This window comes from Propioniciclava flava (assembly GCF_004126535.1).
Taxonomy (GTDB): Bacteria; Actinomycetota; Actinomycetes; order Propionibacteriales; family Propionibacteriaceae; genus Propioniciclava; species Propioniciclava flava.
The window spans coordinates 1-57406 of the sequence record NZ_PPCV01000012.1 but is presented as its reverse complement, the minus strand read 5'-3'; the positions used below and the strand labels follow the sequence as shown (position 1 = coordinate 57406).

The 57406-nt window shown below is 68.5% G+C and carries 51 protein-coding genes and 6 pseudogenes (1 of these 57 cut by a window edge); 26 read left to right on the top strand and 31 right to left on the bottom strand.

What is annotated here, in order from left to right; translation table 11 throughout:
- On the top strand, positions 1 to 119 hold the final stretch of the coding sequence (locus C1706_RS13440; protein WP_129459757.1) for a hypothetical protein. The gene continues 166 nt to the left of window position 1, outside the view; 119 of the gene's 285 nt are visible here — the last part of the coding sequence; its start codon lies off the left edge, out of view; the stop codon is at positions 117 to 119.
- On the opposite strand, the gene C1706_RS14115 is transcribed toward C1706_RS13440, so the two are convergent.
- From C1706_RS14115 to C1706_RS14405, 6 genes and pseudogenes are all read right to left on the bottom strand, one after another.
- Positions 100 to 681, bottom strand: a complete 582-nt coding sequence (locus tag C1706_RS14115) for a 4'-phosphopantetheinyl transferase family protein (RefSeq protein ID WP_164987575.1) — start codon at positions 679 to 681, stop codon at positions 100 to 102. The two genes, C1706_RS13440 and C1706_RS14115, sit on opposite strands and share 20 nt — an antisense overlap.
- Complete coding sequence (locus C1706_RS14110; RefSeq protein ID WP_164987574.1) at positions 678 to 941, bottom strand: hypothetical protein; 264 nt, start codon at positions 939 to 941, stop codon at positions 678 to 680. Before C1706_RS14110 ends, C1706_RS14115 begins: the two co-directional genes overlap by 4 nt.
- Positions 917 to 2002 (bottom strand): heparan-alpha-glucosaminide N-acetyltransferase domain-containing protein, encoded by a 1086-nt coding sequence (locus tag C1706_RS13430; protein ID WP_164987573.1) that lies wholly within the window; start codon positions 2000 to 2002, stop codon positions 917 to 919. The genes C1706_RS14110 and C1706_RS13430 overlap by 25 nt, the downstream gene beginning before the upstream one ends.
- 121 nt (positions 2003 to 2123) lie before the next feature.
- A complete protein-coding gene (locus tag C1706_RS13425) occupies positions 2124 to 4895 on the bottom strand; it encodes a Pls/PosA family non-ribosomal peptide synthetase (protein ID WP_241653579.1) in 2772 nt (923 codons plus the stop codon).
- 97 nt (positions 4896 to 4992) lie between these two features.
- Positions 4993 to 5184 (bottom strand): annotated as a pseudogene (locus C1706_RS15020) (hypothetical protein); the annotation flags it as partial.
- A pseudogene (locus tag C1706_RS14405) lies at positions 5162 to 5869 on the bottom strand (AMP-binding protein); the annotation flags it as partial. The pseudogenes C1706_RS15020 and C1706_RS14405, both read right to left, overlap by 23 nt.
- A gap of 291 nt (positions 5870 to 6160) precedes the next feature.
- Here C1706_RS14405 and C1706_RS13420 point away from each other — a divergent pair.
- Positions 6161 to 6346 carry a hypothetical protein gene (locus tag C1706_RS13420; RefSeq protein ID WP_129459754.1) on the top strand — a complete coding sequence of 62 codons (186 nt, stop codon included), beginning with the start codon at positions 6161 to 6163 and terminating at the stop codon, positions 6344 to 6346.
- Positions 6347 to 6747: 401 nt separating this feature from the next.
- Positions 6748 to 8034: a thymidine phosphorylase gene (locus C1706_RS13415; RefSeq protein WP_129459753.1), complete on the top strand. Its 1287-nt coding sequence runs from the start codon at positions 6748 to 6750 to the stop codon at positions 8032 to 8034.
- 33 nt (positions 8035 to 8067) lie between these two features.
- On the opposite strand, the gene C1706_RS13410 is transcribed toward C1706_RS13415, so the two are convergent.
- Both C1706_RS13410 and C1706_RS13405 read right to left on the bottom strand, forming a co-directional pair.
- Positions 8068 to 8847: an alpha/beta fold hydrolase gene (locus C1706_RS13410; protein ID WP_206661144.1), complete on the bottom strand. Its 780-nt coding sequence runs from the start codon at positions 8845 to 8847 to the stop codon at positions 8068 to 8070.
- A 46-nt stretch (positions 8848 to 8893) separates the two neighbouring features.
- Positions 8894 to 9904 carry an NAD(P)H-dependent flavin oxidoreductase gene (locus tag C1706_RS13405; RefSeq protein WP_129459752.1) on the bottom strand — a complete coding sequence of 337 codons (1011 nt, stop codon included), beginning with the start codon at positions 9902 to 9904 and terminating at the stop codon, positions 8894 to 8896.
- A gap of 163 nt (positions 9905 to 10067) precedes the next feature.
- On the opposite strand from C1706_RS13405, the gene C1706_RS13400 reads away from it, so the two are divergent.
- The gene (locus C1706_RS13400; RefSeq protein ID WP_129459751.1) at positions 10068 to 10724 is read left to right on the top strand and encodes an SIMPL domain-containing protein; all 657 of its coding nucleotides are present in this window, start codon (positions 10068 to 10070) and stop codon (positions 10722 to 10724) included.
- Positions 10725 to 10743: 19 nt separating this feature from the next.
- Here C1706_RS13400 and C1706_RS13395 read toward each other — a convergent pair whose 3' ends face one another.
- From C1706_RS13395 to C1706_RS13380, 4 genes are all read right to left on the bottom strand, one after another.
- Complete coding sequence (locus C1706_RS13395) at positions 10744 to 11598, bottom strand: exodeoxyribonuclease III (RefSeq protein ID WP_129459750.1); 855 nt, start codon at positions 11596 to 11598, stop codon at positions 10744 to 10746.
- Positions 11599 to 11755: 157 nt separating this feature from the next.
- Positions 11756 to 13156 (bottom strand): class II fumarate hydratase, encoded by a 1401-nt coding sequence (gene fumC / locus C1706_RS13390; RefSeq protein ID WP_129459749.1) that lies wholly within the window; start codon positions 13154 to 13156, stop codon positions 11756 to 11758.
- Complete coding sequence (locus C1706_RS13385; protein WP_129459748.1) at positions 13153 to 13548, bottom strand: DUF2218 domain-containing protein; 396 nt, start codon at positions 13546 to 13548, stop codon at positions 13153 to 13155. Before C1706_RS13385 ends, fumC begins: the two co-directional genes overlap by 4 nt.
- A gap of 161 nt (positions 13549 to 13709) precedes the next feature.
- Entirely contained in the window at positions 13710 to 14630 is a 921-nt protein-coding gene (locus tag C1706_RS13380) for an NADP-dependent oxidoreductase (RefSeq protein ID WP_129459747.1), read from the bottom strand.
- Positions 14631 to 14824: 194 nt separating this feature from the next.
- On the opposite strand from C1706_RS13380, the gene C1706_RS13375 reads away from it, so the two are divergent.
- Positions 14825 to 16537 carry a glycoside hydrolase family 13 protein gene (locus C1706_RS13375; RefSeq protein ID WP_206661148.1) on the top strand — a complete coding sequence of 571 codons (1713 nt, stop codon included), beginning with the start codon at positions 14825 to 14827 and terminating at the stop codon, positions 16535 to 16537.
- Positions 16538 to 16657: 120 nt separating this feature from the next.
- Positions 16658 to 18466 (top strand): MDR family MFS transporter, encoded by a 1809-nt coding sequence (locus C1706_RS14695; RefSeq protein WP_164987572.1) that lies wholly within the window; start codon positions 16658 to 16660, stop codon positions 18464 to 18466.
- A gap of 32 nt (positions 18467 to 18498) precedes the next feature.
- Here C1706_RS14695 and C1706_RS15015 read toward each other — a convergent pair.
- A pseudogene (locus tag C1706_RS15015) lies at positions 18499 to 18813 on the bottom strand (IMPACT family protein); the annotation flags it as partial.
- Between the two features lie 39 nt (positions 18814 to 18852).
- Between C1706_RS15015 and cobT the strand changes: the two are divergent.
- On the top strand, positions 18853 to 19875 hold the full coding sequence (gene cobT / locus C1706_RS13360; protein ID WP_129459743.1) for a nicotinate-nucleotide--dimethylbenzimidazole phosphoribosyltransferase: 1023 nt from the start codon (positions 18853 to 18855) through the stop codon (positions 19873 to 19875).
- Positions 19876 to 19924: 49 nt separating this feature from the next.
- The gene (locus C1706_RS13355) at positions 19925 to 20710 is read left to right on the top strand and encodes an adenosylcobinamide-GDP ribazoletransferase (RefSeq protein WP_129459742.1); all 786 of its coding nucleotides are present in this window, start codon (positions 19925 to 19927) and stop codon (positions 20708 to 20710) included.
- A gap of 21 nt (positions 20711 to 20731) precedes the next feature.
- Here the strand turns inward: C1706_RS13355 and C1706_RS13350 are convergent, their stop codons facing one another.
- A complete protein-coding gene (locus tag C1706_RS13350) occupies positions 20732 to 21259 on the bottom strand; it encodes a bifunctional adenosylcobinamide kinase/adenosylcobinamide-phosphate guanylyltransferase (RefSeq protein WP_129459741.1) in 528 nt (175 codons plus the stop codon).
- A gap of 32 nt (positions 21260 to 21291) precedes the next feature.
- Here C1706_RS13350 and C1706_RS13345 point away from each other — a divergent pair, with 32 nt between their 5' ends.
- Positions 21292 to 21858: a histidine phosphatase family protein gene (locus C1706_RS13345; protein WP_129459740.1), complete on the top strand. Its 567-nt coding sequence runs from the start codon at positions 21292 to 21294 to the stop codon at positions 21856 to 21858.
- A 55-nt stretch (positions 21859 to 21913) separates the two neighbouring features.
- On the opposite strand, the gene yaaA is transcribed toward C1706_RS13345, so the two are convergent.
- The 5 genes from yaaA to C1706_RS14185 are packed head-to-tail and all read right to left on the bottom strand — an operon-like array spanning position 21914 to position 27423.
- Entirely contained in the window at positions 21914 to 22720 is an 807-nt protein-coding gene (yaaA, locus tag C1706_RS13340; RefSeq protein ID WP_129459739.1) for a peroxide stress protein YaaA, read from the bottom strand.
- A gap of 30 nt (positions 22721 to 22750) precedes the next feature.
- The gene (locus tag C1706_RS13335; RefSeq protein WP_129459738.1) at positions 22751 to 23488 is read right to left on the bottom strand and encodes a DUF3152 domain-containing protein; all 738 of its coding nucleotides are present in this window, start codon (positions 23486 to 23488) and stop codon (positions 22751 to 22753) included.
- A gap of 56 nt (positions 23489 to 23544) precedes the next feature.
- Positions 23545 to 25008, bottom strand: coding sequence for an ATP-binding cassette domain-containing protein (locus C1706_RS13330; protein WP_129459737.1), 1464 nt, complete (start codon positions 25006 to 25008; stop codon positions 23545 to 23547).
- Positions 25005 to 26681, bottom strand: a complete 1677-nt coding sequence (locus C1706_RS13325) for an ICP22 family protein (RefSeq protein ID WP_129459736.1) — start codon at positions 26679 to 26681, stop codon at positions 25005 to 25007. The genes C1706_RS13330 and C1706_RS13325 overlap by 4 nt, the downstream gene beginning before the upstream one ends.
- Before the next feature lie 19 nt (positions 26682 to 26700).
- On the bottom strand, positions 26701 to 27423 hold the full coding sequence (locus C1706_RS14185; protein WP_129459735.1) for an OmpA family protein: 723 nt from the start codon (positions 27421 to 27423) through the stop codon (positions 26701 to 26703).
- A 228-nt stretch (positions 27424 to 27651) separates the two neighbouring features.
- Here C1706_RS14185 and C1706_RS13315 point away from each other — a divergent pair, with 228 nt between their 5' ends.
- Entirely contained in the window at positions 27652 to 28011 is a 360-nt protein-coding gene (locus C1706_RS13315; RefSeq protein ID WP_241653578.1) for a roadblock/LC7 domain-containing protein, read from the top strand.
- A gap of 11 nt (positions 28012 to 28022) precedes the next feature.
- Positions 28023 to 28607: a protoglobin domain-containing protein gene (locus C1706_RS13310; RefSeq protein WP_206661143.1), complete on the top strand. Its 585-nt coding sequence runs from the start codon at positions 28023 to 28025 to the stop codon at positions 28605 to 28607.
- A gap of 81 nt (positions 28608 to 28688) precedes the next feature.
- On the opposite strand, the gene C1706_RS13305 is transcribed toward C1706_RS13310, so the two are convergent.
- The 3 genes and pseudogenes from C1706_RS13305 to C1706_RS13295 form a co-directional block, all read right to left on the bottom strand.
- Complete coding sequence (locus tag C1706_RS13305) at positions 28689 to 29435, bottom strand: carbohydrate ABC transporter permease (RefSeq protein ID WP_241653577.1); 747 nt, start codon at positions 29433 to 29435, stop codon at positions 28689 to 28691.
- Between the two features lie 109 nt (positions 29436 to 29544).
- A pseudogene (locus tag C1706_RS13300) lies at positions 29545 to 30281 on the bottom strand (carbohydrate ABC transporter permease).
- Positions 30282 to 30293: 12 nt separating this feature from the next.
- Positions 30294 to 31612, bottom strand: a pseudogene (locus C1706_RS13295) (ABC transporter substrate-binding protein).
- 150 nt (positions 31613 to 31762) lie between these two features.
- Between C1706_RS13295 and C1706_RS13290 the strand changes: the two are divergent.
- From C1706_RS13290 to C1706_RS13270, 6 genes and pseudogenes are all read left to right on the top strand, one after another.
- Positions 31763 to 33028 carry an ROK family transcriptional regulator gene (locus tag C1706_RS13290; RefSeq protein WP_129459731.1) on the top strand — a complete coding sequence of 422 codons (1266 nt, stop codon included), beginning with the start codon at positions 31763 to 31765 and terminating at the stop codon, positions 33026 to 33028.
- A gap of 92 nt (positions 33029 to 33120) precedes the next feature.
- Positions 33121 to 34464, top strand: a pseudogene (locus tag C1706_RS13285) (beta-galactosidase); the annotation flags it as partial.
- An 83-nt stretch (positions 34465 to 34547) separates the two neighbouring features.
- Positions 34548 to 34772: a hypothetical protein gene (locus C1706_RS15010; protein WP_431830705.1), complete on the top strand. Its 225-nt coding sequence runs from the start codon at positions 34548 to 34550 to the stop codon at positions 34770 to 34772.
- Positions 34773 to 34883: 111 nt separating this feature from the next.
- The gene (locus C1706_RS13280; protein ID WP_129459730.1) at positions 34884 to 35906 is read left to right on the top strand and encodes a ketopantoate reductase family protein; all 1023 of its coding nucleotides are present in this window, start codon (positions 34884 to 34886) and stop codon (positions 35904 to 35906) included.
- A 69-nt stretch (positions 35907 to 35975) separates the two neighbouring features.
- Positions 35976 to 36356, top strand: a complete 381-nt coding sequence (locus tag C1706_RS13275; protein WP_129459729.1) for an ankyrin repeat domain-containing protein — start codon at positions 35976 to 35978, stop codon at positions 36354 to 36356.
- Positions 36356 to 36718: a thiol-disulfide oxidoreductase DCC family protein gene (locus C1706_RS13270; RefSeq protein WP_129459728.1), complete on the top strand. Its 363-nt coding sequence runs from the start codon at positions 36356 to 36358 to the stop codon at positions 36716 to 36718. The genes C1706_RS13275 and C1706_RS13270 overlap by 1 nt, the downstream gene beginning before the upstream one ends.
- Before the next feature lie 52 nt (positions 36719 to 36770).
- Here C1706_RS13270 and C1706_RS13265 read toward each other — a convergent pair whose 3' ends face one another.
- The 4 genes from C1706_RS13265 to C1706_RS13250 form a co-directional block, all read right to left on the bottom strand.
- Positions 36771 to 37865, bottom strand: a complete 1095-nt coding sequence (locus C1706_RS13265; RefSeq protein WP_129459727.1) for an FtsX-like permease family protein — start codon at positions 37863 to 37865, stop codon at positions 36771 to 36773.
- The gene (locus C1706_RS13260; protein ID WP_129459726.1) at positions 37862 to 38509 is read right to left on the bottom strand and encodes an ABC transporter ATP-binding protein; all 648 of its coding nucleotides are present in this window, start codon (positions 38507 to 38509) and stop codon (positions 37862 to 37864) included. Before C1706_RS13260 ends, C1706_RS13265 begins: the two co-directional genes overlap by 4 nt.
- Positions 38506 to 39576: a peptidoglycan-binding domain-containing protein gene (locus C1706_RS13255; RefSeq protein ID WP_129459725.1), complete on the bottom strand. Its 1071-nt coding sequence runs from the start codon at positions 39574 to 39576 to the stop codon at positions 38506 to 38508. The genes C1706_RS13260 and C1706_RS13255 overlap by 4 nt, the downstream gene beginning before the upstream one ends.
- A 94-nt stretch (positions 39577 to 39670) precedes the next feature.
- Complete coding sequence (locus C1706_RS13250; RefSeq protein WP_129459724.1) at positions 39671 to 40177, bottom strand: hypothetical protein; 507 nt, start codon at positions 40175 to 40177, stop codon at positions 39671 to 39673.
- Between the two features lie 809 nt (positions 40178 to 40986).
- Here C1706_RS13250 and C1706_RS13245 point away from each other — a divergent pair.
- The 5 genes from C1706_RS13245 (at position 40987) to C1706_RS13225 (ending at position 48618) form a co-directional block, all read left to right on the top strand.
- A complete protein-coding gene (locus C1706_RS13245; protein ID WP_129459723.1) occupies positions 40987 to 42672 on the top strand; it encodes a glutamine--tRNA ligase/YqeY domain fusion protein in 1686 nt (561 codons plus the stop codon).
- A 77-nt stretch (positions 42673 to 42749) separates the two neighbouring features.
- Positions 42750 to 43934: an MFS transporter gene (locus C1706_RS13240; protein WP_129459722.1), complete on the top strand. Its 1185-nt coding sequence runs from the start codon at positions 42750 to 42752 to the stop codon at positions 43932 to 43934.
- A gap of 69 nt (positions 43935 to 44003) precedes the next feature.
- Positions 44004 to 44465, top strand: coding sequence for an aminoacyl-tRNA deacylase (locus C1706_RS13235; RefSeq protein ID WP_129459721.1), 462 nt, complete (start codon positions 44004 to 44006; stop codon positions 44463 to 44465).
- 307 nt (positions 44466 to 44772) lie between these two features.
- Positions 44773 to 48075, top strand: coding sequence for a S8 family serine peptidase (locus tag C1706_RS13230; protein ID WP_129459720.1), 3303 nt, complete (start codon positions 44773 to 44775; stop codon positions 48073 to 48075).
- A gap of 105 nt (positions 48076 to 48180) precedes the next feature.
- Entirely contained in the window at positions 48181 to 48618 is a 438-nt protein-coding gene (locus tag C1706_RS13225; protein ID WP_129459719.1) for a DUF8738 domain-containing protein, read from the top strand.
- Between the two features lie 194 nt (positions 48619 to 48812).
- Here the strand turns inward: C1706_RS13225 and C1706_RS13220 are convergent, their stop codons facing one another.
- A complete protein-coding gene (locus tag C1706_RS13220; protein WP_129459718.1) occupies positions 48813 to 49415 on the bottom strand; it encodes a hypothetical protein in 603 nt (200 codons plus the stop codon).
- Between the two features lie 251 nt (positions 49416 to 49666).
- Between C1706_RS13220 and C1706_RS13215 the strand changes: the two genes are divergently transcribed.
- The 3 genes from C1706_RS13215 to C1706_RS13205 all read left to right on the top strand — a co-directional run bounded on the left by C1706_RS13215 (position 49667) and on the right by C1706_RS13205 (position 52429).
- Entirely contained in the window at positions 49667 to 51235 is a 1569-nt protein-coding gene (locus tag C1706_RS13215) for a glycerophosphoryl diester phosphodiesterase membrane domain-containing protein (protein WP_129459717.1), read from the top strand.
- A 115-nt stretch (positions 51236 to 51350) separates the two neighbouring features.
- The gene (locus C1706_RS13210; protein WP_129459716.1) at positions 51351 to 51869 is read left to right on the top strand and encodes a GNAT family N-acetyltransferase; all 519 of its coding nucleotides are present in this window, start codon (positions 51351 to 51353) and stop codon (positions 51867 to 51869) included.
- Positions 51870 to 52033: 164 nt separating this feature from the next.
- Positions 52034 to 52429 (top strand): VOC family protein, encoded by a 396-nt coding sequence (locus tag C1706_RS13205; protein ID WP_129459715.1) that lies wholly within the window; start codon positions 52034 to 52036, stop codon positions 52427 to 52429.
- 42 nt (positions 52430 to 52471) lie between these two features.
- Here the strand turns inward: C1706_RS13205 and C1706_RS13200 are convergent, their stop codons facing one another.
- Positions 52472 to 53875, bottom strand: a complete 1404-nt coding sequence (locus C1706_RS13200; RefSeq protein WP_129459714.1) for a TIGR01777 family oxidoreductase — start codon at positions 53873 to 53875, stop codon at positions 52472 to 52474.
- A 161-nt stretch (positions 53876 to 54036) separates the two neighbouring features.
- Between C1706_RS13200 and C1706_RS13195 the strand changes: the two genes are divergently transcribed.
- On the top strand, positions 54037 to 54345 hold the full coding sequence (locus C1706_RS13195; protein ID WP_129459713.1) for a hypothetical protein: 309 nt from the start codon (positions 54037 to 54039) through the stop codon (positions 54343 to 54345).
- 24 nt (positions 54346 to 54369) lie between these two features.
- Here C1706_RS13195 and eutC read toward each other — a convergent pair whose 3' ends face one another.
- The 3 genes from eutC to C1706_RS13180 are packed head-to-tail and all read right to left on the bottom strand — an operon-like array spanning position 54370 to position 57364.
- Entirely contained in the window at positions 54370 to 55137 is a 768-nt protein-coding gene (eutC, locus tag C1706_RS13190) for an ethanolamine ammonia-lyase subunit EutC (protein WP_129459712.1), read from the bottom strand.
- Positions 55134 to 56552 carry an ethanolamine ammonia-lyase subunit EutB gene (locus C1706_RS13185; RefSeq protein ID WP_129459711.1) on the bottom strand — a complete coding sequence of 473 codons (1419 nt, stop codon included), beginning with the start codon at positions 56550 to 56552 and terminating at the stop codon, positions 55134 to 55136. The genes eutC and C1706_RS13185 overlap by 4 nt, the downstream gene beginning before the upstream one ends.
- Positions 56549 to 57364, bottom strand: coding sequence for an amino acid permease (locus tag C1706_RS13180; protein WP_241653576.1), 816 nt, complete (start codon positions 57362 to 57364; stop codon positions 56549 to 56551). The genes C1706_RS13185 and C1706_RS13180 overlap by 4 nt, the downstream gene beginning before the upstream one ends.
- Positions 57365 to 57406: the final 42 nt, after the last annotated feature.

Below are 57406 nucleotides of genomic sequence, written 5' to 3'. Positions count from 1 at the left end.
AGGGACGCCCGGTGCGGTTGCACGCCAAGAACCGCCCCACCTACTGGCTGGAACGAGGCGCGTCCGGCGGCTACCTCATCGACAGCTACCTCGGATCCCTCAGTATCGACGAGGTGTAATCGGCCCCGAGACGATCCTGACGCGGACCGCCGCGCTCGGCGCCGCCGCCACGGCCCCCACGAGCCCGGGGGGCGACGCGAGATCCGTCACGGCCAGGGGTGGCATGCCCGGCACCCGTGCAAGCCGGTGGCCTACCTCGAACGAGGCCATCGAGACACTCAGCCCGTGAGCCTTCAACAGGGCTTCCTTCCGCGTCCAGTCAGGGAACAAGCAGGAGCGCCAGTCATCCCGTCCGCGTCGTTCCTCATACTCAGCCGGGTTCCATACCCACTCAGCCAAGGCGTCCAAGGCAGGCCGCTCGCCGCACCGTTCGATGTCGACACCGACGCGTCCCCTCGCCAGCACCAGCGCCGACCAGCCGTCGGTGTAGGACACCGACACCGACGGCGCATCTGTCCAGGGCAGGATCGGACGACCGTGGTCGGTGCCGCCGCAGGCCCCGCAGCGCCGCCCCAGCGGCAGCCCTCGAGCCTGGGGTGGCACCGCCACGACCGTCTCGATGAGGCGCCACCCGCGCAGCGTCCCGCGCACCAACCAGACGTCGCAGCGATCCTCGTTCACGCGCGGGCCGAGGCGTTGCCCCCGGCCTGCGTCCAGCGCTTGATCATCGCCGTGAAGACACCCAGCACCATCTCCAGCGGGCCGCGGGCAAACCACAGCCGCCACAGCGAAGCGGCGACAACAAGGATGGCGAACTGTGCTCCCAGCGACCACCAACCGGCGTTCCCCAGGCCGGGGATTTGCAGCATGATCAGGTGCGCGACATAAGCGCTCAACGGCATCGAACCCAGCAGCGTCAGCGGACGCAGGGGCCGCTCCACGACCCTGCCGACGATGAGGCACAGCCCGAGAACACCCGTGGCCACCCCGAGGGTGAACAGCAGGTCCAAGGGTGTTCCGGTGTGGGGTGCGAGCACTGCATTCCACCACCGGGTCGTGGTCGGCAGCGTGCCATCGGCCCCCACACCAGAATGTCGGTGTAGGCCTCCAACGACATCGACCGGGCGGCCGCCGCGGCGAGTTCGCGCCGCCCGCCCACCACGTCCATGAGGAGCCATCCGGCGAGCGACGCCACACCCGCGAGGAACGCCCCGATGGCCAGCAGGGACGCGGCGACGTGGCGGCGGGCGATCGCGGTGCGGCCGATCCCGAGGCCGAAACACGTGTAAGCAAACCAGGTCAGCGCGGGGAAAGTACCGGTCAGCATGAGGGCGGTACCAGCCCCCGCCGGGTTGGTCACGAGATCCAGCAGTGTCAGGTTCGGGTTCACCTCCAGGCCCGCCGAGCCCCGCAGCGCCCACGTCCGCCGGATCACGTGGCTGAGCAGCGGCGCACCGATCGCGACCGCGATACCCAGGGCCATGTCGATCCGGGCGCCAGCCCGCAGGACGGGGATGAGCATGACGAACAGCACGGCATAGGTGGGCAGGATGATGCTCGCCACGCTGGCGTCCACGAAGAACCCCAGCAGGAGCCCCAGGGTCCCGGTGAACAGCGTCCGCACAACCAGGTTCAGGGTCGCCCCCACCCAGCGGCGCCCCCGCGGCGGCCGATCACGCCCCGTCGTGAGCCCGACCCCCACCCCGGCCAGCACTGCGAAGAGTGCGGCCGAGTTGCCGGAGGTGATGATCCAGGCGATCGGACGCAGCCCGTCACGGGTGAGCAGCGGCGTGAGATGCACCGTCATCATGCCCAGCACGGCCAGTGCCCGAGCCAGATCCAGGCCTGCCACCCGGGTGCGGCGCACGACGGGCGCCTGCGGCGCTTGTTCCTCGGCGGGCAGGCACGCGTGGGCGAGCGCGTCCTCCGTGTCGTCCACGATGAGGTCAGGGGTAGCCGCCGAGGCGGGGAGCAGTTCCGCGTCGTAGGCTCGCCGCGGCACGGTCGTCATCGCCGACCGCCGACGCTCACCGACTCCGAGGCAGGTGGAGCCACGATGGTGGTGTCAGGACGCGACGGGATGCCGATCCAGCGCGTTCCCGGGGGAATGAACTCCCCCTTCATCACCAGGGACAGAGCGGTGCCAGGTCGGCGTAGGCAGCCAGCGTCGCGCCGTACAGCACGATGCCGCGCGCCCCGACCGAACTGCCCTCGTCCAGGCAGACCAGGCCCATCTTCATGACGCGGTCCTCAAACAGGTGGGTCTGCAGGGACACGTGGGCGCCCACGGCGACGTCGTCGGCGATCCGCACCAGGTCAAACTCGGTGAGATAGGTGGTGTCCAGGAGGACCCGACGCCCCACATGGACCCCGAACAGGCGCATCATCGGGGCCAGCATGGGCGTCCCGGTGAGGGTTTGGAGAAGCACCGGGACGGCGGTCGCCTCATAGATGCCGGTCATGAACTCGGTGCGACGCACGAAACCGCTCCACAACGCCTCGACGCGGGGCCGGTAGCGTCCGAGCAGCGCCCACTTCATGGCGGCCACGACCACCACGGTGACGACGGAGAACCCCAGCGCGATGAGCGGGGTCGCCACAATCGTCACCCAGGCCTGCGTCCTCGCCGCCAGGAACGACACGACCATCAGCGTCCCGAAGGTGGACAGCCCCAGGAGGGTGCCGGGCAGCGTGATCCGGAAGAACTCCACGATGTAGCGCAACGCGACCTTCCAGCGCGGCGGCGCGAACGTCGTCGTCTCGTCGAACTGCCCAAAGACCTCGCGTTGGGGCAGGAAGATCGCGGGCGAGCCCAGCCACGAACTCCCCGCGGGCATCCCCCCGGTGGGCGGGATCGACATGACGCCGATGAGAGAGTCATCCCCCATGGCACTCCCCGAGGGGACGAAGGCCGCATTGCCGACGAAGGCGCGATCCCCCACCGACGTGGGGCGGAAGGCGACGTGCCCGTTGGCGTAGATGGCCGCGCCAACCGAGCCCATGTCGGCCACGAACGAGCCCGCCCCGAGCGTGAGCAGGTCCGGATCGATGTTGGCGATCGTCGCGATCTCCGTGTTGGGCCCGATGTTGGCGCCCAGACGCCGCAGCCAATGCGGGGTGTACAGCGTCCCGAACAGCGAGTTGGTCAGTTCAAGATTGACGCTGAGCAACTGATCGGAGAACCACTTCTCCACTCCCAGCGTGGAGCGCAGATGGTGGATGCCGATCGGCGTCTTCTCCAAGGCGAACCGGCGCATGATGAGGATCAGCGTGCATACCGTTGCCACGAACAGCGGGCCGGTGGCCATCGTCGCCCACAGCGCAGCCATGTGGTCGAACGACATGAGGGCCGCCCACACCACGACGACGGCGGGCCCCAGTGCGACCATGGGGAGCAACTCCAGCGCAGCGATGCTGAGAAGGAAGCGGTCGCGCTGCGGCTTGCGCCAGGTGGTGGGGGCCATCGGGCAGGTGAGCATCTCGCCCACTACCGGGTCTGCTTCGCGGACGCCGCGCGCCGCCGGCGAACCGTCCCACCATTCGCGCGGGGGGACACGCACCCCTTGCGGCAGCAGCGACTGATCGCCGAGCACCGCGTGCGCCCCAACACGTGAACCGGGCGCGAGCACCGCGTTGGCTCCGACCATCGCGTGTCGTCCGACCACGATGCGCCCCACATGCAGCAGCCCGCCGTGGATCTCGTAGCCCGACAGGTGTGTGGCGTATCCCACGGTCGCGTTCGCGTCGACCGTCACCATGGTCGGCAGGGGAATCTCAGCGGTTCCCAGATGGGCGCTCTCGGCGACCTCTGCGCCGCACCAGCGCAGGACAGTGAGGGCGTAGGGCGACCCGGCGAGCCGCGGCATCGGCGACAGCGACATCGCCCGGGCCACGATCCAGACCCGCAGGTGCATGACCCCATACAGCGGGTGCGCGCCCTCACGGATGCGGCGCCCGAACAGGACCGCCGCCAGCGTGGGAAGCCCCCACCGGGACACCAGATAGGAAACGGGAACGCTGAGCATCAACTCGACGAGCATCGCGATGCTGGGTTCGCCCTCATTGACGGCGTAGATCACCCCGATGGGTGCCATCGCGACGGCCACGAAGACGACGATCCAGGCCAACTGCGCGAGCCCGAAGGCCCAGATCCGGCCGGTGGACGCGCGCTGCGGCCGTGCGGCAGCGACCAGTTCGGCGTCCTCGGGGCCCGCGTCCGCGTCGGATGTCGCCCTCAGGTGGGTGGCGAGGAGACGGATGGTCGGGTTCTCATAGATTTCTGGGACGGCCAGCCCCGCCATGCCGAAGCGTCCCGATCGGCGCACCGCCGAGACGAGCGTTGCCGCGATCAGGGAGTGCCCACCCAGGTCGTCGAACAGATTCGCCGTCACCGACACCGCTTCAGGCGGGAGGCCCAGTACGTCGGCCCACGTCGCCTGCAAGAACTCCTCGATCTCGTCCTCGGCGGGGACGTAGGCACCGCCGCTGACCAACGGGTCGGTTGCCGGACGCGGCAGCGCTTTGCGATCCGCCTTGCCCGACGGCATGAGCGGAATGGTGTCGATGACGTCGATGAAGTCGGGGACCATGTACGGGGGCAGCTTGCCGCGCGCATGCTCGTGCAGGGCGTGCCGTAGGGCGTCCACGTCATCGACCGGGCGGGCGAGCAAGATGAAGGCAGCCAGGCGTCCGCCGTTGCTCTCCTTGTCGATGAGCGTCACCACGGCCGCCTGGATCGCGTCGTTCTCCTGCAGCGACGTCTCGATCTCCCCGAGGTCGACGCGATGGCCGCGGACCTTCAACTTCCGCGTCGGCACGGCCGAGGTATTCCAGTTCGCCGTCATCGGTGAGCCGCACCAGATCCCCGGTGCGATACATGCGGTCGCCTTGTTCATTGGAGATGAACTTCTCGGCGGTCAGTTCGGGTCGGTTCAGGTAGCCCAGGGCGACACCGATGCCGCCGATCGCGAGTTCCCCGACCGACCCCTCCGGCACCGGGTGTCCCTCCTCATCGAGGAGGGCGGCGAAGTAGGTGGGCAGCGGGACGCCGATGGTGACGGGGCGACCCGGCACGAGTTCGGCATACGTGCACGAGGACGTGCATTCGGTGGGGCCGTAGGTGTTGAGGATCCGCCGGTGGGGGCCTTCCCCAGCGCTCCACGAGACCTTGGGGGCATGCTTCACCGCCCAAGTTAAGTGTCCGGATCAAGGGCAGGTCACGGTCGACGGTGGCGAGCACCGTGGGGACGCCGTGATAGAACGTGACCCTGTTTTCCTCCAGGAAATCGGCGAGCCCGCTCCCGACCTGGCGGCCATCCACGGGGCCGGCAATCATGGTCGCCCCCACACCCCAGGTGGGCCACAATTCCTCTAGCGAGAAGTCGAAGGCGATAGTCAGCCCTTGATAGATCCGATCGGAGGGGCGAACGTCATAAATCTGAATGACGACATCGACGAAGTTGGTGATCGCTGAATGCGGCACCAGCACCCCCTTGGGGCGCCCGGTGGAGCCCGAGGTGTAGATCACATAAGCCTCGGGATCCCCGCCCCGATCCACGACCGGGCGGGCAGAAGCCAAGACGGCCACGTACATGTCGAGCGAGCGCGGGATGTAGATCCCGACACGTCGCCCTGGCCGCGCACCGCGCCGCATGAGGTGGTGCGCGAGGCTGTTCGCCCGCGCTTCGAGGTCGCCGTAGGTGAATTCTCGGCCCTCGCACACGAGCGCAACCCGGTCGGGATCACGCTCTACCGACCGTTCGAAGAAGTCGATCAACCGGTGGGGTCGCTGAGACGAATCAACCTCAAGGCGAGGAAGAAGATAATCGTGATGAACATGCAAAGACGCCGGGGGAAACGTAAGTGACATGGAGAAGAGAAACCTTCATTATGGGGGGGGGTTATGCCGCCCGGTGGAATCGATCCGGACCTCCAGGCGTGCAGAACGATGCTATCAACAGTTCTCAGCTTTTTCACAGGGAACCGTCCCTACCCAGATACGCGAGGCATTCCTCCTAGCCACGCGGGCTGCCCGTCGCGACGCGCCGCCGAACACCTCCGCCGAACAGCCCCGAGGCCCCCTCCCCCCGGGGGTCGAACTGCGTAGGCTGGGCGCCGAGGCGTCCTGCCCAAGGCATCTCAGTGACGAAAGGAACGACCGATGAGCGATATCCAGCCCGATCGCGGCGAGGTTTCCGAAGTGGACCGTCTGCGCCCCGGCGGCATCCCCGATGAGGGCGATGCGAGCCCTGACGCCGACCTCGCCAATCAGGTGGAAGACGGCGCCCCGAAGAACTACGGCGACGTGGATCCTGACCCGAACCTCCCACCCGATCCCAACGCCTGACCGATCCCCCCACCACCGCTCACCGCGCGGCCGCCCCGACAGGAGCGGCCGCGTTTGTGCGCCTGCTCCCCTGCCCAGCCCAGCACACCACGGCAACCAGGCCGAACTGGCTGGCAAACCCCCCACGAAACGCGTACATTTATAGCCAGAGCGGCGGTGGGCCGGAAGATTTACACATGAAGTGGGGGTGAACGATGCGTTTCTTGTTCCTGAGCCTGCGGGCGGCCATGGTCGGGGGCATGGGCATGCACATGGCTGAGATCGTGTTCCACGACCAGCCCCGCTGATCATCCCCGATCGCGTAACAGTGGCGCCGAGACTCCTGGTCTCGGCGCTTTTTCGTGCCCTGTTCACCTCTCCCCGGCTGGCTCGTCGCAGGGTCAGCCCATACGCTGAGTGGCATGGTGGAGCCTTACGATGCCGTTGATGTCATCCGGACCAAGCGTGACCGTCAGACCTTGTCCGACGACCAGATCGCCTGGGTGATCGACGCCTACACCCGCGGTGTTGTGGCCGATGAGCAGATGTCGGCTCTCGCCATGGCCATCTTCCTCAACGGCATGGAGCGTCCCGAGATCGAGCGGTGGACGCGCGCCATGATCGAATCCGGTGAGCGCCTCGACTTCACCTCGCTGGGCGCCACCGCCGACAAGCACTCCACCGGCGGGGTGGGCGACAAGATCACGCTGCCGCTGGTGCCCCTGGTCGCGGCGTTCAGCGTCCGGGTCCCTCAGCTCTCCGGGCGCGGGCTCGGGCACACAGGCGGGACGCTGGACAAGATGGAGTCCATCCCCGGCTGGCGCGCCAACCTCACCAACGAGGAGATGTTCGACGTCCTGCGGGAGGTCGGCGGGGTGATCTGCGCGGCGGGCTCCGGCCTCGCGCCCGCCGACAAGAAGCTGTACGCCCTGCGCGACACGACCGCCACCGTCGACTGCATCCCCTTGATCTCCAGTTCCATCATGAGCAAGAAGATCGCCGAGGGCACCGGCGCCCTCGTGCTCGACGTGAAGACGGGCGCGGGGGCGTTCATGCGCGAGGAGGCGCGCGCCCGCGAACTGGCCCGCACGATGGTGGATCTGGGCACGGACGCGGGGCTGACCACCGTCGCCCTCCTCACCGACATGTCGACCCCGCTCGGCTTGACGGTGGGTAACGCCCTGGAGGTCCGCGAGTCGGTGGACGTGCTGGCGGGGGGCGGGCCGTCCGACGTCATCGAACTGACCGTGGCGTTGGCCCGCGAGATGCTGGCCGCGGCAGGCAAGCCCGACGTCGACGTGGCAGCCGCCCTCAGCGATGGGCGCGCGATGGACGTGTGGCGCCGCATGGTCGCTGCCCAGGGTGGCGATCCGGACGCCGCGCTCCCGGTCGCCGTCGACACGCACACGCTCACGGCAGAGCACGACGGCGTCGTGTCCGCCATCGACGCGATGGACGTCGCCGTCGCCGCCTGGCGACTCGGAGCAGGTCGCGCCCGCAAGGAGGATCCGGTGGACGCCGCCGCAGGCGTCGAACTCCACGCCAAGCCGGGGGATACCGTCCGCGCAGGCCAGCCGCTGCTCACGCTGCACACGTCTGACCCGGCCCGGTTCCCGCGAGCCGAACAGGCGCTGGCAGGCGCGATCAGCCTGGCCGCCCCCGGCACGAGCGTCGCGACGCGGCCGCTGATCATCGACCGGATCGCCTAGGGCACCACGGGCCGCGGCGGGGCGCGCAAGGCCTCAGCTCTGGGCGTCGACGAACGCGGTGATCATGTCGGCGACAGGCTCGGCGCTCTTGATGACCGCCTCGTGGCCCCGATCGGGGATCTGCTCGAAGGTGGCATGCGGAATCAAAGCGGCGACGCTGCGCGTCCACGGTTCGGGGCACACCCGATCGTGCGCGCCCCGCAACACCAGCGTCGGGGCGGCGATGCGCGGGCAGATGCTCTCCAGGTGATGGGCGAGCATGAACTGCAGTTTCCGGACGAACCACAGGGGGCTCGTCTTGGTGTACTGCCACATCCCCACAAGCAGCACGCGGGGCGACTCCCCGTAGAGGTCTTGGAGCATGTGCCGGATCTGCCGTGGCGCGGTCCGCGCCGCCGCGTCCACCGTGGGCGCGATCAGGACCAACGCACGCACCAGATCGGGGCGTTGCACCGCCACTTCGGCGACGATCTGAGTCCCCATCGAGTGCCCCACCCAGACGGCACCGTGCGGGAGTTCAGACGCCAACGCGTCCGCCAGCCCGGCTGCGGTCGCCTCCAGCGACATAGCGGTGCCTGGCTCGGGTGAGTCCCCGAACCCCGGCAGATCCAAGGCGAGGACGCGCCCTGTCGCCGCGAGTTCGTTAGCCAGTTCGGTGAACACAGCGCGGCCCATGCCGATTCCGTGAATGAGGACGAAGACGGGCTCGGGTGGCCCCGCCGTCTCGGTCACCGCCATGGTGACCTCACCCTCGCTGAGGTGCCGTTCCCGCGTCCAGGGCTGATCGCCCGCTGCGGCGTCCTGGGGCGTCACGGCCGGAAACGGTCGGCAGAAGGCAAGGAGCTCACGCCGTGTGAGCCTATAACGTCTCCTCCGCCGCGGTGCCGCCGGGCGCGAGGACATCGGCGGCGAGGGCGGCGCACCGGTCGCGGGCCGCCTCGTACTCGACCGTCAGCCGGTCCACGAGGTCCGCCACGAACGGGATGTCATGGATCGCCGCGACGCCCTGCCCTGCCGACCAGACGTCCCGCCAGGCGGTGGCTGTCACCGTGTCAGGGCGGGTCAGGTGGCTCAGATCGACGGCGCCCGGGTCGGCGTCCGGATCGATCCCCGCCGCCGCCAGGCTGGCCCGCAGGAAGTTGGCGGGCACGGAACTGACCGCCGGCGTGTAGACGATGTCGGCGGCTTGCGCGTCCACGAGCATCTCGCGGTAGCCGGGTGCGGCGTCCGCCTCAGCGCTCGCCAAAAACCTCGTGCCCAGGTAGGCCAGGTCGGCCCCCATCGCCTGGGCGGCGAACACGTCCGCACCCCGGGAGAGGCCACCCGCCAGCAGCAGCAGCCCGGTAAACCAGGGCCGGACGCTCGCGACGAAGGCGAACGGATTGAGGGTGCCGGCATGCCCCCCGGCGCCGGCGCTCACCAGGATCAGCCCGTCGACGCCTGCCTCGGCGGCGGCGCGGGCATGACGCAGTGTGGTGACGTCGTGCAACACCAGCCCGCCATAGGAGTGCACGGCAGCGACGACATCGCGGACGGCGCCCAGCGAGGTGATGACGACGGGCACCTGGTGAGCGACCACCACCTCCAGGTCGGCGTGGAGGCGCGGGTTGGAGGTGTGCACGATCAGGTTGACCCCGACCGGCGCGTCGCGGGACGTCAGACGCGCCTCCACCTCGTCGAGCCACGCGGCGAAGCCTTCGGTGGTGCGCTGGTTGAGGGCCGGGAAGGTCCCCAGCACGCCAGCTCGGCAACACGCCACGACGAGATCCGGCCCCGACACCAAGAACATCGGGGCGGCCACCACCGGAAGGCGCAAGCGCCCCAGCAATGCTGCGGCTCTCGCCGACCTGTCCTCCGCCTTCGACGCCATCGTGCCTCCCTGCCTTGTGCCCCCACGGTGTCGCGTTCGTCGCGCCCGCACAAGGGGACACCGCCTTTCCCCCGGGGCCCAGGCGACGCGGGCGGTCGGCACATGGCCACCGTTCACCTCACCCACTACCGTAGGGGGCCATCCACGGACGCTGGGAGGACACATGGACATCACCGTGATCGGGACGAGCGAATACGCCCTGCCCCCCGAGCGGGGCACCGTCGACCTACACCTACTCGCGGAGGACTCCGATCCCCGCCGTGCGGCCACGCGGGTGCAGACCGAAACCGCGCGCATCGATGCCGAACTGCGCGGCCTCGCTCAAGCAGAGAACGCCCCCGTGACCTGGTTCAGCGTCGCGCCGCTCACCACGTCGTCGTGGCAGCCGACCACGCAGAAGGGGACGCTCGGAGAGCGGCGTTATCGCGCCTCGGCGACGATCCGCGCCAAGTTCGCGAACTTCACCGTCCTAGCTGAGCGCGTGGCGGCGTGGGGCGCCTCGGAGGTCACCAACGTGCAGCATGTGCGCTGGACCCTGACCGACGCGACGAGGCTCCGCATCGAGGCGTCCGCTCTCGGGGAGGCTGTCGAGGATGCCCGCCAGCGCGCGGCCGCCATCGCACAGGCGTGCGGCCTGGACAGCGTTCAGATCGTCGAGGTCGCCGACCCGGGGCTGCTGTCGGTGGGATCGGGCAGCGTCTCTGGCCCCGTCACAGCCCTGGGGGCGATGGCGCGCGGGAAGGCACCCGAAACGACGGAGCTCACCCCGGAGGACGTGACCGGCGGGGCGACCGTCCACGCGCGCTTCCAGGCCTCCTAGGCGGCGCCGCCCCGCGGGTTCAGCGGGAGCCTTGTGGCAGGGTGACGCGTCGTGCGGGTGCCGGACGCGACGGCGGCGGCACCATGGGGCCGATGTCGCCGTCGGGTGCCTCGTCGAGATCTACGATCACCGGGGCATGATCGCTGGGGAGCTTCCCTTTGCGCGCCTGCCGATCGACCCACGCCGCCTTGACGCGCCCGGCCACCGGGGCCGACGCCAAGATGAGGTCGATCCGCATGCCGAAGTCTTGATGGAACATGCCCGCGCGGTAATCCCAGTAGCTGAACACGCGATCCTGTGGCCAGTGCGCCCGCACCACATCGTCGAGGCCGAACGCCGCAAGCCGTTCACGCTCGCGGGGAGTCACGTGCGTGTGCCCGGCGAAGGCCGCCGGGTCGAACAGATCCGCATCGGCCGGGGCGATGTTCATGTCGCCGCACAGCGCGACCTGCTCCTCGCCCGCCGTGGCCGCCGCCAGCGCGTCCAGCCACGCCAGCTTGTAGGCGTAGTGGTCCGAGTCGACCTCGCGTCCGTTGGGCACATACAGGCTCCACACCCGCACACCCCCGCACGTCGCCGCGACCGCCCGCGCCTCGGCACGACCGTCAAAATCGGGCTGGCCGGGGAACCCACGCTGTACGTCGTCGAGGCCCACGCGAGACAGCACCGCGACGCCGTTCCATTGCCCTTGACCATGATGCGCGAAGGCGTAGCCGCGCTCACGCAGGGGCTCCGCGAGCAGATCGGCGAACGCCGCATCGGTCAGTTTCGTCTCCTGCAGGCACACCACGTCGGGCGCACGCTCCTCCAGCCACGGCAACAGGCGCGGCACGCGCTGCTTGACGGAGTTCACGTTCCAGGTGGCGATCCTCACGCGTCGAGGCTAGCCGTTCGCCCCGACACTGCACCCTCGTCAGGAAAGGGCACCAGGCATCGCCCCGCAGCAGGGGTGACACCAGACATGATGCTGCCGGGGTCCGTCACGCAGGACAGGCCCCGGCAGCATCTGTTTTAGCGCTGCGCGCTGCGGATCACTCGGCGGCCGAGGGGTGCGTCATGTCCATCGGGACGACCCAGGCGTCGAACTCCGCTTCGGTGAGCTTGCCCGAACGCAACGCGGCCTCACGCAGCGTCGACCCGGTCTTGTTGGCGTCCTTCGCGATGGCCGCGGCCGCGTCGTAGCCGATGTGCCGGTTGAGCGCGGTGACCTGCATGAGGTTGCTGTCCAGGTTGGCCTGGATGCGCTCCCGGTTCGGCTCGAGCCCGGCGACGGCGTGATCGGTGAACGACCGAGCGGCGTCCGCGAGCAGACGGGTCGACTCCAGCACGGCGTGGGCCATGACCGGCTTGAACACGTTGAGCTGGAAGTTGCCCTGGCTCCCGGCGAATCCGACGGTGGCGTCGTTGCCGAACACGCGCGTAGCGACCATGGTGACGGCCTCGCTCTGGGTCGGGTTCACCTTGCCCGGCATGATCGAGCTGCCCGGCTCGTTCTCGGGGATCCGCAGTTCGCCGATGCCGTTGCGCGGCCCGGAGGCGTACCAGCGCACGTCGTTGGCGATCTTCATCATCGCGCCCGCCAGCAGGCGAAGCGCCGAGCTGACCTCCACCAGGGCATCGTGGGCCGACAGGCTGGCGAACAGGTTCGGCGCCTGCACGAACTCCAGCCCCGTCTCCTCAGAGATCTTCTTGGCGGCGAGCTTGCCGAAGTCGGGGTGCGCGTTCAGGCCGGTGCCCACGGCGGTACCGCCGATGGCGAGCTCGCGGACGCCCACCTCAGCGTGGTGGATGTCTTCCAGTGCGAAATCGATCTGAGCGACCCAGCCGCTGATGACCTGCCCGAGCGTCACCGGGGTGGCGTCCTGCAGGTGGGTGCGGCCCACCATGACAACCTCGGCGAACTCGTCGGCCTTGGCGGCCAGCGTGTCGCGCAGGTGCGTGATCGCGCCGTAGAGGCGATCGTTCAGCTCGCCCACCACGGCGATGTGCATGGCGGTCGGGAAGGTGTCATTGGAGCTTTGGCCACGGTTGACGTGGTCGTTGGGGTGGACCGGCTTCTTCGAGCCGCGTTCCCCGCCCGCCAGTTCGATGGCGCGGTTGCTGATGACCTCGTTGGCGTTCATGTTGGACTGGGTACCGGAGCCGGTCTGGAACACCACCAGCGGGAACTGGTCGTCGAGGCGTCCGGCGATCACGTCGTCGGCGGCCTGCACGATGTAGTCGGCGATGTCGGCGGGCAGTTCGCCCAGCTCACCGTTGGCCTGGGCTGCGGCCTTCTTCAAGATGCCGAGCGCCTTGATCATGGGGCGGCCCCACACGAACGTGTCGCGGCCAATGTCGAAGTTGCCCAGCGAACGCTGAGTCTGGGCACCCCAGTAGGCGTCTTCGGGAACCTCGATCGGCCCCATGCTGTCGGTCTCTACGCGCGTCATCGCTGCTCCTCCTGGGCGGGATCGCCCTCACGTGCGGGACGGGCAGGGTGCTCGTCCTCGGAATCGTCGAACCGTTGCTCGGTGCCGGGGCTGCCGTCACTGCGACGCCACGTCACCACGAAGTTTGCGTCGCGTCCGAACCGCACCAGATGCCGCCCCACCACGTTCTCAAACCGGGGAACAGCGTCGGGGTCGTCGGTCAAGACGGTCAGCGTCAGCGCCTCAGGCGAGGCTTCGAGGGTGGCACTGGCCACCTCGAAGGTCACGCTGCCGCGCTGGTCCTCCTCGCTCCAGGTACCGCCATGGCGGCGCCCCAGGTGCGAGCTCAGTTGTTTGCCGAACCGGGCTGCCCGATCCGTAGGGACGACGGCGGTGCTCCGGAACGAAACCATGCCCCCACGCTACCGGGGTGCTAGGGCCAGAGTCGTCGAACCGGGAACCTTCACCCTGACTGTTCGCGTGAGGCGCGGCCTCCCCACGAGAGGCAACGGCCGGACGCCTCCCCTGAGGGAGAACGTCCGGCCGCCAGCGTTACTTGAGGCTTTGTCTCGCCTCAGGGGACGATGATGAGCTTCCCGCGCACATGTCCCTCGACCAGGCGCGCGACGGCCTGGGCGGCGTCCGTCAGCGGGTAACGCCCGGAAATCACGACGTGGAGCGTCCCGTCGGCCACCTGCTGGGCGACCTGAGCCAGCGCACCCGGTTCCGCATCCGCCCCGCCGGTGATGCGGACGCCGTCGGGCAGCCCGCCCATCGCGGCGATCGCGGTGATCCGCGTCGGGGCCACGCCCAGGGCGAGGGCAGCCTCGACGGTCGCGGTGCCTTGCAGGTCCACGGCTGCCGTGATGGGCCGCTGCGTCAGCGCCCGGACGCGGTCCTCGAGGCCCTCGCCGTAGGCGACGGGGAGGGCGCCCAGTTCACGCAGGAAGTCGTGGCTGGCCGGGGAGCCGGTCGCGATGACCGTCGCCCCGGTGGCGGCGGCGAGCTGGACGGTCAGCACGCCGACGCCGCCTGCCCCACCCCCGATGAGGACGGTGTCGTCGGGGCCCAGTGCCAGCGGGGCCAGCGCGGCCGCTGCGGTGGCGCCTGCGATGGGAAGCGTGGCAGCGTCGTCCAGGCTCAGGCCTTCGGGTGCCCGCTCGATCGCCGTGACCGGGACCACCGTGTAGTCCGCGACGGCGTGGCCGCGAGCCGAGCCGAAGACGCGGTCGCCGACGCTGAGGCCCTCGACACCCTCGCCGAGGGCGTCCACGACACCGGAGAAGTCGTTGCCGTAGCCACCGGGCACGGTCACGCCGAACATCGTGGCAGCGGCCGGATAGGCCGCAACCTTCCAGTCGACCGGGTTCAGCCCGGCCGCAGCGACCTTGACGCGCACCTGGCCCGCGCCCGGCTCGGGCACCGGGGAGGAGACGACGCTCAGGAGTTCAGGCCCGCCCACGGCGGTCTGGATGACTTCACGATTAACACTCATGAAGTTTCAACCATTGCGGCCCGGTTCGGTATTCCACCACCCCAGAACCGGCGGGTCGAGGCGCCCCCTCCACCCCGACCGCGACCAGGAGGGAAACCACCTCAATCGACGAATAATCTTTGTGGCAAAGACTTGCCCCAGCATCGGTGGAGGGAAACACTGGACCGGTGACCAACGCATCCGCAACGCCGCAGATCGCGGCCCCGAATCCCCACTTCCACGACCCGCAGTGGTGGCGCCACGCCGTCGTCTATCAGGTTTACCCTCGCTCGTTCGCCGACGCCGACAACAACGGCACCGGCGACGTCCAGGGCATCATCTCCAAGCTGCCCTACCTGGCCGACCTCGGTGTCGACGCCTTGTGGATCAGCCCCTGGTACCCCTCCCCCTTGCTGGACGGCGGCTACGACATCGCCGACTACCAAGACATCTCCCCGCAGTTCGGGACGCTCGCCGACGCCGATGAGCTGATCGCGGCGGCGCATGGCCTGGGGCTGCGCATCTTCATCGACCTGGTCCCCAACCATTCTTCGTGGGAGCATCCGCTGTTCCAGGCCGCGCTGGCCGCCGCGCCCGGCTCGCCGGAGCGCGATCTGTACTACTTCCGCGATGGCCGCGGTGAGAACGGCGACCTGCCCCCCAACAACTGGGGCTCCCTGTTCGGGGGCCCGGCCTGGTCCCGGACGACGAACCCCGACGGGACGCCTGGCCAGTGGTACCTGCACATGTTCGACATCTCCCAGCCGGACTGGAACTGGGACAACCCCGCCGTCCCGGCCCTGTTCGATGACGTCCTGCGGTTCTGGTTCGACCGGGGCGTCGACGGGTTCCGCATCGACGTCGCCGACGCGATGGCGAAGGATCCGGCCCTGCCCGACGTAGAGGTCAACCCGGTCACCGGGCATGGCACCAACGACAAGCGCGAAGGCAGCCCCCAGTGGGATGTTCCCGGCATCGAGACCATCCAGCGCCGCTGGCGCGCCGTGGCCCGCGAGTACGCCGACTCGGATCTTGGCGAGCGCGTGTTCGTGGCGGAGGCCTACCTCGATCCGATCCAGCGCCTCACCCAGTACGTGACCCCCGACCGGCTCCACAGCACGTTCAATTTCGACGCGCTGCTGAGCGAATGGTCCGCGGCGTCCCAGCGCGCGGTCATCGCCAAGAGCCTGCCCGCGCACGATGCCGTCGGCGCCCCCACCACCTGGGTGCTGGGCAATCACGACTCGACCCGTGTCGTCACGCGATTCGGCAAGCCGGAGACGGGCGGCAACTTCGCCACCGCCGTCGAGGGCGAGGGCTGGGAGGATCCGGCCGAGCGGGCGCTGCGCATGCATTCGTTCCCGACCGACGTGGCCCGTGGCCGCCGCAGGGCGCGCGCTGCCGCGCTGATGGAGCTTTCCCTACCCGGGACGGCCTACATCTACCAGGGCGAAGAGTTGGGCCTCCCCGAAGTCGAAGACCTGCCCGAGGATCTGCTCGACGATCCGACGTGGGAGCGTTCGGGTCACCGCCTCCGCGGCCGCGACGGCTGCCGCGTCCCGCTGCCGTGGTCGGGCGAGGCGTCCCCGTTCGGGTTCGGGACCGACGCCGCACCGTGGCTGCCGCAGCCTGCCGACTGGGCTGCCCTGACCGCGGAGAAGCAGGCGAGCGAGCCGGACTCCACGCTCACCTTGTACAAGCGTGCGCTGAAGCTCCGTCGCGACCTGCCCGACCTGCGCACCGGCGCGTTCACGTGGCTGGATCTGGGCCCTGACGTGGTGGCGTTCCGCCGTGGCGAGTCGGTGAGCGTCGTGGTCAACTTCGGCCCCGAGCCCGTCGCACTGCCCGCAGGCGAGGTGCTGGTGACTTCCGAGCCCCTGATCGACGGGCTCCTGCCCGCTGACGCGACCGCCTGGATCGCCGCCTGAGCCGACGCCGCGGTCCCCAGCCTCCCGAGGTCTTGGGACCGCGGCGTTTCACGGCTAACCTGTCGGTCCTGGGTCATGGGCGACCCCATCGTTCCCCCACGTTCACGCGGAGGTTTTCCCATGTCCCCCTTGAGTCCAGCACCGCTGCCCGATCGGTTGAACCGGGGCGACAGGTCCGTCATCACCATCTTGCTGATCGCGGCATTCGTCGTGATCCTCAACGAGACGACCATGAACGTCGCCCTGCCGCGGATCATGGCCGACTTTCAGGTGCCGGAACGGACGGCCCAATGGCTGACCACAGCGTTCCTGCTGACGATGGCCGTCATCATCCCGATCACCGGCTGGCTCCTGCAGCGGTTCCCGACCCGCGCGGTGTTCACCTTGGCGATGTCGCTGTTCAGCGCCGGGACGCTGGCCGCCCTCCTCGCCCCGCAGTTTCCGCTCTTGCTGGCCGCCCGGGTCGTTCAGGCGTCCGGCACCGCCGTCATGATGCCGCTGCTCATGACGACGATCATGACGCTCGTCCCCCCGCATCACCGCGGCAAGGTCATGGGCAACATCTCCCTGGTCATCTCGGTCGCCCCCGCCGTCGGGCCAACCCTGTCGGGGCTGCTGCTGCACCTGGGGTCGTGGCGTCTGATTTTCGGGTTCGTCCTTCCCATCGCGCTGCTCATGCTCGTGCTCGGACGCCGCGGCCTGCGGGCCTCTTCCTCCGACGCGACCGCCCCGCCCCTGGATCTGATCTCCATTCCCCTGACCGCCCTCGCGTTCGGCCCGCTCATCTACGGGCTGAGCCTCACCGGCACCGAGGCCCCCTTCTGGGAGCCGATGCTCGCGATCGGGATCGGCGTCGCCGGGCTCCTCGCCTTCGTCGCCCGCCAACTCGTCCTTCAAGGGCGTGACGAGGCCTTCTTGGACCTGCGGACGTTCACCTTCCCGACCTTCAGCGTCGCCTTGCTCATGATGGCGATCGCGATGATGGCCATGTTCGGGTCGATCATCATGTTGCCGCTGCTCCTGCAAAACGTGTACGGCCTCGAACCGCTGCAGGTCGGTCTGATGATGCTGCCGGGCGGCATCGCGATGGGGCTGCTCGGCCCCATCGTCGGACGCCTGTACGACAAAGTGGGGCCGCGCGTCCTGGTGGTGCCCGCCAGCCTCGTCGTCTTGGGTGTGTTCGGCGCCTTCGCGCTGCTGACGCCCAGCACTCCCTGGTGGGCCGTCATGGTGGCTCACATCGTGATGAGCATCAGTTTCGCTTTCCTCTTCACGCCGCTGTTCACCGTGGCCCTGGGCGTGCTACCGCCCCGGCTGTACTCGCATGGATCAGCCATGATCGGCACGGTCCAGCAGGTCGCCGGCGCTGCGGGCACGTCGCTGTTCGTGACGGTGTTCGCCATGCAGACCGCCGTCGCGGAATCCGCGGGACAACCCACCCCCCAGGCGATGCTGACCGGGTCGCACTGGGCGTTCCTCGGTGCGGGTGCCGTGTGGACCGCGGCCGTGATCACCGCCTTCTTCCTTCGCAGGCCCCCGAGGACGCCGACGACGCGGCAGGCACCGCACCGTTGGCCCACTAGCCGTCGGCCCTCCCTCACCCCTGCCTCGTTGACCTCCAGGCGAGCAGGACGCATGAGTCAGCGGGCGAGGGGGACCTCGACGATGCGGGTCCCCAGATCGATGGGGTCTCGGTCAGATTGCGTCAGTTCGTGCACGATCGGCAGCGCCAGGCCGGGGTCCGACACGGCTACCGTCAACCGGACGCTCGACCCCCAGGCCGCATCCACGACGTCCAGCCCGCGGTTCATCAGCGCCCCCTGGATGCGCCCGGCGTCCGCGGGGCCAACGTCGATGCCCCACATCACCCGGCGCTGCGGGATGACGCGGGGGGCGTCCGCCAGCGCGGTGGCGACCGCGTCCGAATAGGCCCGCACCAGGCCTCCCGTGCCGAGCAGGATCCCGCCGAAATAGCGCGACACCACCGCGACCGTGTTGCCCAGCTGGGCGCCGCGCAGCACCTCTAGCATGGGCATCCCAGCGGTCCCTGCGGGTTCCCCGTCATCGGAACTGCGCTCGATCGGCTGTGCGTCGGCCACGTCGACCACGAACGCCAGGCAGTGGTGGCGGGCATCGGGGAACGTTCCTCGCACCTGCGCCACGATCGCGCGGGCCTCGTCCTCGGAGTCGGCGCGCGCCAGCGTCGTGAGGAACCGCGACCGCTTCTCCTCGGTTTCGGTGCGGGCGAAGAAACCCTGTGGCAACCACGAACGCATGCCCGCAGCCTGCCAGACGGTGGAAGGATGGTGGGCGCTATGACGAATCCCGTGACCGCGCCCGACCCGTCCCTTCGCGCCGCAGCGCACGCTCGCAGCGACGCCCAAGCCAAGCCTTTGGGCGCTCTAGGACGGCTGGAGACCCTCGGAGCCTGGCTGGCTGCCTGCCAAGGCGTCAATCCGCCCGCGCCGCTGACCGACGTGCGCGTCGTCGTGTTCGCGGGGGATCACGGCGTCGCCGCGCGGGGCGTCTCCGCTTACCCGACCGCCGTGACCTTGGCGATGGTGCACGGCATCCTGGACGGTCATGCCGGGATCAGCGCGCTGGCCCGCAGCGTCGGTGCGACCGTCTCGCTGTACGACCTCGGCGTCGACGGGCTCACCGGTGTTCCCGACGAGGTCACGCGCTTCCACGTCCACCCTGCCCGTCCGATCAGCGATGAGGACGCGCTCACCGCCGACGAACTCCAGGCGGCCCTGGCTGCGGGCGACCAGATCGCCGCAGAGGCCATCGCCGACGGCGCTCAACTCCTGATCGCCGGTGACCTGGGCATCGGCAACACCACCCCGTCGGCGGCATTGGTGGCCGCCACACTCGGGTTGCGTGGCGGCGACGTGGCGGGCTCCGGCACGGGCGTTGACGCCGCCGGGCTGGCCCGCAAGGCCGACGCCATCAACGCCGCGTTGGATCGCGTCGGCGACCGTGCCGCCGATCCACTGCAGCGTCTCGCCGCCTTGGGATCGGCCGACATCGCCGCCGCAACCGGCTTCATGATGGGCGCCGCGCGTCGCGGCATTCCGGTGGTCGTCGACGGGCTGATCGCCAGCGCCGAGGCCCTCATGGCGGAGGAACTCGCACCGGGGGCGTCCGCCTGGATGGTCGCCGGTCACGCCTCGACCGAGCCTGGTTGCGCGCTCGCCCAGCGTCGCCTTCATCTCGCGCCGATTCTCGACCTGGAGATGCGCCTGGGTGAGGGCACCGGGGCGGTGCTGGCGGTCCCGATCCTCGAGGCCTCTGGTGCCGCGCTGCGAGACATCGCCGCCCTGGCGGACTTGTCATGACAGGTCAGTACCCGATCCGACGGATCCTGACCGCGCCGGGAGGGCTGCGATGAACACACTCCGCAACGGTGTCCGTTTGGCGTGGGGGACGCTCACCGCGATCCCTGGTCCCGCGCCAGAACGCGTGGACGCCTCCGTGGCGCGCGTCGCGATGGCGGGCGCCTGGCTGGTCGTGTTGCCGCTGACCGTGGTCTGCGCGCTGGCGGGCTGGGCACTCGCCCTGGTCGGCGTCCCGGGCATTGCGGCGGGCTTCTTGACCGTCGGAGCCCTGTCGTGGGCGACACGCGCGATCCACGCCGACGGGCTGGCCGACACCGCCGATGGCCTCGGATCCGGGCGCGCCCGCGAGCGCGCCTTGGAGATCATGCGCCTGGGCAACGTCGGCCCGATGGGGGCCATCACCCTGGTCTTGGTGTACGGCGCCCAGGCGGCGTTGCTGGGCGACCTTCTCTCCCGCCCCGGCGGGTGGGCGCTGGCAGGGTTCGCGCTCGCCTCAGGACGCCTGGCGTTGGCGCTCGGGTGCGCGAGCGTCGTGCCTGCGGCCCGTCACGACGGGCTGGGGCAGGCGATGGCCCAAACCGTCCCTGCGTGGCTGTTGGCGGCGGCACTCGTCGCCAACCTGGTGCTCGGCGTCGCGGTGTGCACCATGGCCAACGCCTGGGGTGCTGGCCTGCCCTGGTGGGCGTGGCCCCTGGCGATGGGGGTTGGCATCCTCGCCGCGCTCGCGGTGCTGGTGCGGGCGCTGCAGCGCCTCGGCGGCATTACCGGTGACGTGCTGGGCGCCCTGGTTGAGGCCAGCGCTGTCGGCCTCCTCCTGGGCCTGACCATGATCTGACCCCGACGCCAGGGTGCGGCGTCACAGGCGCAGGGTGCGGCCTGCCACGACGAGGATCACGTCGTCGACGCTGCGGGCGACGGCCTGGTTCGTCCAGCCGAGTTGATCGGTGAACAGCCGACCCGAGGGATGCTCGGGCACCACACCCCAGCCGACCTCGTTCGTCACGATCACCAGTGGCCCCGCGTGCCCCGCCACAGCCTCGGCCAGGTCGGCGCGCCGCTCCCCCATCGACTGGATGATGTGGTCGCAGGGGGCATCCCAGCCGATGTCGTCGATTTGGCGCGTCAGCCAGGTGCCCAGGCAGTCCACGAGAACCGCGCCGGTCGTCTCGCGCAACGCCTGCGCGACATCCACGGTTTCGCGCGTGACCCAGGACGCGGGACGCGAGGCCTGATGCGCGGCGACCCGGGCGGCCCACTCAGGGTCGGATTGCGGGTCTGCGGGATAGCCGGGCGTGATGTAGGTCACCGCTTGCGCGTCGGCGAGCAACGCCTCGGCATGGCTCGACTTGCCGCTACGGACGCCTCCGGTCACCAACACGCGCACCCCGGCACCCTACCTGTCGCTAGGCTGACCGTGTGCTCCAACCGCACGCCATCACGTTTGTTCGGCACGGTCAATGCGTCGGCAACGCTCAGGGCCGGGTCGTGGGCCAGTGGGACAGCCCACTGACGCCGCTTGGCCACGCCCAGGCTGCGACGGCGGCGTCCCTGCTCGCCGCCGAGCCCCGCCCTCTGGCGCTGATCTCCTCTGACCTTCAGCGCGCCAGCGCCACGGCCGAGATCATTCAGGGCGCGCTGGGCGTCCCCCTGTTTGTGGACGCGGGGCTGCGGGAGCAGTTCTTCGGCGACATGGAAGGGCAGCTTTTCTCGGAGCTGACCGGTTGCAGCCCCAGCGGCGGCGCCCATATCAACGAGGTGCGCTGGGGCGACGGGGAGTCGGTGGTGGACTTGTATGCCCGCCTGGAGGCGACGCTGCCCGCACTCATCGACGCGCACCCGGGCCCGCTGGTCCTCGTCACCCACGGACACGTCATCCAGGTGGCCGTAGCGTTGCTGCAGGGGCGCGGCCCGCACGACATCGACTGGTTTGAGTTGCCCAACGGGGGCATCGTGCACGCCCCCGCACCCTCTGCCGCTCAGTAGCGCGCGGCAACGCGACGCGGTTCACACCTTCAGGCCTGCGGCGGCTGTGCGCTCCTTAGGCTGATGCGGGCAGGGGCCGGTCCTCGAAGCTCCGCACGAATGCGGGCGCATCTCCGGTGCTGGCGGCTGCGTCGAAGCGGTACCCCAGCCCCGTGAACCCCGCGAGCTTGGCCCGCGAATGGATGCGCTCCCGCACGATCCAGGCCGCCATCGCGCCGCGGGCCCGCTTGGCATAAAACGACACGATGCTGCGGCGTCCGCGCGCGTCGGTGTCCAGGAAACGCGGGCTGACCAAGGGGACGCCTAGCTCGCGGGGGCGCACCACTGAGGAGTACTCCTCCGAGGCGAGATTGACCACAACGCGCGACCCGGGCGATGCGGCCACATCCTCGGCGAGGAGCCGGGTCGGGATGTCACCCCAGTACGCGTACAGCGAGGGGCCGCGCTGAGTGCGCAGCCGGATGCCCATCTCCAGGCGATAGGGCTGCATGAGATCCAGCGGACGCAGCACCCCGTACAGCCCCGACAGGATGCGCACGGTCTTTTGTGCCTCCGTGTAGTCCCGGGTCGTGAACGTCGCGGGTGCGTCAAGCCCCTGGTAGACGTCCCCGTCGAACGTGAGGATCGCCTGCCGGGCGTTCTGTCGCGTGAAGGGCGTCGTGAAGTCGGCGTAGCGCTGCACGTTCAGCGCGGCCAATTCGTCGGAGATGCGCATGAGACCCGCCACCTCGGAGACGCTGAGCTGGCGCAACGCGTCGATGAGGTGGCTCGACTCCGCCACCAGTCGGGGTTGTGTGAAGACACGCGTCGCAGGCTTCGACGTGAAATCCAAGGACTTGGCGGGCGACAAGATGGTGATCACCCTGCGAGCCTAAAGCACGCCGACGACGCTTCAGTCTGCGTCGCGCGGCCACGCATTCGGCAGACAGCCCCCCAGGTCGGCGCCCTGCTGCATCATGACCGGAGCCTTCGCGCCGGGCTTGGCGCAGATGGCCACCCCCTGACCCAACACCCGGCCCATCTCGTGGTTCACCAGGTAGGAACGGTAGGCGCCCAGGTCGTCGTAGGTGGGCGTCATGAATCGCCACCGATCGGCGTTGAGCACGATGCGCGTGCGATCGCTGCAACTCCACGCGAACCCGACGTCAGCGGCCTTGCACAGGTCGTGGGTCGTGGACGGCGAGGCCACATAGATCACCACCCCGGCCTTGGACTCGTCGGCGACCAACGCAAAGTTGCGCTTGCCGTACCCGGCCCAGCCGCGCGGATCATCCAGCGTGCGTTGAATCTCGGCAGCCGCCTCGTCGGGGGCCACCGAGACGGTGTCCTCCACCTTCACCACGTACCTGAGGGTGGCGGGCGCCGGAAGCTGCGGCGCTGCCGTCACCGTGTTGAGAAGGTAGGTGCCCGAGGAGCGGGTATCGGACGTCCACACCTGCTGCCGGGCGATCGGTGGGATGGACGGCGACGGGGAGGCCCCCGGGGCGACCTCCGCGCCTCGTGATGGTCGTGATCCGCCCTGCTGGACGGCCCATACGCCCGCCACCGTCACCACGAGCAGGAGCGCCACGAAGGCGGGCCACCAGCCCGACCGTCGCGTCGCGGCGTCCCCCTCACGCGCAGCCCCCATGGTGGCAACCCTAGGTCATGCCGCCGACGATCACGGGACGGCTTCGCGCGTCCGCATCACCGTGTTGGCGGCCACTCCCCGCGAGTCACCTCGGCGAGTTGTTCGACCGTGACGTCGATCGGGTTCCATTCGGCCGCGACCTGCTGGTGAGCGAGCACCAAGATCCGATCGCTGAGCAGCAGGAGTTCCGACTCGTCTGAGGCGAGGACGAGGACACCGACGCCACGGCCCGTCACCTCGTTCAGGAGGGCCGTGAACTCTTCACGGGCGGACAGGTCCATCCCCCGCGTCGGCTCGATCAAGATGAGCATCCGCGAGTGCTCAGCGGCGAGTTCGCGCAGCTCACGCCAGCGTCGCTGCCCCACCGACAATGCCGGGCGGTTGAACAGGCGGCTAGCCTGCTCATCGGCCTCACGGAAGGCAACCAGGATCGCTGCCGTGTCCTCCACCTGGGCGTCGTAATCCTCCTGGGCGGGATCATCGAGCATCATCAGGTTGCGCGCGAAATAGGTGTCGCTGCCGCGGTCAGCCGCACCGGCCAGGACGCCGATCCGTAACCGGGAGGCGTCCCACGGGGACGCCAAGGTGACGGCCTCGCCCTCCAGGGTGATCCCCGCCACCGGCAGTGGTGTGTCCCCGGTGAGGGCATGGACGAGTTCGCTCACGCCGGAGTCGCGGGCTCCGCACAGCCCCAGAACCTCTCCCTCGTGGAGGTCGAAGGACACCGGTTGCTCACCCCCGACATCCAGGCCCGTCACCGACAGCAGGCTCGTCGCGCTCACGGGGGCGCTCCGCGGCCGCAGGGTGACGACGCGGCCGAACATGGCCTCGCTGAGGGACTCGGTGGTCGCGGTCAACGAACTGACGACCTCAACGACCTTCCCATCGCGCATGACCGCGATGCGATCGCACAGGTCCAGGGCCTCGTCGAGCCGGTGCGTGATGAACAAGATGGAGCGGTGCCCGCCCGTAGCCCGGCGTGCCGCGAACCGCAGATCTTCGGTCTCGCGCGCGTTGAAGGTCGTGCTCACCTCGTCGATGATCATGAGTTGACGCGGGTCCGCCAGCAGGCGCACCACCTCCACCAGCCGCCGATCAGACTCTTGGAGATCACCCAGGCGATCCTCCGGGTCCAAGGCGCTACCGGCTTCGATGAGCGCACGCCTCGCGGCGGCCATCACCTCTGCTTCCGGGAGGTGCTGCACATCGGACTGCCGGAACATGGCCTCGGCCACGTTCAGGGTCGGGTCCAGGCGGAGTTGCTGCTCGATGATGCTGACCTGCCAGGGTTCCAGAGCAGCGCCAGCGTAGTGAGCGCTGCCGGCATCCGCCGTCAGCGATCCTGCCAGGACGGCGGCGAGCGTGGACTTACCCACACCGTTGCGGCCGACCAGGCCCATGATCTCGCCGGGGCGCAGTTCCAGGTCAACGCCGCGCAGGACTTCGACGCCGCCAAACGACTTCGTGACGCCTTCGATGGCGATCGGGTAGTCGGGCGCATCCATCGCAAGGGTCGTCATGGTCGGTCACCGTTATCGAGGAGGGTCCGCTGTTCGCTGAGGGTGTGACGAAGGGAGCCGACTTCGGTCGCGCTCGCCTGCAGGTCGTCGAGCGCGTGCCGCAAGGACGACTGCAGTTCAGCGTTGTCGTGCTGCAGTTGTTCGATGCGCTGTTCCAGGTGCGGGACCGTCGCGTCCCAGGCGCTCACTGCGCCGCCCTCCAGTCGCGCCAGTTCGCGTTCCATGGCGAGCAACTGGCGTCGCAGGTCCGCGACTTCCTGCTCCGCCGCCTCGCGCGACTGACGCTCGCGCTCGGTGGCGTCGCTCACGGCGTTCACCTCCGGCTCATCCGCGCTCACGTCGGAGCCTTCAGCGCTCCCCTCCGGCTCAGCATCACTCGTGCCGAGATCGGTAGTCGCAACGTCGGGTTCAGGAGAAGCAGCGTCGGGCTCGACGAGAGCCCCCTCGGGCTCGGCAGGAACCGCGTCGGGCTCCTGGAGCGCCGCACCGATCAACCCTGCGCCCGCGACGGCCACGACGGGGACGGCGGCGTCGGCGCCCCCGTGAGAGCTGCCACCATCCTCGTTCTCGGGGCTACCGCCTTCGTGCTCCTCGGGGTCGTCGCCCTCGTGTTCCTCAGGGCTGGCACCTTCGTCGCTCTCGGGGCTGGCGCCCTCGTGGTTCTCAAGGCTTGCGCCCTCGTCGACTCCAGGGTCGGCGTCCCCCGCATCGGAGGAACTCGCCTCCTCCTGGGCGTCCGACACCTCATCCGGTGTGGAGGCGGGCAGCGTCAAGACGGCGTCCTCCTCGGCGTGTGCCGCCTCCTCGACGCCCGGCACCGGAGGGGCTGCGGGAACCGGGAGGGGATGTTCGACGAACCACGCTTCCGGATCAGAGTTGTCCCGCAGCGAGCCGCCAGCCGGTCGCGCTGGCTCCTCGGACACGGACGCGGTTGCGTCCTCAGAAACCTCGCGGGCATCCCAGGCGGAGGCCTCCTCCAGCGTGAGCGCATCCTCAAGCTCGGCGGGAGCCACCGACGGCGCCAACACGATCTCTTCCTCAGCGAACCACGTCTCGGGCGCATCGGAGAGGTAGCCGGGCACCGGGCGCAGCCCCCCATCCGTCTCGCGAAGAAGTTCGTCGTGGGCCGACGGCGGTGCGGGAGGCGATGCGGCGGCCTCCTCCTCAGCGGGTGCCGCGAAAGCGGACGCGGCTTCCTCCCACGCCGAATGCGTCAAGACGATCGTCTCTTCCGGCTCGGAGTCCCCCTGCGCGGGGGCGTGGGTGAACGGCGCCCAGGCAACGGTCGGCTCACCCAAGGGCTCCACCGGCTCCGGCTGGGCGTCGGGCTCGACCGGCTCCGGCTCAGCGTCTGGCTCAACCGGCACGGAAAGCCGCTCTGCGGCAGGCGCCGCCGCTGGCACCGCCGCGGCGGACGCGACGACCGGCGTCCACCCGGCCTGCGGGGCCGAGTGGGAACCCACCTCGGGGCGCGTCGGCTCGCTCGTTGCCGAGTGGTCCGGCGCCGGGGTGGCCGTGGCCGAGGTAGCTGCTGTGGGTGCAGTGGGGGTGGTACGGGACGTGGTGTGCGAGCGCCGCGAACCGATCAGCCAGCCAAGCAACCCTGCGCACAGCGCTGCAATAGCCACCACGATCGCGACCTGCCCCCACACGAGCCCGAGAGCATCCAGCATTAATGTGTCTCCATCCAGCTCAGCCGTTGCCCGAGGACAACGTGACGCTCACGCGTCGGTTCTGTGCCCGGCCCTCGGCCGAGGCGTTCGAGGCCACAGGCAGACGATCCGCCTCGCTCGTCGTGGTGATGCGGGATGCCGGGATCCCCCGCTGCACAAGCGCCTGCGCCACGGCGTCCGCGCGCTCCTGGCCCAGCGCCACGCGAACGTTCTGGGTCCGTCCGCTGTCGGTGTGCCCCGCCAGCGTGACGCGGGCGTCGGGACGGGACCGCAGGAGTGCGACCAGCCGCTCCACCTCGGGAACAGCCGAGGCAGGGAGTTTCGCACTCGACCCCGGGAACAAGATCGCATTGACGCTCGGGAGCGGCCCGGACGGGGTCGGCGTCGGTGTGGGAGACGCGGTGGGTCGGGGCGTGCCCTTCGTCGCTGACGGGGTCGGCGTCGGGGTTGCCGTGGGAAGCGTGTCCGGCTGCGGGACCAGCGTCACCTCACCCAGGCCCGGCACGGTGCGCACAGCGTCGCGCGCGCGCTCCAATGTGGCCTTGTCAGCGCCACTTAATGTGACGTCGCGGCCCACCACCTCGACATAGGCGCCGATGGATGCCGACTCGAGCCTATTCGTCGCTTCGCCACGGATGGTCGAACGAATACCTTCGGCGACCCACGCGGTTCCGGGAACGAGCGCAGCGACTAGGCCAATCGTGGCACCGAGAGCAGCGCCCTTCCTAGCAATTCCGGACATGTCCGTTACCTCCCCCCGGCCGGTATACTATCAAGTGCTGCACCGATACCCTTCTCAGGGATGGTGGCAACCAGCAGGCCTCGACCTTGACGTGACGCGAAGGTGCATCTTCGGCGCGGCGCTGGCAACATGGTCGCCGATCAACAGTATTTTCCAACACCAGCACTACTTCACGAAGCGGGGGGCTTCAATAACATGTCTGTAGCGCAGCATCAAGCCAGCAAATCGATGGAATTGCAACGCATCATCTCTGCCATGCACCGGGCGATTCCCGAGTTGCACGGCGTCATGATCGCCTCGGTCGACGGCCTCGCCGTGGCCCATGATTTCCCGGACGCCGAAGCCGAGCGCGTGGCCGCCATGTCCGCCACCGCCTTGGGCTTGGGCAAGCGCATCACCGAGCGCACCAACCTGGGTGGCCTGGCCGAGGCCGTGATCCGTGGCGACAACGGCTACCTGGTGGTCTACGCCGCCGGGCAGGACGCCGTCTTGGTGCTGTCTGGCCCGATCGATTCCAACCTTGGCCTGATGCGCCTGGAAGCGCGCGTTGCCGCCGTCGACATCAAGCAGATCCTCGGGCAGGCCTGACGATGGATCCCATGCATGAGATCGCCCGCCAGGCGATCGAGCAGACGCCGCCTGCCATCCGGGTGACCCCCGAGCAGGCGTCTGTCATCGCGGCGCACGCCGACGAGTTGCTCGCCCTGGGCCCGGAGATCGTGCAGGCGTTCTACGACACCTTGTACGGCCACGAGCCGACCGAGGCCGTGTTCGGCGAGGGTGAGCGCCCCATGCGCGAGCAGACGCTGGTGGATTGGTGGACGCGTACCGTCCGCGGCCCCATCGACGACAACTACTGGTCGTGGATGGCCATGGTGGGTCTGATCCACGTGATCCGCCGGGTCACCAACCCGATGATGCTGGCGATGGCCGAGTTCGTGGCCGACTTTGTCGCCGCGAACCAGGGTCGGCTTGGCCTGCCTCCCGAGGAGGCGCACCAGGTAGCCGAGGCTTTCCGCCGCGTCGCGGGGATGACTGGTTCGGTCATCACGTGGGGCTACGACCATGCCGTCAGCTCCGCCCTGTTCGAGGTCGCTGGCATGCCGGAGGCTTTGCTGGCACGCCTGCGCGACGCAGAGATCGAGGAAGCCCTCGTGGGCGCCCGCCAGGAGGTCGGGAACTGAGCTCAGGCTTCAGATCCCCTCTGCGCCACAGTGATGGGGGCGGCTCCTGCGGGGGCCGCCCCCATCACTGTTGCCGTGCGCCTATTTGACGGCGCCGCTGGCCAGACCGGCCTGCCAATACCGCTGCAATCCCAAAAACAGCGCCACCAGCGGCAACACCCCAAGCAGAGCGCCTTGCAAGACGGCCCCATATTGGGGGTTGAAGTAGCTCATCATCCCGTACAGGCCCACCGTCACGGGTTTCAACTCGGTCGAGTTCAGCATCATCAAAGGCAAAAGGAAATTGTTCCACGTCGCCACGAAGATGAAGAGGAAGATCGTCACCATGGCCGGGGCGAGGAGGCGCAGCACCACGGAAAAGAAGGTGCGCAATTCAGAAGCCCCATCCAGACGCGCCGCTTCCAGCAGTTCGTCGGGGACAGACGCCTCGACATAAATCCGACCCAAGAACACGCCAAACGGGCTGACACAGGAAGGGATGATCACCGCCCAGACCGTGTTCACCAGGCCCAGCCCATGGAACATGAGGTACAGCGGCACGGTCAGCAAAGCGATCGGGAAAAGCAGTCCGGCTAGCACAGCTCCTTGCACGATGCGTCCTCCGGGGACGGCGAACTTGGCTAGCCCGTAGCCCGCGGCGACGGAGAGCAGCGTGCCGACCAACCCGGCCACGAGCGAGTAACCCACCGAGTTCGCGACCCACCGCCAAAACTGGAACTGCGTCCACTCCATCACCGTGGTGTAGTTCGCGACGATGTTGTTTCCGGCGGGCAGGAGCCCCGGTGTGGTGACCAGATCGGGGTTGCTCTTGGTGGCCGAAATGATCACTCAGTACACCGGTCCGAGAAAGTAGACAGTCGCCACGATCAAGACCGTCCAGGTGAGCGTCCGGGTCGTCAGCGGGGTACGGATGACCCCAGGGCGAGAACTCATCGATTCACCTCGATCGATTCATGGTCGATTGCAGGAGGGCATACGCACCGGCCAAGACGCCGGCGAAGACCGCCATGACGAGCGAGACCGCTGACGCGATCCCTCCGCCACCCGGGCTCGTGAGGCCGCGAGCGGCGTTGTAGGCCAGCATCATCGGCGTGTAGTCGTTGCCCATCCACGGGTTCACGGTGGCCAGCACCGTGGGTTCGTTGAACAGTTGGACGGTGCCGATGATCGACAGCAGGATCGCCAGCAACGCAGCCGGGGCCACCAGGGGGATCTTGATCGACCAGATGATCCGCCAGTCGGAGGCCCCATCGATGCGGGCCGCCTCGTAGATGTCGCGGGGAATCGCCTGGAGTGCCGCCAAGAAGATGAGCATGTTGTACCCGGTGAACGTCCACGTGGTCATGTTGGCCATCGAGCCGAGCATCACCCCGGGAGCGAAGAAGTCCACCGAGCCAAAGGCCACCACCCGGCCCAGGCCCGACCACAGCGCAGGCAGCGACAGCACCTGGAGGATGTTCTCGAGGCCGACGAACTGGTCGATCACCTGGCCGCCGCCGTAAGACCGCCACCGGCGGGCACCTGCTTGAACAGCGCTTCGCGGACGCTGACCACGATGGGTGCCACGAAGCACACCAGGAACAGCACGACGAAGGGGGCCAGGAACATCCACCCCGTTCGGGCTTCATGGCGACGTCGGAACCCGGGACGTCCGGCTCTCGTCGTGCTGGTCATGGTGCGTCCGCCTCAGCCTGCCACTGGGAGTCCGGCGTCCTTCAGGGATTGGACCGACTTGGTCTGGGCGACCTGGAACACATCAGCGACCTTGCCTTCACCCGAGCCTGCCTTGGCCGCTGCGGCCGCCATGTCCGCACCGATGGCGGGGAAGGTCGGGATGTAGGGGAAGTCGGGGTTGAGCGACGCATTGGCCTTGGCCAACTCGGCGAACACGTCCTGGCCGCGGTAGAACGCGGAGATCGCTGCCGGGGTCTTCATCGTGCCCTTGGCCGCCACGACCAGCCCTTGGGAGACCAGCGGGTCGATCTGGGCGTTGAGCCAGTTGTTGAACTTCATGGCCTGGGCGGGCGCCGGGCACGTCTTGGTCACGACGACGCCCGAGCCGCCGTCGGGCCCGGTGAGGGCCTTGTCCCCCATCGTGAGGATCTGCGCCACGGCCCACTGTCCCTGGTTCGCGGAGCCCTTCATGTCGTCGGCCAGCAGCGGGGCCTCCCAGGCGGCGCCAATCGTCCCGATCAGGGTTTGGTCGTTGAGGGCCTTCTTGAAGCCGTCCCCCCAGCGTTCGGCCACCAGCGTGGTCTTGCCATCGATCTGGCCTTGCCAGAAGGCGGCGACCTTCTGGGATGCGGGGCCGTTCGCGTCCACCTTCCACGCGTTGTTCTCGGCGGAGTACCAGGTGCCTCCGGCGGCCGCGGCCTGCGCCGAGAGCCAGAACTGTGCCTCATCGGGCTCGAAGGCGGTCACGTACTTGCCGGACGCGGCGGCCTTGGTGGCCACCTGCCCGAGTTCGGCCAGGGTCGTGGGGACGGTCAGGCCGAGCTTCGAGAACTCCGCCTTGTTGTAGTAGTAGACCAGTGGTCCGCTGTCTTGCGGCAGCCCGACGGTCGCCGCGCCGACGCTCACCGGGGACATGGTGCCTGCGGAGAAGTTGTCCTTGTAGGCCGCGGCGTCAGAGCTGACGTCGGCCAGGAGCCCACGGGTGAACAGCGAGGGGATCTCGCCGTAGCCTGCCTGGGCCAGGCAGGGGGCGGTGCCCGCCTTCACGTCCGCTTCGAGCTTGGTGATCAACTCGGCGGCCTTGCCGTCGAACTTGGTGGCCTTGACCTGGATGTCCGGGTTGGCCTTGTTCCACTGGTCAACGAGCTGGGAGACCTTCGTCATACCCTCCCCGTCAGGTAGACGGTGCAGGTATTCGATGGTCACGGGGCCCCGTTCCCGGCACCTGAGGCCGAGGGGGACGCGGCGGGCCCACCGGCACAGCCGGTCAGGGCAGTCAGGGAGGCCGCGAGCGTCAAGACGCCCGCGACGCGTGCCATGAGGGAGATCATGTGCAACGCCTCTCGATCCGTGCACCCGGACCACACTGCCCCGGTGCTGCTTTGTTCGTATACTATCCAAACAAACTCACCACGGTGTCAACCCCTGCCAGTTCCGTGGCACACTCATCGGGTCAGAGTCGAGCAGGCCCAGGAGGGCGCATGCCACAGCCCACCGTCGATCGCGGCGCAACACCATCGAGCACCGGGTTCCCCGGCCCGCTTGCTCCGGCCGAGATGCGCACGTCCAACATGAGCCTCCTCCTGCGTCACCTTCGCCGCCACGGCGACCGCTCGCGGGCCCAACTCGCCGCCGAGACCGGCCTCTCCAAGGCGACAATCTCCAGCCTGGCCGCCGACCTCACCGAGCGTGGCCTCGTCCGCGACGGACGCCTCGTACGGGGCGCCGTCGGACGCCCGGGCTTGCCCCTGACGCTGGACGGCGCCCACGTCACCGGCGTCGGCGTCGAGATCGCCGTGGACTACCTCGCTTTGACCGCCGTCACCCTGTCGGGCATCACCGTCCGCGAGACGCTCACCACCGTGGACGCCGCCCACCTCGGCCTGGACGCCGTCCTGGACCGGGCGGCGGAACTCACCCGCGCCATGCTCCGATCCCTGGCGGACGCCGACGCGTCCTGCGTCGGGATCACCGTGGCCCCTCCGGGCGTCATCGACTACGCGCAGGGCATGCTGCGCTTTGCCCCCAACCTGGGCTGGCGCCAGGTGCCGCTCGTGGCCGAGTTCGCGGCGCGCCTCGGCCCGCTGGCCCCACCCGTACGCCTAGAGAACGACGCGAAACTCGCCGCACTAGCGGAGTTCGCCCGCTTCGAGGGCACCGACGTGGTGGACATGCTGTACCTCACCGGCGAGACCGGCGTCGGCGCCGGCATCATCGCCGATGGACGCCTCATGCGGGGCTGGTCCGGATTCTCGGGGGAAGTGGGCCACCTGCCGCTAGACCCAGCCATGACGCTGTGCAACTGCGGGCGGCGAGGCTGCTGGGAACTCATCGTCGGGCTGGACGCCTTCCTTCGGCTCGTCGCCCCCGACCCCGCCGACCCGCTCCGGGATCCCGCCGCTCCGCTGGAGGGACGCCTCCACGCGATCCGCCAGCGCGTCGATGCTCATGACGAGGCGGCCATGCTGGCCTTGGAGACGATCACCCAACACCTGAGCACCGGCTTGTCGGTGTTGGTCGACGTCCTCAATCCCCGCGCCATCGTGCTGGGCGGTTATTACGCCCACTTCGGCGACGTCATCCTGCCCGGCCTGGCCGAATTGTTGGCGCAACGACGCATGGATGCCGGGAGCGGCGTCGAACTGTCGACCACCAGGCTGGGCATGCTGGCCACCGCGCGCGGGGGCGCCTTGCTCGCCCTGGAGGACGTCTTCGACAATCCGTCGTTGGTCCCGTCACGGCCCTGACGCGCCACACCCCACCCCTGCGCCCCAGGACCCAGCTCGGGGGATTGACCTCACGCACACACCTCGCCATACTTCGTTCGATACCCGAACGAATGAGGAGTGGTGTGACCATCACCGTCGAAGGGGGACGCTTCCTACGCAACGGGGCGCCCCACCAGATCATCAGCGGCGCGCTGCACTACTTCCGCATCCCGACGCCGCTGTGGCGCGACCGCCTCGCGCGGGTTGCCGCGCTGGGGGTCAACACGATCGAGACGTACGTGGCCTGGAACTTCCACGAACGCACCCGCGGCGAGATCGACTTCACCGGGCCCCGTGACCTGGCGCGCTTCATCTCGCTGGCGGGCGACCTCGGGCTCGACGTCCTCGTCCGGCCGGGGCCCTACATCTGCCCCGAGTGGGACTTCGGCGGCCTTCCGGCCTGGCTGATGCGCGACCGGGTCAGCCTGCGCAGCAGCGACCCGGCGTTTCTCGCCCCCGCGGATGCCTGGCTGGACGCCGTCACCGCCGTCATCGCGCCGCTGCAGGCGAGCCATGGAGGCCCGGTCGTCGGCGTCCAGGTCGAGAACGAGTACGGCTCCTACGGCAGCGACGCGTCCTACCTGGCCCACGTCCGAGATCGTCTGGTCGCCGGCGGCATCGACTGCTGGCTGTTTACCTCCGATGGCCCGGGCCCGGACTGGCTGAGCAACGGCACACTGCCCGATGTCACGGCGACGGCGAACTTTGGTTCCCGCCCACAGGCCAGCCTGGCCGAGTTGACTGCGTTTCGTCCCGGCCAGCCCGCCATGGTCATGGAGTGGTGGAACGGATGGTTCGATCACTGGGGCGAGCCCCATCACGTCCGCGACGCGCACGAGGCGGCGTCCGTCTTGGCCGAACTGCTGGGCCGGGGGGCCAGCGTCAACCTGTACATGGCCCACGGCGGCACCAACATGGGGCTGTGGAACGGCGCAAACCACACCGAGGACGCCTTCGCGCCCACGATCACCAGCTACGACTACGACGCTGCTGTCGGTGAGGCAGGCGAACTGGGGGCCACCTTCGTGGCCTTCCGTGACGTGATCGCGGCGCACACCGGCGTCGAGCCGCCGGCACCCCCCGCGCCTCTGCCGCGCCAAAGCCCTTCGGCGCCCACCGCGATCGGCTGGGCGTCCCTGCTGGACCACACACACCTGTTCGACAAGCCGCAGCAGGCCGCGGCACCCCTCAGCCTGGAAGATCTGGGCGCCGACCACGGGCTGGTGCTGTATCGGGGCACGACGCTGGTGCCCCCGGACGGACGCCATCTGCTCCTCGATGGCCTCGCCGATCGCGCACACGTCATCGTCGACGGGGTGGATCGTGGCACGTTCGATCGCAACGACGGGACGCCTCGCATCCCCATGACGCCCCGCACCGATGGGCGTCCGACCGCACTGACGATCCTGGTCGAGAACCAGGGGCGCAGCACCGCCCCGGCGTCGGCCCTACCCTGGCACGTTTCGTCGTCCCTGCCACCGCGGACGCCGACGGATTCGTGGCGCTGCCCGGCTGGGGCAAGGGTTTCGTGTGGCTCAACGACACCTTGCTGGGCCGCTACTGGGAGATCGGGTCACAAGTCACGTTGTACGCCCCCGCTCCTCTCTGGCGCGAGGGCCCCAACGAGATTGTGGTCATGGAGTTGCTGCAGGCAGGCGAGACGCTGGAGATCCGCGATACGCCCGATCTTGGGCCGGTGTTGGAGACCTCCGAGCCCGGCTGACCAGCATTCCGGTGTACGCCACGGCGCGCAGACGAGGCCGTTGCGCAATCGTGCCCAGGCGATGACAGCGAATCGGCCAAGCCGGACGGCGTCCCTCACTAGGGTGACCCCATGAAGTTCTGCTTCCTGGGCGCGGGGGCCCTGGGTACCTATGTCGGCGGATCACTGGCCGCGGCAGGTCACGAGGTGGGCTTCATCGAGCGGCCCGACACCGCCGAGGCCATCGCCGAGCACGGCCTGAGCATCACCACCGCGCAGGGGACTCGACGCGTCCGGGACGTCCGGCTGTTCACCGAGCCCGGCGAGGCGTTGGCGGCAACCCCGTGGGATGTCATGGTGTTCGCCTTGAAGTCCTTCGACACGGCCGGGGCACTGGCGGAACTCGCCGCGACGGGGGCTCGCATCCCCACCGTCTTGTCCCTGCAAAACGGTGTCGACAACGAGCCGCTCATCGCCGAGGCTTTGGGCGCCGACCGAGTGATTGCAGGTGCCGTCGCAACGGCCATCGCCAAGCCGGGGCTCGGCGAAGTGATCGAGGAGACACATCGCGGGATCGGTATCGCCGTGGGACACCCCTTGGCGCAGCCGCTGGTGGACGCCCTGAACTCGGCCCGGCTGGGTGCCCGCTCCTACCCGCAGGCGGGCCCGATGAAGTGGTCCAAGCTCATCACCAACCTGCAAGGGAACGCGGCCTCGGCGATCCTCGATATGCCGGTGCGGGACATCTACGCCGATCGGCGCCTGTTCACGCTGGAGATCGCGGCGCTCCGCGAGACGGTCGCCGTCATGGCGGCGCTGGGCTTCGCTCCGGTGGATCTGCCCTCGACGCCGGTCCGCGGGCTCGCGTTCGGGGCCACCCGGGTCCCCCGCGTGATCCTGCAACCGCTGCTGACCCGGTTCCTCGGCGATAGCCGAGGCGACAAGATGCCGAGCTTTCATATCGATCTGCACGGCGGACGCGGCCGTACCGAAGTCGACTACATCAACGGCGCGGTGGTCCGCTACGGCGAACGCACCGGCGTCCCGACCCCCATCAATCGGGTGTTGACGCAGACCCTGGATGCCTTGTCCGCGGGCGACCAAGACGTGGAGAGCTTCCGGCATCACCCCGAGGCGCTCCTGTCGTTGTGCTGACCCGTGTCGTGGTGCCGCCCCGCACCGTGGCCTGATTCCGGCTCGCAGCCCGCTCCCTAGAATCGGAGTATGCGTGAGATTCCTGACGGCAACGACCCGGTCGAGTTGGCGAACTGGCTGTTCGACCTTGCCCGGGACGGCGACACTGCCCGCCTCATCGCCTACGTGGAGGTGGGCGCCCCGGTCGATCTGACCGATGCCGACGGGAACACGTTGCTGATGCTGGCCGCCTACCACGACCGGCCCGACACGGTGACGGCCCTCGCGGCGCAGGGTGCCGACGTCAACGCCCTCAACCATCGGGGCCAATCTCCGCTCGCGGGGGCCGTGTTCAAGCAGGCCGACGCCGTCATCGCGGCGCTGCTGGCGGCAGGCGCTGATCCCGATGCGGGGACGCCGTCCGCCCGTGCGACCGCCGCCATGTTTGGGCGTCCGGACCTCTTCTCCTGATGAAGCCTCTCGCGCTGTACGACGCGGACTGTGGGTTTTGCACGCGCTGGATCGGCGTGGTCCAGCGCCGCGTGCCCGGGGTGGCTGTCGCGCCGCTGAACCACGTGGATCTCGCCGCGCTGGGCGTCGACCCAGGGCGAACCGAGTTGGAAATGCCGTTGGTGCGGCCTGACGGCAGCGTCGTTTACGGGCACCTGGCGTGGGCCGACATCCTGCGCGCGGCACCCGCCCCGGCCTGCTGGCTGGGCATCGTACTCGGATCGCGCCTGCTTCAGCGTCCCGCCCGGGGCGTCTACACCTGGATCGCCCGGCACAGGCATCGCCTCCCCGGCGGAACGCCCGCCTGCTCGCTGAACCCTTAAGCGATCGCCCAGGAGCACGGTGAACATCTCCGCCGGTGTTCCTGGAGGCCGATCAGGGGGCGCGCATCACGCGTACAGGGTCGAGCCGTGAGGCGTACCACGCGGGCAGCAGTGCCACCACGGTGGCGACGAGGCACGCCAAGACTCCGATGGCCGTCACGAAGTCAAGGGGGATCGGGGAACCCGAAACCTGGTTGATGATCCCACCCGACACGCATCCCAGCACCGCACCGGCGACGGCAGCGACGAGCGCTCGAGCGGCAACGAGCAAGACGAGATCTGAGCGCGTGATGCCCAGGGTTCGGCGACGCCCCAGGTCTCGGCGCCGGATCAGCACATCCGCCAAAACGACCGCTGCGACGAAGAATCCGCCCGCTCCCACGATGAGGAGCAACAAGGTACGCCCGAACCCCGCCATCTGAGCGTTGAGGTCTTGGGCCGTCTGAGCAAGGCTCGCAGGCGAGTCGATCTGGACGCCTTGGGGATCCGGTGGGGCCAGCACACCCAGGAGCACGGGGAGGCTCGTCTTGGCCGATGCGACGTTGTCGACGACAACCCGCAGTTCCCGACCTGTCGTTTCGCGGGGCGCTGCGAGGATCACGCCCCCACCCGTGTCCTCGAAGGGGGCCACGGGGGTGAAGGAACCGACGATCGGGAATTGCCGCAGCCCGTCGCTGCTGGTCAGATACCCGACCGGTTCAGCGAGGTTCAGGGACGCCAGCATCGAGGTCGACACGAGTGCCTCACCGGGGTGAGGTGCACGTCCGCGCGCGACCCTTCCGACGTGATCCACCTCCCCCATCACCGGCCATACCGGCACCTTGATGCCCCCCGCACCCATCTGACCGTTGACCGCATCGAAGGGAGTCCCGAGCGCGACCGCGGTCTCGACGAAGCTGAGTCCGGCGATGACACGCACGGTGCGCTCATTCACGAAGCCCGATTCGCGGGTATCGATCACCGAGAGCTTCCTCGCCCCCGCTTGTTCCATGCGAGAAGCCACCTCTGCCGCCGCTGCTGCTGAGCGTCCGACCGTCATGAGGGAGGCCAGGCACGTCGCGGCGACCACGACGGCGATCAGCAAAGAGGAGACTTTGGCCGCCCAGGTGGTAGCCAAGGTCTCACGCAGCATCGTGCCCGGCCTCACAGTGTCACCACCGCGTCCACGCGCTCCAGCACGAACGGGTCGTGAGTGGCCACGACCACCGTCCGCCCGGCCTCATGGGCGGCATCAGTGAATGCCTCAAGCACGAGCGCCGCATTCGCGCGATCCACGTTGCCGGTGGGCTCATCCGCCAAGATCACCGCAGGCTCGTTCAGCAAGGCACGACACAGTGCTAGCCGCTGCGCCTGCCCTCCAGACACCTGCCCTGGTTTGTGCTCGGCCCGCTCTGCAAGCCCGAAGCGTTCCAGCAAGGCCGTGGCCCGCGGCAGGAGATCCGCGCGGCGATGACCGGCATAGAGCGCGGGTTCCAGCACCGAGTCAAGGACGCGGCGCGTCGGATCAAGCTCGGCGTCTTGGAACACGAAACCCACACGCTTGGCGCGCAGTCCGGCTCGGACCGCGTCGGAGGCTCCGGAGACCGCAACGCCGTCCAAGGTGACCGTCCCACTAGTCGGCGTCAAGAGCAGCCCCAGGACGTACAGCAGCGTCGACTTACCCCGACCCGATGGCCCCGTGAGCGCGGTGACCGCGCCCGGCTCGAAGTCGTGGGTGAACCCGTCGAAAAGTTCCTGCGCACCGCGCCCGTACGCAAACCGCAGCGCGTGGACGCCCAACTGCCCGTTCATCGGCCCGGAGTCGCGGCAAGGACCTGCACGCGTTCGCCGACCGCGATCCCTTCCAGGACTGCGACGCCGTCCTGGGAGCCGAGGACGGTGACGCCCCGCTCAGCGGTGGCACCGGTGGGGTCCACCACCGTGACCACCGCTGTGCCGTCGGGCCGACTCGTCACGGCCGCGACCGGGACCGCTGGCCCGCTGGTGGGCGGCACGATCGTCACCTTCGACAGGAGGGAGAGCTTCTCGGAGGCCGCCACCATCGCGCAGTCGGCACCGCAGACAGGGCCACCTTGGCTGGCCGCCAGCACGTAGGCGAGGTCACCGCCTTCCTTCATTTCTGTGCCTGCCACCACGGCGTCCCATTTCTTGCCCTGGTAGGTCACGAGGATCGTTGCCGACTCCGGAACAAGGCGGGCCTGTTGTTCTGACAGGGGAAGGGAGAAGATCGGATCCCCGGCCGCTCCCAGGACGGCCTTTTCGCCGCCGCTCACGAGGGCACCCACCATCAGGGCCTCGTCCACCATGAGAGGTGCGGGCAGCCTGGGTGCCGCGATCACTTCCCCCAGGGGGATCGTCCCCGTCTCCACCTGCCCCAGTGCTCGTTGCCACGCTTTCACGGCGCGTGTCGTCGACTCCCCGAAGGTGCCATTCGCGGCGGCCAGCACACCCTTCGCCACCAAGGCATCTTGGAGTTGTCGAACGTCCTCACCGGAAGCCCCAGGAGCGAGGTCTCGGTAGAAGGGCATCGTCCCTGCCACGGCTCTCACCGGGGTGTTCGCTACGCGGTAGAGCACGTCGCCTTGTTGAACGTTGGCCGTATCTTCCCGCACCCAGGTGACGACGCCCGACAGCGCGTTGGTGGCCAGCGCCCGGCGCTTCTGCTCGACGACCACGTTCAGATTCACGGAGCGCCCCACCGAGACCTCAGTTGCCTCGACGGTGACCGCGGACGACGTCAACGTAGGCGCGACTGCTTGCGGGCCGAGGGTGACTCGCCCGGCCCAGAACGCGACGCCGGCCAACAGCAATGCGCCACAAGCCAGGGCCAGGTTCTGTTTCGTGAGGAAACGCGTCACGCCCCTTCTCCCTTAGCCGTCATCGTCAGGAACGTTCTGCCCGTCTCCACACGAATTCCCCTCGTGGCATGGACCCTCGACAGGGCCAACCGATTCATCCCTTGATGTCTGATGGGTAGAGATCCGGCGCCGTCGCTGGGCACTGATTCCACAAGGCATCAAGAGCCTCGGGATCTTTCACCGCCCCACTAAACGGATCCCACACCGCATTCCCGTCACGCATGCCCGCGTACCACACCTCGAAGGAGGGAGGATCGTCCACGCTCACCCCTAGCGCCCGCACGCAGGGGACGGAGGTGGTCGTCAAGAAGGCGTATTGCTTCGACGCCATCTCCCTCGACCACGGCAGATGAATCCTCGGGTCAACGGGATAGGAAGCGGCACACACATAGGCTGCTCGCCGGAGCGCACTTGCCTGCCCGTCGGGCACCGTCGGATAGGAAACCCCGCCCTGCCGCACCGTCGCCGCGTAGCCAGCCTCGCCGAGGCACGCGACCTGAGCCTGTGGCCAGTCTGCGGGCTTGACCCAACGCACCAAGGTCACGTCGGGCACATCAGCCAGGTTGCGCCCCACGCCGGCCTTCGCTTCAGCAAGTGCCATCCCGTACAGGGCCGCATCATCCGAGGGCGCAGATGCCCAACCTTGAGCATCGGGACTGGGCGGAGCCACGGGCGTTGGGCCCACACCACAGCCCGCCATGAGAACGAGCGAGGTGGTGGCCCCCACCAGGAGGAGCCACCACTTCAGCAGCACGCGCATTCCTAATCGCCCTACACCCCGCAGCCGGACCGGCAAGTGCAACTCGATCCCTTGCCCTGGAAGGTGCCGCCCGTGTATGCCTCGGCCCGGGTCCAACCACTCACGTTTCGTGAAGAACTGTGCGAGCCGCCACTCATCCAGTATCCCACAACAACACCGTTGTAAGAGTGTTCGACAGAAGCATTCACCGACGAATTCGTCCAGATATTGCAGCGATAATTGACCCCGCACGAGTGCCCTGCTGAATACGACATTGCCGCATGAGCTGGCGTGGACCCACCCACTACCACAACCAGGCCCAAAGCCACGATTAGCGTCCGAAGTAAGGTTTTCACAGCGACCTCCAGTTGGTTTTCAATCCATGATCAACCTGCCCGGTTGAGAGAAGTGTTGCCGCAGATCCAAGAGCCTGTCAACCGCTCAGAGACAGGGAGTTCAGCACCTTTCAGGCCGTCCCGGAATCCATAACAGTTCATGGAATGATCGAGATCCGGTGACCTTGCGGTGCGGGCTGCAACCTTTGCCTGACAGGACGCCAGCGGCCACGACGCCTCCCCCGCTGCCGTCAGGTCAGCCGGACGTGCCAACCTGACGGCGGAGCCAAGACCACCGCGGCGAGCGTAGAGGCCCGGATTCGGTAATCTTCGCCTATGACCGATTCCCCGTCCGGAGCCAGCGACTTCATCCGCGACATCGTCCGTGCCGACAACGCGCAGGGCACGTACGGGGGACGCGTCCAGACGAGGTTCCCTCCCGAACCCAACGGCTACCTTCACATCGGTCACCTCAAGGCCATCACCGTCGACTTTGGCGTCGCCAAGGATTTCGAGGGCACCACTGTGTTGCGCCTCGACGACACCAACCCTGACGCCGAAGATGTCGAGTACGTCGAGTCCATCGTCGACGACATTGAGTGGCTCGGTTTCCACCCAGTCTCGGTGTGCCACGCCTCGGACTACTTCGGTGAGTTGTACGAGTGGGCAGAACTCCTGGTCAGCAAGGGCTTGGCCTATGTCGACGATCAGGACGCGGAGACCATGTCCGCCAACCGGGGCAGCTTCGGCGTTCCGGGCGTCAACTCCCCCGATCGGGATCGGACGCCTAAAGAGAACCTCGACCTGCTGCGGCGGATGCGCGCCGGCGAGTTCCCCGACGGCTCACGCGTCCTGCGCGCCAAGATCGACATGGCGCACGAGAACATGCAGATGCGCGACCCGGTCATGTACCGGATTCGCCACGCCCATCACCACAACACCGGGGACGCCTGGCCTATCTATCCCACCTACGACTGGGCCCACGGCCAGTCCGACGCCATCGAAGGCACGACGCATTCACTGTGCACGCTGGAGTTCGAGTCGCATCGTCCCTTGTACGAGTGGTTTTTGAACCAGCTTCCGCTGGCCTCGGCGCCGCCGAAGCAGCGCGAGTTCGCCCGCCTGGAGTTGACGCACACCATCACGTCGAAGCGGCGGCTGCGCAAGCTCGTCGAAGAGGGCGTCGTCGACGGGTGGGACGATCCACGCATGCCCACGCTGCGCGGCCTGCGTCGTCGCGGCTACCCCGCCACCGCGTTGCGGGCCTTCTGCGACGCGATCGGCATCACCAAGACCAACTCCCGCAAGGCCATTGAGGAGTTGGAGAGCTTCGTGCGGCGCGACCTGGATCGCTCCTCACGCCGCCGGATGGCGGTGCTGCACCCCCTCAAACTGGTGCTGACGAACTGGCCCACGGACGCCGAGGGCAACCCCGTCGTGGAGTACTTCGAACTGGCCAACAACCCGAAGGATCCCGCAGACGGCACCCGTCAGGTCGCGTTCTCTGGGGAACTGTGGATCGAGGCCGAGGACTTCGCCGAGGTGCCGCCCCCGAAGTACTTCCGGCTCTCTCCCGGGCGCGAGGTGCGCCTGCGCGGCGCTTACTTTGTCACGGCCACCGATGTCATCAAGGATCTCGACGGCCGCGTCGTCCAGGTCAACGCCACCTATGATCCGCAGACGCGTGGCGGCGATTCGCCCGATGGCCGCAAGGTGAAGTCGACGATGCACTGGGTGTCCGCACCGCACGCGTGGGACGCGACCGTGAACCTGTATGACCGGCTGTTCGCGACCGAGGTGCCGGGGGCAGAGACCGGGGAGCCGCTCGACGACCTGAATCCGGCGAGCCGAGAGACGCTGCGGGGAGCGAAGCTGGAGGCCGCACTGGCCGACGCCGAACCCGGCGAGGTGGTGCAGTTCGAGCGGCTGGGCTACTTCGCCGCCGACCCCGACCTCCCAGGCCTCTTCCACCGGACCGTCGGCCTACGCGACGAGTGGGCGGCCGTCCAGAAGCGCAGCTGACAAGGTAGAGCTCTCCTTTTCGAGGTGAGGACACCCCCAAGTGCTCTAACCTTCGCCGCACAGTAAACTCCACGCTCGTGGCGTCCTTGAATCCCGTGCGCGCTCGCACCGGCATCTCGTTGTTCTTCTTCACCAACGGGCTGATGATGGCGGGCCTGTTGCCCCGCTATCCAGAGATCAAGGCGTCCTTCGACCTGAGCAACACGGCGTTCGGCCTGATGGTGGCAATCAGTCCACTGGCGGCGATGCTCGCCTCAGCGCTACCCGCGCCCTTGATCCGCCGGTTCGGCGCCCAGGCCGTGTCCCTCGGGGGCACTATCGTCATGGCGCTGGCGGTTTCCCTGGCTGGCTTCGCACCCGTGTTCGCCGTGTTTGCGATCGCGATCGCCATCGCGGGCTTTACTGACTCGATCGTGGACGCCGCCCAGAACGTCCACGGCGTCATCGTCGAGGACGCCTACCGGCGCACCATCATCAACTCCCTGCACGCCTTGTGGAGCCTGGGAGCGACCCTCGGAGGGCTGGTGGGCGCCATCGCTGCCGGGATGCACATCCCGCTGGGCCTCCACCTGTCCGGGGTCGCCGCGTTCACCGTCGTGCTGGCCGCCCTGGCGACCTGGCTGGGCCGGTTGCCGGTGAACGCTGCGGCGGAGACCCCGGTGGACGCACCCACACCGCCCACCAAGCTCCCGGCAGGCGCCTGGTCCGTCATTTTGCCCCTGGCGGTGCTTGCCATCGCTGGTTCGCTGGTCGAGGACATCGCGTTCAACTGGTCGGCCGTCTATCTCGTGCAGAACCTCGGAGCCACGGCGGGGGTGGCCGGTTTCGGGTACACGATCATGCTGGGCTCCCAGTTCGTCGGGCGCCTCCTGGGCGACCCCGCCACTGACCGTTGGGGCCGGGTCGCCGTCATCAAGACGGGCGGAGTCCTGATCGCCGTCGGCGGCATTTTGGTCGTCACCGCCCCCGGACTCATCAGCGTCATGGTCGGCTACGCCCTCGCCGGGTTCGGCTGCGCCACGGTCATCCCTGCCGCCTACGCCGCCGCCGGACGCCTGCCAGGCCTGCCCGAGGGCACCGGCATCACGCTGGTGAGTTGGCTGCTGCGCATCGGGTTCTTGGCCTGCTCCCCCATCATCGGCGCGGTGAGCGACCTCACCAACCTGCGGGTCAGCCTCTGCCTACTCATCGTGGCCGGAATCGCAGTCTTTGCCCTCGCACCTGTCGTCCGGGGGCGTCGCCAGGCGACGACGACGGCCTGAGTCCACCGGCCGGTCCGCACCCCGTCCTCGTTCGACCACGAGCGGCCCTGAGCGCCTACGGTGGTGGGCGTGCCCATCACACCCGCAATCCAGGCCGCGACGGCGTTGGGGCTCGACTTCGAGGCCACCCAGCACGACGGCCCCTTAACGTCGCTTCCTGAAGCGGCCGCCGCACGAGGCGTGGACGTCAACGATCTGGTCAAGACGCTGGTGGTGCGACGGGGCCCCGACGACTACGTCTTCGTGCTGGTCCCTGGCGTGGGCACGTTCAGCTGGCCCAAGCTCCGCGCCTGGCTGGGCGTATCGCGGATCTCCATGCCGGACGCCGAGACGGCGCAGGCTGTGACGGGCTACGTCCGCGGCACGATCACGCCCCTCGGCGCGACGACGGCATGGCCGGTGATCGCCGACGCGAGCATCCAAGGACGCCGGATTTCGATCGGGGGCGGCGCCCCAGGCGTCGGCATCACGCTCGACGCCGACGCACTCCTCGCCGCCTTGGGTGCTGACGTGGCCGACCTTCTGAGCTGAAACAGCGGTCCGTGGTTGCGCGTGCGCATCGGCGTTTCGGTCGCGTTCTTCTCGTTGGGCTGCGGCCCATCATCGCGGCAGCATTCGTGTTGCCAGCAGATTCCCTCGTCGGCCCTCACTGGGGCGCCGGTCTTGGCCGAACAAGCAAACAAACAGCGTTGCGAACAGGGTTCGCGCGAGGGTCCGCCCGACGGGCAACATCGCGTTGGGGCAGACAATTGTCTGCGCCGCACCCTAATGTCAGACCTAACCGCCAACGTGACAGGCGGCGTGCAGGACAACCCCCGTCCAACGAAAGGCCCCCAAGGTGCGCACGTGGAAATATCTCGCGGGAGTCGCCGTCGTGGCGCTTGCCGCGCCCCTCTCCGTCCAGGCCGCCCCGGTCGTCGGAAACGACGGCCTGACGACGGCCCCCGGCGGAAAGATTGACAGTAAACTGACCCCCTCCTCCCTCGACAAAGCCCCCGTCAAAGTCATCGTTGAACTCAGCGACGACCCGGTCACTGTCGTGGAAGCCAAGCAGGATCGCGAACTCGACACCGGCCAGAAGGCCGCCGTGCGCGATCAGCTCAAACGCCAGCAAAAGGGCGTCGTCGACACGACAAAGAAAGTCGGCGGCACCGTCTTGGCAGAGATGCAAGACGCCTATAACGGCGTCAAGGTGCAAGTCTCCGGTGCGGAATTGTCGACGCTCGCGGGCCTCGCAGGCGTGAAGGCGGTCCATCCCGTCGAGATTCATCGCCTGGACAACGCCACCTCCGTGCCCTATCTCGGCGTCCCGCAGGTCTGGCAGGACACGGGCTACACCGGCAAGAACATCAAGGTCGGCATCATCGACACGGGCATCGACTACACCCACGCCGATTTCGCGGGTCCGGGCACGACGGACGCGTTCCGCACTGCCCTTGCCGGTGAGGCCCAAGCCGCGAATCCGGCCTTGTTCGGCCCGGGAGCGCCACGCGTCAAGGGTGGCTGGGACTTCGTGGGCAACGCCTACGACGCCGAGCAAAAGGGCAGCGTCCCCAAACCCGATCCGAACCCGCTGGACTGCAACGGGCACGGCACCCATGTCGCTGGCACGACCGGTGGCGGCGGGGTGACCGCCGAGGGCCGCTCCTACTCCGGCCCCTACAACGCGGCCACGGCCTCCCAAGCCTGGACGATCGGCCCGGGCGTCGCCCCGCAGGTTGACCTGTACGCCTACAAGGTCTTCGGGTGCACGGGCACGACCGACGTCACCACCGAGGCCATCGATCGCGCCGTCGCGGATGGCGTCAACGTCATCAACATGTCGCTGGGGTCGAGCTACGGGACAGCCGACGACCCGTCCGCGGTCGCAGCGTCGAACGCCGTCGGGGCTGGCGTGGTTGTCGTTGCGTCGGCCGGCAACTCCGGCCCGAATCCCTACCTGACCGGCTCGCCGGGGACCGGGCGAGGGGTGGCCAGCGTCGCCGCCAATGATGCGACCGCACAGTTCCCCGGTGCCACGCTCACCTTCGCCGACCGTTCCACGATCTCTGCGGTCAATGCGAACGCGGCCACGCCGCTCCCGTCGACACCCTTGACGGTCGTCGTCTTGAAGGACGATCCGCAGACCAGCGAGAACGAAGCGCTGGGGTGCTCGGTGGACGCCTACACCAAGAACGGCATCAAGAAGGGCGGCAACCAGGTCGCTGTTTCGGTGCGCGGCACCTGCGCTCGGGCTGCGCGTCCGATCTACGCCCAGGAAGCCGGGGCCGCAGCCGCGATCATGATCGACACGTCGGCCAACTTCCCGCCCTTCGAGGGCCCCATTACCGCTAATCCCGACACGGGGGCACCGTTCACGGTGACCATTCCGTTCCTGGGCGTGCGCGGGGTCCTCGGCAGCGCCGCCACCGATGACGGCGACAAGCTCGTCGCCGCAGCAGGCCAGTCGATCACTGTGGCGAGCAAGCCCCTCGACAATCCCGCCTTCACGAAGTTCGCCTCCTTCAGCTCCGGTGGGCCACGCACCGGCGATTCGGGCTTGAAGGCGAATGTGACCGCGCCGGGGGTATCGACCGTGTCAGCGGGCGTGGGCCGCGGCACGGGCGCTGATGTGAAGTCGGGAACCTCGATGGCCGCACCACACGTCGCGGGCGTCGCCGCCTTGAACGTGCAGGCTCATCCGCAGTGGTCGTCCCAAGACATTGCCGCCAACCTCGTCAACACTGCCGATCCGAGCAAGGTTGGCGACTACCGCATGACGCTCGGCGGTACCGGCCTCATCGACGTCAAGCAGTCCGTTGCCAGCCAGGTGACGGTCGTCGGCGATAGCTACACCACCGACGATGGCCGGTTCCGTGAGGCCACCTTGAGCTTCGGCTTCGCCGAATCGAACAAGAAGATCACCGATCACAAGCGGATCACGTTGACCAACCATGGCCGCACTCCGGTCACCTTCACCCTGTCCAACGAGGCCACTCCCCAGAGTCGACCTGCCTCGGTGACCTTCAACACGCGCCGCGTCACCGTCATGCCTGGCAGGTCCGCGTCGGTCACCGTGAATGTTCGGGTGGACATGGACAAGGTCGGCTCCGCTTTGGCGGGTGGCTTCGCCTTCTATGAGGCGTCGGGCAACGTCGTGCTGAACGCCCCGGGCCAGCAACTCCGCGTCCCGTGGCTCCTGGTGCCCCGCGCAGCGTCCGATGTCTCTGCGTCACTGCGTCCCGATCATGGGCGTCCTCGTGTCCTGACGGGTACGACGGCAGCGGGCAACGATGCGGCATCCGATCAAGCGGAGGCATCGACCGACGATGCGGCGGCGTCGAGCGACGTTCCGGCCACGGAGGGCGTCGAGGCGTCGTCGGTCGGGATCGATACCGCACTCGGGGTCGACAACCGCGGTGGCGTCACTCGGCCGAATCTGCAGCTTGAGCTGTCGAACCGGCGCGGGGCTATCGACACGACCGCCGACGTCTATCAGCTCGGCCTGGTGGACGCCCGCCGCGACGCTACCGTGAAGGGAGAACCTGGCATCGACCTTCGTGCCCTGGGCGTCCAGTCCAGCGATCTGGGTAGCAGCGGCGACAAGCTGCTGGTGTTCGCCATGAACAGCTATGACCGCTACTCCAATGCCGCTCGCAACGAGTCGCAGGTCCTGGTCGACACCAACAACGACGGCACCACGGATTACATCGTGTCTGCGGTGGATTCGGGGTTGGTCCGTTCGGGCTCGGCCGATGGCCGCAACGAGGTGTTCGTCTACAACGTGGCGACCAAGGCGACCACCGCTGCGGGCTACATGGCGTTCTCCCCCACCGACAACAGCACGACGCTGCTGCCGGTCAAGGCGAGCACGTTGGGTATCACGCAGGCATCGGGGACCTTCAGCTACACCGGGAAGATCTCCTCGATCGCCAACGGGGCAGCTACCGATGCCTTCGACGGGACGGCGAAGTACAACCCGTGGAAGCCTGCCATCGAGAATGGTCAGTCTGTGTCGCTGAAGGTGGGGGCCCGTCACGTCAAGGTTCCCTCCCGCGTGGACGCTGCCGCTTTCGCGGATCAGCGCCCTGAAGGCGTCATGGTGGTGGTGATGGACAACACGTCCGGGCCGAACGAAGCGATCCTGCTGCGGCGGCGCTGACCCATCTCCCCTCCGGGGCCGCACCGACGCACCGTGTCGGTGCGGCCCCACCCTTTGCCCACTCTCATTAGCCTTGACGTTGAACCGCCTCGTGAAGGAGGGATCATGCGGACACTCGTCGCCGTGACGGCCGTGACACTCCTCACTGGCTGCGCAGGAGGAACCGTGACACCATCGAGCACTCCGTCCCACCCCGTCCCGAGTTCCTCGGACGCCTCGGCCTCACCCGATCGGCGGTTTGAGACCGCCGCGCCGATGCCCGACCAGACCGGGACCCCGACGGCCCTCCCCGACGACCGCCTTGCCGCCATCCGCGCAGATCTGGCCTCGCGCGGCGTCGATGTCACCCACCTCACCGTCATCAGCGCGCGTGCGGTGGTCTGGAATGACGGATCGTGGGGGTGCCCGCAACCGGGCAGTTACTCCACCCAGGCCCTCGAAGAGGGCATGGCGGTCATCGTGGAGGTGCAGGGGCACCAATACGACTACCGCTTCGGCGCCGGTCCCACCCCTCGTCTGTGCTTGCCCTTGGCAGAACGCTGAGACGTGGAAGGTGCGGGCGGCGAGCCGCAACGCGGAGTGGGCTTGGCCAACCCGGCACGGACGCCTATCCTCGTTGTCGCGTCGGGCTGCGGTAGCCCCGGGCTCCAACTTTTGCCGCTACGAGCGGCCACGCGCCGAGAGGCGGTCCCAGCCCGACGCACCCATCTCACCGCCTCGTGCGCTGCCGCGCTTGCCTAGCGCAGGTCACCCGCGCGCCACAGGGCCGCGGCGGCGGAAAGGTCCGCGGCGAAAGACTGCAATCGACTGGCGCCGATGACCGCGCGCATCCCTGCGGTGATGTCGGCACGACCCGCGGCGACGACGTGAGCGAACGCCGCGGCGCGTTCCAAAGCGACCGCGAAGTCCCCTTGAAACGCTCCCCGCAGGATCTCGTCGGCGACACGGACAACTTCGTCGGGCCCTACCGGGTCAGCGCCCGCAATCGCGTGATGGGGTTCGGTGAACCGGATCCCGGCCTCGTATTCACGCGCGACCCCGGCGGGGTTGTGGCGCACGCCTTCCCGCAGCACGTAGAGCCGGTACAAGGCGCCGGGCAGTGACTGGGCCGGTCGTGTGGCCCACAGATCCGCCAAGGTCACCAAGCCGACGTCGTCCACGAGAGCGACGAGTCGTTGCGTGGCGGCGGGGTCCTGAGCGGCGCGACCCATGCGAAGCAGCACCGCAGCCGTCTCGTGCGCCGCATGAAGTTCCGCGATGGGATCATGACGCTCCCCCAGCGCTTCCAGCGCAGCGGGGTCACGGAAGGCGGGGCGACGGGGCTTACGACTGTCGTTCACCCCACCAGGCTAGGCGGTGATAGTGAGGCCAGCCTGCGGCGAGGTGGTCGTCAGCCAGGGACATGCGACGTGCTTGGCTGAGTCTCGTCGTGAAGCCTCTGCCCCCGTTCGTCCTACCTCGAGCAGCCTTCCTTCGGTGAGCACACCGGCTCTCCCCCCGGCGAGCGCTGACCCTGACCCTTCCCTGGAGGTGTCCACAGCGTGAGTGCAGGTGCTAGGCGCGGCCAGATCCCATCGCTAGGATCGCGAGCGTGACTTGGTCCATGCCGCAATCCGCCGCCCCCTTGCCTCCGAACCGGCCGACCGCCCCTCCGGGGCCGTTGATGCTGGGCGACTTGTTCTCCTCGTTGTTCGCCACCTACAAGGCCGGGTGGAAGCTCTTCTTGATGCTGTGCCTGGTTCCCATCCTGCTGGCATTCGCCGCTGCGGTGATCATTGGGTTCGCCGTCTTTGCCGCCTTGGCGCCCGTGATGGGATCCATCCTGTCCTCTGGACGCGGATTCGATCCGGCCAGCGTCGCGGTCAGCCTCATCGGTGTGTCTCTCCTCAGCATCGTCGTGATCTTCGTCGTGTCGCTGATCTCCTACGTCTACTACTGCCGCATCTACATCGCGGCCATTGACTACGCCACGGGCCGCGAGATCCCCACCTGGGCCTCCTTGGCGGCACGTACGCAGGGCCTCTTGGGGCGTTTGGCACAACTCGTCTTGATTTTCGCGGGTGTGGCCATCGCGGTGTACTTCGTCCTTGGCCTCGTGGTCTTCGGCCTTCTCGCCGCGTCTGATGGGGGCCGCTCTGGCGCTCCGGTCTTCTTCATCTTCGTGCTCTGGCTAGGGGTCTTCGTCGGTCTCTTGTGGGTGAGCGTCAAGTTGACCTACGTCCTCGTCGTCCTCGCCGAGGAGCGCTTGAGCGCCATGGATGCGATCCGACGTACCTTCACCCTGACGAAGGGGGCCTTCTGGCGTACCTTCGGCTACCTGTTCATCATCGGCCTTGCCATCGGCCTCGTGACCGCCATCCCCCAGGGCATGCTCTCTGCCGGAGCCCAGGCCGCGGCCCGCGGCAACTCGTCCGGGATGGCCCTCTTCGGCTCCCTCTTGTTGCTGGTGCTGACCTTCGCGCTGATGCCCGTCCAGAACATCTGGCTCGCCTTGATGTACGTGGGGCGTACCCGCGAAATCGCCAATCAGGCTGCGGGCTACACCAACCCCGGCTACCCCGGCACGGGAACGTCCTGGGGCGCTCCTGCTTCCCCGTTCGGTCAGACGCCTGACCAGTATCGCGACCAGCAGGCTCCCGGATACCCGGCCCCGTCCGATCCCTACGGGCAGCCCGGCGCCTACGGGCAACCAGGCCCGACGAACCAGCCGCCGAGCGGCCAAGCTGGCTACGGTGCTCCGGGCACGGATGCCCCGTACGGACAGCCCGACACGGGTCAGCAGGGTGGGCAGCCCAGCACCGGAGGCCCCTATGGGCAACCCGGCGCTGAGGGCCCCTACGGGCAACCCAACACGGGGAACCCGTACGGAACACAACCTGGTTCGGGCACCCCGTACGGCCAGCCTGGCAATGGCGGCCCGTACGGCACACAGCCAAGCGCCCCGTACGGCCAGCCTGACGCGAACGGCTCTTACACCGGTGGCCCGGCCCCCACCTCCCCCGGTGGCACGCCCTATCCGCCCAACTCCTCGGCCCCTTACGGTCAGTCCACTCCGCAGGCCCCGTACCAGCCGGGCCCTCCGAGCACCGGCGGGCAGCCCCCGCGGCCCGAAGACCAGCCACCGTCAGGTGACGGCTACTACGGGCGTCCCTCCGACTGATCCGGGGGACTGACCCCTGAGCCACGCTCCTGAGGCCCCGTCCGACGCGCACGTCGGGCGGGGCCTCAGCGTTGTTCGTTTGCTCCGACACTGGCAACGGGTGTGCAATCAAGGCATGGAGATCCTTGCCGTCCTAGAACGAGCATCGGTTGCGCGGGCCACGCGCGGTCACATTCCGACCATCGAACGCCTGCTCGCCGACGACCCGACCTCACCCGAATACGTCGCCACCACCACGCTGATTGGCGACGAAGTGCTCGGTCCGACCCCCTCAGACAGCGACCTGGACGCTGCCTTCAACCGGATCGACTCCGACCCCAACCAATCGCTGCTCGTGATCCTCGACACTGCCGACCGGATCATCGGGACGCTGCAGTTGTCCTTCCTCACCACCATGGCCCGCGGCGGTGGCATCCGTGCATTCGTCTCGGGTGCCCGGATCCGCGCCGGGGCCGACAGCATCGCCATCGGCAAAGAGGTCTTCACGTGGCTGGCGAACTACGCGAAGGAGCACGGCGCCCGCGTCCTCATGGTCGCCATGGACAAGGATCGTGCCCACGTCATGGGTTTCTTCACCACGATGGGCTTCCGCGCCTCCCATGAGGCGCTGACGTTGTCCCTCTGCCAGAAGTAGCCCTCGGCCTCCTTCGGCGCAGCACGCCACCGCACCCTCGCACCTCCGCTGAGCCGTCGGTGGGGTCCGTTCTCTGGGCCCTACCGACGGCTCTGTTTTGTCGGGAAGAGCGGGTAGGCTCGCGCCACAACGGCCCGTCCTGGGCCCACCCCGAGGAGGTTGTCATGGCACGTCCCGTGCATTTCGAGATCCAGGTCAATGACGTGGAGCGCGCAAAGAACTTCTACGCCGAAGTTCTCGGCTGGGAGTTCCAGGACTATTCCCACGTCACCGGCACGCCTTACTGGGGCGTCATCACGGGCGAGGAGGGAACGATGGGGATCAATGGCGGCCTGCTGCCGCGCACCCGCACCGAGACCCCCAAGTTCGATGCCCCCAACGCTTTCGTGGTGACCGTCGCGGTCGAGGACTACGACAGCATCGAAGAGGCCATCCTGCGCTTGGGCGGCGAAACGGTCTCCCCCAAGACCGCGCTCCCCGGCATGGCGTGGCAGGGCTACTTCACCGACACCGAAGGCAACGTCTTCGGCATTCACCAGCCCGACGAGAACGCCCGCTGAACCGCGCCGCGCCTCCCCCGGCGTCGGCTAGGGGAGGTGCGGTCAGCGCATGAGCACGTGGCGCAGGGCATCCGAGAGGGTGCCCTGCGCGAACCACAGCCCCGCATCGGCCAACCGAGCCGACGAGACGCGCTGGTCGGTGTCGATCATCTGGTCATAGCCCAGGCGTCCGAGGACGAGTTGCGGCGCCACCGGCGGCGTCGGAATAGCCGCGGGACGATGCAGCACCCGTCCCAGCGTCTCCGCGAAGACTCGCTGGGTGACGGGGCGAGGTGCCACCAGATTGAAGGGGCCCTCGGCGTCGGTGATGGCGACGTGCGCGAAGCCCCGTACCGCGTCGTCCAAGCTGATCCAGCTCAGCCACGCATCTGCGGGGGCCATGCGCCCGCCGACGCCCACCGAGAACAGCGGGATCTGCGGGGCCAGCGACCCACCCGACTCGGTCAGCACGATGCCCGTCCGCATCCACGCGGTCCTCACCCCGGCGTCCACGGCTGGTGCCGCCGCCGACTCCCAGGCGGTCACCACATCGGCCAGGAAGCCATCCCCACGCGCCGAGTCTTCGCGCAGGAGCTCTCCTGGCCTGCGAGGCCCGTAGACACCGATCGCCGAGGCCTGCACGAGGGCGGGGATCCCGGCGTCCACCACGGCGGCGGCAAGGGTCGCGGTGGCGTCGATGCGGGAGCGCAGGACCCGACGCTGATGCGCCCGCGTGAAGCGTCCGGCGAGCGGGGCGCCAGCCAGGTTGATGGCCACGTCTGCTCCGGCGATCGCCGCCGGATCCAGTCGCCCTCGCGCCGGATCCCAGCGCACCGCGTCGGTGGCTGGCCTGCCCCGCACGAGGCGCATGACGCGGTGGCCGCCGCTGGTCAGCAGCGCGGTGAGTTGCGTGCCGATGGTGCCGCTGCTGCCCGAGATCAGCACCTTCCGTGGGGTCGCTCCCAGGCGCGAGTGCAGATCCAGGTCGTCGCGCAACTGTCGCTCGCGGTACGCGAACAGCCCATCGAGTTGCATCTCGATCAGCGCCTGCGGCAGGCGCCCCGGCAGGACGCGTGGGAGTTCGTACGTGACGCGATCGGTGATGATGGTGGATCCGGCGGGGCCGTCGCTGAAGATGTGCTCGTGGCGCCAGGATGCGAACGGCCCGCGAATCTGCTCATCCACGAACAGGCGCCCCGGCTCGAAGGCGGTGTGCCGCAACCGCCAGCGCACCCCGACTGGCCCGGAGCCGCCCCGACGGGGAACGTGGGGCAGCAAGCTGGCGACCAGCGGATGAGAAATCACGATGTCGGCCGTGGACCCGACCTGGATGCCGTCGCTCAGCGGGGTCATCTCGGTGGCCATACCAGGTGGCGTGAGCCGGGTGAACGCCCCGGGGCGGGTATGCCAGGCGAAGACGTCCTCCCGCGGGAACGGGTAGCGCGAGTCGCGTTCGAACACCGGCATGACGGCCTCCCCTGTCGTGTGCGCTCACCCTAGCGCCGATCGCCTTCCCTGCTGCTGGCTCGCCGAGGCGAGGTGAAGCCCCACACCTCGCCCCACGGGGACACGACGACAGGCCCGTACCTCGGCTGCCCGCGCGCGCCGCGACCCGTCAGAATGGGGACATGATCCTGCGTCTTCGCGACCCGGGCGCGAACCCTGAGCTCGTGACCGAATCCCGGCCCTTGTTTCAGGCGTCCCTGGTGTGGTTCGGCATCACCGTGGTGATGCTGCTCGCCTGGTGGCTCCGCAACCATACGCCTGCCGAATGGCCGCTGGTCGCGACACCGCTGTGCGTGGGGCTCACTCTCGCCGCGGTGGCGTGGGCCGTTCACCGCAAGCCGCGACGCACCCGCCCGTTGACGGTCGTCGGGATCCTGGGCTTTCTGGTGCTGCTGAGCGCCGTTCTGGCGGCGGCGCTCCCCTTCTTCTGAGCCGCTGCCCCTGGCCGTTCGGCCCTAGCCTTCGAGTGCGGGATCTGCGCCGGTGTCCTTGACGTCGACCCCCGACCGCCCCAGCATTCGGGCGCTGCCCAGCAGCCGGGACGCCGTAGCTGCTGCGGCGGCATAACTGTTGCCGTCGGGCGGGTGGACGTTCGAGATGCAGTTGCGTTCGGAGTCGGCCCGCCCGGGTTCGGGTCGGTGCGTCATATAGATCCCCAGGCTGTCGGCGACCGACAGGCCGGGGCGTTCCCCGATCAGCACGAACACTGTGTCGACGCCCAGGGCCGCACCGATGTGGTCGCCTAGAGCTACCCTCGCGTTCGTCGCGATGACGACGGGCGCCATCGACAAGCCGCTCGGCAGCGCCGCCAACAGTGCGCCCACCATGAGCGCCCCGTGATCGCTGACGGCCCGCGGTGAGAGGCCATCGGCCAGCACGATCCCGATGTCGAACCGCCCCTGCGACAACCCGGACAGGTCGGCGGGGAGGCGTCCGAGGTCGGGGCGCCGGACGTACTCGTCGCGGGTGGACGCCTGGCTGGTGACCTCGTACACCTCGGACGCCCCGACTGCGGCTAGGTCGTCGCGCAGCAGCGGGAGGTCGAGCGGGGTCGCGATGGCGTCGCGGGCCAGGGCGAGTGCTTCGCGCAGCGCGAGGCGTTCGCCGGTGGGCATGCCGTCGCCGGAGTGTCCCAGACCGATCCGGGCCTGGGTGCTGCGGCGCAGCGGGGCCCAAAAGTCCACGACGGTCGCCTCTCCTCGGCGCGTCGTGCGGCCGTTCATGCGGCACCTCCCAGGACTAGACGGCTCAGCGGCGAACCCAGCGGGTCTCGTGGCAGGACGTGACCGGCGGCGTCGGCCATCTCCATGCCCAGCAGCCAGGCTTCGAACTCCGGCGCCGGACGCAACCCCAAGGTGCGTCGGACGGCGAGCGCATTGTGGAACGACAAGCTCTGGTAGCCGAGCATGATGTCGTCGGTGCCGGGCACGCAGATGACGTAGTTGGTGCCCGCGGCCCCCAGCAGCGTGAGGAGGGCGTCCATGTCGTCGTCGTCGGCTTCGGCGTGGTTGGTGTAGCAGACGTCGACGCCCATGGGGACGCCGAGCAGCTTGCCGCAGAAGTTGTCCTCCAACCCGGCCCGGATGATCTGCTTGCCGTCGTGCAGGTATTCGGGTCCGATGAACCCGACGACCGTGTTGAGCAGCAACGGATCGAACGCTCGGGCGACGCCGTAGGCGCGCGCCTCCAGGGTCTGCTCGTCGACGGGACGCCCACCCACCCCGTAGTGCCCTTCCGCGGACAGGGCCGCGCCTTGGCCGGTTTCGAAGTACATGACCTGATCCCCGACGGTTCCCCGGTGCAGGGAGCGGGCTGCCTCGTCGGCCTCACGCAGGATGTCGAGCGTGACGCCGAACCCGGCGTTGGCCTTCTGGGTGCCCGCGATGGATTGGAACGGCAGGTCGACCGGCGCTCCGGCCTCGATGAGCCCGATGGTGGTGGTGACGTGCGTCAGGACGCAGGACTGAATCGGGATCGCCAACTGTTGACGGATGTCGTCGATCAGCTTCAGCAGGTCGGCGGCGGCCTGAGGGGAATCGGTGGCCGGGTTGATCCCCACCACGGCGTCCCCCGAACCCATCAGGAGGCCATCCAGGATGGCTGCGGAAACCCCGGCGAGGTCGTCGGTGGGATGATTGGGTTGGAGGCGGGTCGCGAGGGTTCCCGATAGCCCCAACGTGGTGCGGAATGCGGAGGTCACCTCGATGGCCCGTGACACGCAGATGAGGTCCTGCACGGACATGAGCTTGCTCACTGCGGCGGCCATCTCGGGGGTGAGGCCGGGCGCGAGCGCCCGCAGGATCCGGGAGGCGTCCGGCCGGGTCGCTACCTCGAGGAGCCAGTCCCGCAGGCCGCCGACCGTCAGGGAGGCGACGGGGGCGAAGGCGTCCGCGTCGTGCTGGTCCATGATGAGCCGGGTGACCTCATCGGTTTCGTAGGGCACGACCTCCTCGTTGAGGAAGGTCATGAGTGGCTCGTCGGCCAGAGCCCATTGGGCGGCGACCCGTTCGGCAGCGGAGGATGCTGCGCATCCGGCGAGTTCGTCTCCTGATCGTTTGGGTGTGGCCTTGGCCAGGAGGTCCACCAGACCGTCGAAACGGTAGGTGGCCCCCTGGACGGACCGTGTCCGGACGCTCACGCGACGTCCTCTTCTGCGGACATCAAGGCGGCGAACTCCTCGTCGGGGGAGTTGGCGACCAGGTGGTGGCGGCGGTAGAGCCCGAAGTAGGCCATCATCGCGGCGAAGGCGGCGAAGGTGAGCCCGGCAGCCAGCACGTCCACCAGGAACGTCGCGACGACGGACGCGGCGGCGATCACGAGGGCGATGGAGGTGGTGACGATGCCGCCGGGGGTCTTGTAGGGGCGGTTGAGGCCGGGCTGCTTCACCCGCAGGACGATGTGGCTGATCATGATGAGCACGTAGCTGACGGCTGCTCCGAAGACCGCCATGTTGAGCAGGACGCCGCCCTGACCGGTCAGCGACAGGAGGAAACCGATGATGCCGGGGACGATGATCGCCAGCACGGGCGCCTTGCGGCTGTTGGTGACCGACAGGCTGGTGGGCAGGTAGCCGGCGCGGGACAGGGCGAACGTCTGACGCGAGTAGGCGTACATGATGGAGAAGAAGCTGGCGATCAGGCCCGCCAAGCCGATGTAGTTGACCACGACGGCCCAAACGGAGTTGCCCAGGGCTTCCACGAGCGGGTTACCGGAGGTCGACATGGCCAGGGCACCCCCCGCGCCGGTGGCCAGGAACAACACGAGTGCGCCGGTGACGACCAGCGTCGCCATGGCGATGATGATGCCGCGGGGGACGTCCTTGGCGGGGTTCTCGGCCTCTTCGGCGGCCAGCGGGACGCCTTCGAGGCTCTTCGCAGTTGAGGGTGTAGCCCGGGACCATCGGCTGGTTCGCGGATAGGCGTCGAGGTCTTCCAGGATGGAAGTTCTCACGCTCACCATCTTGGAAGACCTCGACGTGCACCACCCTACGTT

Coding starts and splice junctions, on each gene's coding strand:
- C1706_RS13425 (WP_241653579.1), bottom strand. CDS start 4,895: ATGAACAAGGCGACCGCATGTATCGCACCGGGGATCTGGTGCGGCTCA.
- C1706_RS13420 (WP_129459754.1), top strand. CDS start 6,161: ATGAGCGATATCCAGCCCGATCGCGGCGAGGTTTCCGAAGTGGACCGT.
- C1706_RS13415 (WP_129459753.1), top strand. CDS start 6,748: ATGGTGGAGCCTTACGATGCCGTTGATGTCATCCGGACCAAGCGTGAC.
- C1706_RS13405 (WP_129459752.1), bottom strand. CDS start 9,904: ATGGCGTCGAAGGCGGAGGACAGGTCGGCGAGAGCCGCAGCATTGCTG.
- C1706_RS13400 (WP_129459751.1), top strand. CDS start 10,068: ATGGACATCACCGTGATCGGGACGAGCGAATACGCCCTGCCCCCCGAG.
- fumC (WP_129459749.1), bottom strand. CDS start 13,156: ATGACGCGCGTAGAGACCGACAGCATGGGGCCGATCGAGGTTCCCGAA.
- C1706_RS13385 (WP_129459748.1), bottom strand. CDS start 13,548: ATGGTTTCGTTCCGGAGCACCGCCGTCGTCCCTACGGATCGGGCAGCC.
- C1706_RS13380 (WP_129459747.1), bottom strand. CDS start 14,630: ATGAGTGTTAATCGTGAAGTCATCCAGACCGCCGTGGGCGGGCCTGAA.
- C1706_RS14695 (WP_164987572.1), top strand. CDS start 16,658: ATGTCCCCCTTGAGTCCAGCACCGCTGCCCGATCGGTTGAACCGGGGC.
- cobT (WP_129459743.1), top strand. CDS start 18,853: ATGACGAATCCCGTGACCGCGCCCGACCCGTCCCTTCGCGCCGCAGCG.
- C1706_RS13355 (WP_129459742.1), top strand. CDS start 19,925: ATGAACACACTCCGCAACGGTGTCCGTTTGGCGTGGGGGACGCTCACC.
- C1706_RS13335 (WP_129459738.1), bottom strand. CDS start 23,488: ATGGGGGCTGCGCGTGAGGGGGACGCCGCGACGCGACGGTCGGGCTGG.
- C1706_RS13330 (WP_129459737.1), bottom strand. CDS start 25,008: ATGACGACCCTTGCGATGGATGCGCCCGACTACCCGATCGCCATCGAA.
- C1706_RS13325 (WP_129459736.1), bottom strand. CDS start 26,681: ATGCTGGATGCTCTCGGGCTCGTGTGGGGGCAGGTCGCGATCGTGGTG.
- C1706_RS14185 (WP_129459735.1), bottom strand. CDS start 27,423: ATGTCCGGAATTGCTAGGAAGGGCGCTGCTCTCGGTGCCACGATTGGC.
- C1706_RS13315 (WP_241653578.1), top strand. CDS start 27,652: ATGGAATTGCAACGCATCATCTCTGCCATGCACCGGGCGATTCCCGAG.
- C1706_RS13310 (WP_206661143.1), top strand. CDS start 28,023: ATGCATGAGATCGCCCGCCAGGCGATCGAGCAGACGCCGCCTGCCATC.
- C1706_RS13290 (WP_129459731.1), top strand. CDS start 31,763: ATGCCACAGCCCACCGTCGATCGCGGCGCAACACCATCGAGCACCGGG.
- C1706_RS13280 (WP_129459730.1), top strand. CDS start 34,884: ATGAAGTTCTGCTTCCTGGGCGCGGGGGCCCTGGGTACCTATGTCGGC.
- C1706_RS13275 (WP_129459729.1), top strand. CDS start 35,976: ATGCGTGAGATTCCTGACGGCAACGACCCGGTCGAGTTGGCGAACTGG.
- C1706_RS13270 (WP_129459728.1), top strand. CDS start 36,356: ATGAAGCCTCTCGCGCTGTACGACGCGGACTGTGGGTTTTGCACGCGC.
- C1706_RS13260 (WP_129459726.1), bottom strand. CDS start 38,509: ATGAACGGGCAGTTGGGCGTCCACGCGCTGCGGTTTGCGTACGGGCGC.
- C1706_RS13250 (WP_129459724.1), bottom strand. CDS start 40,177: ATGGCACTTGCTGAAGCGAAGGCCGGCGTGGGGCGCAACCTGGCTGAT.
- C1706_RS13245 (WP_129459723.1), top strand. CDS start 40,987: ATGACCGATTCCCCGTCCGGAGCCAGCGACTTCATCCGCGACATCGTC.
- C1706_RS13225 (WP_129459719.1), top strand. CDS start 48,181: ATGCGGACACTCGTCGCCGTGACGGCCGTGACACTCCTCACTGGCTGC.
- C1706_RS13210 (WP_129459716.1), top strand. CDS start 51,351: ATGGAGATCCTTGCCGTCCTAGAACGAGCATCGGTTGCGCGGGCCACG.
- C1706_RS13205 (WP_129459715.1), top strand. CDS start 52,034: ATGGCACGTCCCGTGCATTTCGAGATCCAGGTCAATGACGTGGAGCGC.
- C1706_RS13200 (WP_129459714.1), bottom strand. CDS start 53,875: ATGCCGGTGTTCGAACGCGACTCGCGCTACCCGTTCCCGCGGGAGGAC.
- C1706_RS13195 (WP_129459713.1), top strand. CDS start 54,037: ATGATCCTGCGTCTTCGCGACCCGGGCGCGAACCCTGAGCTCGTGACC.
- eutC (WP_129459712.1), bottom strand. CDS start 55,137: ATGAACGGCCGCACGACGCGCCGAGGAGAGGCGACCGTCGTGGACTTT.